General features: G+C 69.5%; 54 protein-coding genes and 3 tRNA genes (2 of these 57 cut by a window edge). 28 read left to right on the top strand and 29 right to left on the bottom strand.

The genetic code is table 11. The features are described 5' to 3' along the window. The 6 genes from ACFC1I_RS07155 to ACFC1I_RS07130 all read left to right on the top strand — a co-directional run. Positions 1-819: the 3' end of a DUF6049 family protein gene (locus tag ACFC1I_RS07155; protein ID WP_376007422.1), read on the top strand. Its footprint begins 1,434 nt before the window's first position; the window shows 819 of its 2,253 coding nt (coding positions 1,435-2,253); its start codon lies off the left edge, out of view; the stop codon is at positions 817-819. Continuing rightward, positions 816-2,435: a murein biosynthesis integral membrane protein MurJ gene (gene murJ, locus ACFC1I_RS07150; RefSeq protein ID WP_376007420.1), complete on the top strand. Its 1,620-nt coding sequence runs from the start codon at positions 816-818 to the stop codon at positions 2,433-2,435. The genes ACFC1I_RS07155 and murJ overlap by 4 nt, the downstream gene beginning before the upstream one ends. 137 nt (positions 2,436-2,572) lie before the next feature. Further along, positions 2,573-3,577 carry a thioredoxin-disulfide reductase gene (gene trxB / locus ACFC1I_RS07145; protein WP_376007418.1) on the top strand — a complete coding sequence of 335 codons (1,005 nt, stop codon included), beginning with the start codon at positions 2,573-2,575 and terminating at the stop codon, positions 3,575-3,577. A 51-nt stretch (positions 3,578-3,628) separates the two neighbouring features. Continuing rightward, positions 3,629-3,994 (top strand): thioredoxin, encoded by a 366-nt coding sequence (trxA, locus tag ACFC1I_RS07140; protein ID WP_376007416.1) that lies wholly within the window; start codon positions 3,629-3,631, stop codon positions 3,992-3,994. A gap of 218 nt (positions 3,995-4,212) precedes the next feature. After that, complete coding sequence (locus tag ACFC1I_RS07135) at positions 4,213-4,416, top strand: YciI family protein (protein WP_376007414.1); 204 nt, start codon at positions 4,213-4,215, stop codon at positions 4,414-4,416. Continuing rightward, positions 4,413-4,628, top strand: a complete 216-nt coding sequence (locus tag ACFC1I_RS07130) for a YciI family protein (RefSeq protein ID WP_376007412.1) — start codon at positions 4,413-4,415, stop codon at positions 4,626-4,628. Before ACFC1I_RS07135 ends, ACFC1I_RS07130 begins: the two co-directional genes overlap by 4 nt. A 35-nt stretch (positions 4,629-4,663) precedes the next feature. Here ACFC1I_RS07130 and ACFC1I_RS07125 read toward each other — a convergent pair whose 3' ends face one another. Continuing rightward, a complete protein-coding gene (locus tag ACFC1I_RS07125) occupies positions 4,664-5,011 on the bottom strand; it encodes a tryptophan synthase subunit alpha (RefSeq protein WP_376007410.1) in 348 nt (115 codons plus the stop codon). A gap of 56 nt (positions 5,012-5,067) precedes the next feature. Here ACFC1I_RS07125 and ACFC1I_RS07120 point away from each other — a divergent pair, with 56 nt between their 5' ends. Next, positions 5,068-6,393 (top strand): RNA polymerase sigma factor, encoded by a 1,326-nt coding sequence (locus tag ACFC1I_RS07120; protein ID WP_376007408.1) that lies wholly within the window; start codon positions 5,068-5,070, stop codon positions 6,391-6,393. On the opposite strand, the gene ACFC1I_RS07115 is transcribed toward ACFC1I_RS07120, so the two are convergent. Together ACFC1I_RS07115 and ACFC1I_RS07110 are read right to left on the bottom strand one after the other, a co-directional pair. Continuing rightward, on the bottom strand, positions 6,388-7,377 hold the full coding sequence (locus ACFC1I_RS07115; RefSeq protein WP_376007407.1) for a ParB/RepB/Spo0J family partition protein: 990 nt from the start codon (positions 7,375-7,377) through the stop codon (positions 6,388-6,390). The two genes, ACFC1I_RS07120 and ACFC1I_RS07115, sit on opposite strands and share 6 nt — an antisense overlap. Then, positions 7,377-8,297: a ParA family protein gene (locus ACFC1I_RS07110; protein ID WP_376008017.1), complete on the bottom strand. Its 921-nt coding sequence runs from the start codon at positions 8,295-8,297 to the stop codon at positions 7,377-7,379. Before ACFC1I_RS07110 ends, ACFC1I_RS07115 begins: the two co-directional genes overlap by 1 nt. 4,997 nt (positions 8,298-13,294) lie before the next feature. Between ACFC1I_RS07110 and ACFC1I_RS07105 the strand changes: the two genes are divergently transcribed. Next, the gene (locus tag ACFC1I_RS07105) at positions 13,295-13,498 is read left to right on the top strand and encodes a hypothetical protein (RefSeq protein ID WP_376007405.1); all 204 of its coding nucleotides are present in this window, start codon (positions 13,295-13,297) and stop codon (positions 13,496-13,498) included. Between the two features lie 120 nt (positions 13,499-13,618). Here ACFC1I_RS07105 and rsmG read toward each other — a convergent pair whose 3' ends face one another. From rsmG to rpmH, 6 genes are read right to left on the bottom strand one after another with little or no spacing between them, the layout of a single operon-like run. Further along, entirely contained in the window at positions 13,619-14,242 is a 624-nt protein-coding gene (gene rsmG / locus ACFC1I_RS07100) for a 16S rRNA (guanine(527)-N(7))-methyltransferase RsmG (RefSeq protein ID WP_376008015.1), read from the bottom strand. 48 nt (positions 14,243-14,290) lie between these two features. Beyond that, a complete protein-coding gene (locus ACFC1I_RS07095; RefSeq protein ID WP_376007403.1) occupies positions 14,291-14,809 on the bottom strand; it encodes a protein jag in 519 nt (172 codons plus the stop codon). 33 nt (positions 14,810-14,842) lie between these two features. Further along, entirely contained in the window at positions 14,843-16,027 is a 1,185-nt protein-coding gene (yidC, locus tag ACFC1I_RS07090) for a membrane protein insertase YidC (RefSeq protein ID WP_376007401.1), read from the bottom strand. An 8-nt stretch (positions 16,028-16,035) separates the two neighbouring features. Continuing rightward, entirely contained in the window at positions 16,036-16,392 is a 357-nt protein-coding gene (gene yidD / locus ACFC1I_RS07085) for a membrane protein insertion efficiency factor YidD (RefSeq protein WP_376007399.1), read from the bottom strand. Continuing rightward, positions 16,389-16,724: a ribonuclease P protein component gene (gene rnpA / locus ACFC1I_RS07080; RefSeq protein ID WP_376007397.1), complete on the bottom strand. Its 336-nt coding sequence runs from the start codon at positions 16,722-16,724 to the stop codon at positions 16,389-16,391. The genes yidD and rnpA overlap by 4 nt, the downstream gene beginning before the upstream one ends. 18 nt (positions 16,725-16,742) lie before the next feature. Continuing rightward, the gene (gene rpmH, locus ACFC1I_RS07075) at positions 16,743-16,880 is read right to left on the bottom strand and encodes a 50S ribosomal protein L34 (protein WP_055952712.1); all 138 of its coding nucleotides are present in this window, start codon (positions 16,878-16,880) and stop codon (positions 16,743-16,745) included. 310 nt (positions 16,881-17,190) lie between these two features. On the opposite strand from rpmH, the gene dnaA reads away from it, so the two are divergent. The 7 genes from dnaA to ACFC1I_RS07040 all read left to right on the top strand — a co-directional run bounded on the left by dnaA (position 17,191) and on the right by ACFC1I_RS07040 (position 27,312). Further along, entirely contained in the window at positions 17,191-18,642 is a 1,452-nt protein-coding gene (gene dnaA, locus ACFC1I_RS07070) for a chromosomal replication initiator protein DnaA (protein ID WP_376007394.1), read from the top strand. Positions 18,643-19,122: 480 nt separating this feature from the next. Then, positions 19,123-20,277, top strand: coding sequence for a DNA polymerase III subunit beta (gene dnaN, locus ACFC1I_RS07065; protein WP_376007392.1), 1,155 nt, complete (start codon positions 19,123-19,125; stop codon positions 20,275-20,277). Positions 20,278-20,314: 37 nt separating this feature from the next. Continuing rightward, a complete protein-coding gene (gene recF, locus ACFC1I_RS07060; protein WP_376007390.1) occupies positions 20,315-21,511 on the top strand; it encodes a DNA replication/repair protein RecF in 1,197 nt (398 codons plus the stop codon). Next, a complete protein-coding gene (locus tag ACFC1I_RS07055; protein WP_376007388.1) occupies positions 21,504-22,052 on the top strand; it encodes a DUF721 domain-containing protein in 549 nt (182 codons plus the stop codon). Before recF ends, ACFC1I_RS07055 begins: the two co-directional genes overlap by 8 nt. A gap of 121 nt (positions 22,053-22,173) precedes the next feature. Then, positions 22,174-24,219 carry a DNA topoisomerase (ATP-hydrolyzing) subunit B gene (gene gyrB / locus ACFC1I_RS07050; RefSeq protein ID WP_376007386.1) on the top strand — a complete coding sequence of 682 codons (2,046 nt, stop codon included), beginning with the start codon at positions 22,174-22,176 and terminating at the stop codon, positions 24,217-24,219. A gap of 49 nt (positions 24,220-24,268) precedes the next feature. Beyond that, positions 24,269-26,911, top strand: a complete 2,643-nt coding sequence (gene gyrA, locus ACFC1I_RS07045; protein WP_376007384.1) for a DNA gyrase subunit A — start codon at positions 24,269-24,271, stop codon at positions 26,909-26,911. After that, positions 26,908-27,312, top strand: a complete 405-nt coding sequence (locus ACFC1I_RS07040) for a DUF3566 domain-containing protein (RefSeq protein WP_376007382.1) — start codon at positions 26,908-26,910, stop codon at positions 27,310-27,312. The genes gyrA and ACFC1I_RS07040 overlap by 4 nt, the downstream gene beginning before the upstream one ends. Before the next feature lie 64 nt (positions 27,313-27,376). Here the strand turns inward: ACFC1I_RS07040 and ACFC1I_RS07035 are convergent, their stop codons facing one another. Beyond that, positions 27,377-28,102 (bottom strand): VIT family protein, encoded by a 726-nt coding sequence (locus tag ACFC1I_RS07035; RefSeq protein WP_376007380.1) that lies wholly within the window; start codon positions 28,100-28,102, stop codon positions 27,377-27,379. A 75-nt stretch (positions 28,103-28,177) separates the two neighbouring features. On the opposite strand from ACFC1I_RS07035, the gene ACFC1I_RS07030 reads away from it, so the two are divergent. The 3 genes from ACFC1I_RS07030 to ACFC1I_RS07020 all read left to right on the top strand — a co-directional run bounded on the left by ACFC1I_RS07030 (position 28,178) and on the right by ACFC1I_RS07020 (position 28,850). Beyond that, a tRNA-Ile gene (locus ACFC1I_RS07030) sits at positions 28,178-28,251 on the top strand. 11 nt (positions 28,252-28,262) lie between these two features. After that, positions 28,263-28,335 (top strand) — tRNA-Ala (locus ACFC1I_RS07025). 74 nt (positions 28,336-28,409) lie between these two features. After that, positions 28,410-28,850, top strand: a complete 441-nt coding sequence (locus ACFC1I_RS07020) for an NUDIX hydrolase (RefSeq protein ID WP_376007378.1) — start codon at positions 28,410-28,412, stop codon at positions 28,848-28,850. A gap of 15 nt (positions 28,851-28,865) precedes the next feature. Here ACFC1I_RS07020 and ACFC1I_RS07015 read toward each other — a convergent pair whose 3' ends face one another. Further along, complete coding sequence (locus tag ACFC1I_RS07015) at positions 28,866-29,363, bottom strand: aminoacyl-tRNA deacylase (protein ID WP_376007376.1); 498 nt, start codon at positions 29,361-29,363, stop codon at positions 28,866-28,868. Then, complete coding sequence (locus tag ACFC1I_RS07010; RefSeq protein ID WP_376007374.1) at positions 29,356-29,871, bottom strand: DNA helicase; 516 nt, start codon at positions 29,869-29,871, stop codon at positions 29,356-29,358. Before ACFC1I_RS07010 ends, ACFC1I_RS07015 begins: the two co-directional genes overlap by 8 nt. A gap of 97 nt (positions 29,872-29,968) precedes the next feature. Here ACFC1I_RS07010 and ACFC1I_RS07005 point away from each other — a divergent pair, with 97 nt between their 5' ends. Further along, on the top strand, positions 29,969-30,541 hold the full coding sequence (locus tag ACFC1I_RS07005; protein WP_376007372.1) for a peptidylprolyl isomerase: 573 nt from the start codon (positions 29,969-29,971) through the stop codon (positions 30,539-30,541). An 87-nt stretch (positions 30,542-30,628) separates the two neighbouring features. Then, positions 30,629-31,519 carry a rhomboid family intramembrane serine protease gene (locus ACFC1I_RS07000; RefSeq protein WP_376007370.1) on the top strand — a complete coding sequence of 297 codons (891 nt, stop codon included), beginning with the start codon at positions 30,629-30,631 and terminating at the stop codon, positions 31,517-31,519. Between the two features lie 165 nt (positions 31,520-31,684). Here ACFC1I_RS07000 and ACFC1I_RS06995 read toward each other — a convergent pair whose 3' ends face one another. Continuing rightward, complete coding sequence (locus ACFC1I_RS06995; protein WP_376007368.1) at positions 31,685-31,924, bottom strand: cell division protein CrgA; 240 nt, start codon at positions 31,922-31,924, stop codon at positions 31,685-31,687. 55 nt (positions 31,925-31,979) lie between these two features. Here ACFC1I_RS06995 and ACFC1I_RS06990 point away from each other — a divergent pair, with 55 nt between their 5' ends. Genes ACFC1I_RS06990 through ACFC1I_RS06980 form a run of 3 tightly spaced genes read left to right on the top strand, consistent with a single transcriptional unit; the run spans position 31,980 to position 33,600 of the window. Then, a complete protein-coding gene (locus ACFC1I_RS06990; protein WP_376007366.1) occupies positions 31,980-32,774 on the top strand; it encodes a class E sortase in 795 nt (264 codons plus the stop codon). Continuing rightward, on the top strand, positions 32,774-32,962 hold the full coding sequence (locus ACFC1I_RS06985) for a hypothetical protein (protein ID WP_376007364.1): 189 nt from the start codon (positions 32,774-32,776) through the stop codon (positions 32,960-32,962). Before ACFC1I_RS06990 ends, ACFC1I_RS06985 begins: the two co-directional genes overlap by 1 nt. Then, positions 32,959-33,600 (top strand): anthranilate synthase component II, encoded by a 642-nt coding sequence (locus ACFC1I_RS06980; protein WP_376007362.1) that lies wholly within the window; start codon positions 32,959-32,961, stop codon positions 33,598-33,600. Before ACFC1I_RS06985 ends, ACFC1I_RS06980 begins: the two co-directional genes overlap by 4 nt. Before the next feature lie 25 nt (positions 33,601-33,625). On the opposite strand, the gene pknB is transcribed toward ACFC1I_RS06980, so the two are convergent. The 7 genes from pknB to ACFC1I_RS06945 all read right to left on the bottom strand — a co-directional run bounded on the left by pknB (position 33,626) and on the right by ACFC1I_RS06945 (position 42,516). After that, the gene (gene pknB / locus ACFC1I_RS06975) at positions 33,626-35,320 is read right to left on the bottom strand and encodes a Stk1 family PASTA domain-containing Ser/Thr kinase (protein WP_376007360.1); all 1,695 of its coding nucleotides are present in this window, start codon (positions 35,318-35,320) and stop codon (positions 33,626-33,628) included. 94 nt (positions 35,321-35,414) lie between these two features. Then, complete coding sequence (locus tag ACFC1I_RS06970) at positions 35,415-37,127, bottom strand: serine/threonine protein kinase (protein WP_376007359.1); 1,713 nt, start codon at positions 37,125-37,127, stop codon at positions 35,415-35,417. After that, positions 37,124-38,584 carry a peptidoglycan D,D-transpeptidase FtsI family protein gene (locus tag ACFC1I_RS06965; RefSeq protein ID WP_376007357.1) on the bottom strand — a complete coding sequence of 487 codons (1,461 nt, stop codon included), beginning with the start codon at positions 38,582-38,584 and terminating at the stop codon, positions 37,124-37,126. Before ACFC1I_RS06965 ends, ACFC1I_RS06970 begins: the two co-directional genes overlap by 4 nt. A 1-nt stretch (position 38,585) precedes the next feature. Further along, positions 38,586-39,980: an FtsW/RodA/SpoVE family cell cycle protein gene (locus ACFC1I_RS06960; protein ID WP_376007355.1), complete on the bottom strand. Its 1,395-nt coding sequence runs from the start codon at positions 39,978-39,980 to the stop codon at positions 38,586-38,588. Further along, entirely contained in the window at positions 39,977-41,215 is a 1,239-nt protein-coding gene (locus tag ACFC1I_RS06955; RefSeq protein WP_376007353.1) for a PP2C family protein-serine/threonine phosphatase, read from the bottom strand. Before ACFC1I_RS06955 ends, ACFC1I_RS06960 begins: the two co-directional genes overlap by 4 nt. 18 nt (positions 41,216-41,233) lie before the next feature. Next, positions 41,234-41,776 (bottom strand): FHA domain-containing protein, encoded by a 543-nt coding sequence (locus ACFC1I_RS06950; RefSeq protein WP_376007351.1) that lies wholly within the window; start codon positions 41,774-41,776, stop codon positions 41,234-41,236. Beyond that, entirely contained in the window at positions 41,773-42,516 is a 744-nt protein-coding gene (locus ACFC1I_RS06945) for an FhaA domain-containing protein (RefSeq protein WP_376007349.1), read from the bottom strand. The genes ACFC1I_RS06950 and ACFC1I_RS06945 overlap by 4 nt, the downstream gene beginning before the upstream one ends. 157 nt (positions 42,517-42,673) lie before the next feature. On the opposite strand from ACFC1I_RS06945, the gene ACFC1I_RS06940 reads away from it, so the two are divergent. Then, positions 42,674-42,757 (top strand) — tRNA-Leu (locus tag ACFC1I_RS06940). Between the two features lie 64 nt (positions 42,758-42,821). Here ACFC1I_RS06940 and ACFC1I_RS06935 read toward each other — a convergent pair. Both ACFC1I_RS06935 and ACFC1I_RS06930 read right to left on the bottom strand, forming a co-directional pair. Beyond that, positions 42,822-43,313 carry a GNAT family N-acetyltransferase gene (locus tag ACFC1I_RS06935; protein WP_376007347.1) on the bottom strand — a complete coding sequence of 164 codons (492 nt, stop codon included), beginning with the start codon at positions 43,311-43,313 and terminating at the stop codon, positions 42,822-42,824. A 43-nt stretch (positions 43,314-43,356) separates the two neighbouring features. Next, on the bottom strand, positions 43,357-43,989 hold the full coding sequence (locus ACFC1I_RS06930) for a GntR family transcriptional regulator (protein WP_376007345.1): 633 nt from the start codon (positions 43,987-43,989) through the stop codon (positions 43,357-43,359). Positions 43,990-44,360: 371 nt separating this feature from the next. Here ACFC1I_RS06930 and ACFC1I_RS06925 point away from each other — a divergent pair, with 371 nt between their 5' ends. Then, entirely contained in the window at positions 44,361-44,567 is a 207-nt protein-coding gene (locus ACFC1I_RS06925; RefSeq protein WP_045302013.1) for a cold-shock protein, read from the top strand. A 124-nt stretch (positions 44,568-44,691) separates the two neighbouring features. Here ACFC1I_RS06925 and ACFC1I_RS06920 read toward each other — a convergent pair whose 3' ends face one another. The 4 genes from ACFC1I_RS06920 to nucS form a co-directional block, all read right to left on the bottom strand. Next, positions 44,692-46,770 carry a bifunctional lysylphosphatidylglycerol flippase/synthetase MprF gene (locus tag ACFC1I_RS06920; protein WP_376007342.1) on the bottom strand — a complete coding sequence of 693 codons (2,079 nt, stop codon included), beginning with the start codon at positions 46,768-46,770 and terminating at the stop codon, positions 44,692-44,694. Positions 46,771-46,823: 53 nt separating this feature from the next. Next, positions 46,824-48,077 (bottom strand): hypothetical protein, encoded by a 1,254-nt coding sequence (locus tag ACFC1I_RS06915; protein WP_376007340.1) that lies wholly within the window; start codon positions 48,075-48,077, stop codon positions 46,824-46,826. Further along, the gene (locus ACFC1I_RS06910; RefSeq protein ID WP_376007338.1) at positions 48,070-48,807 is read right to left on the bottom strand and encodes an HAD hydrolase-like protein; all 738 of its coding nucleotides are present in this window, start codon (positions 48,805-48,807) and stop codon (positions 48,070-48,072) included. Before ACFC1I_RS06910 ends, ACFC1I_RS06915 begins: the two co-directional genes overlap by 8 nt. Before the next feature lie 113 nt (positions 48,808-48,920). Continuing rightward, a complete protein-coding gene (gene nucS / locus ACFC1I_RS06905; protein ID WP_045302045.1) occupies positions 48,921-49,616 on the bottom strand; it encodes an endonuclease NucS in 696 nt (231 codons plus the stop codon). A gap of 124 nt (positions 49,617-49,740) precedes the next feature. Here nucS and ACFC1I_RS06900 point away from each other — a divergent pair, with 124 nt between their 5' ends. After that, positions 49,741-51,114: a MinD/ParA family protein gene (locus ACFC1I_RS06900; RefSeq protein ID WP_376007336.1), complete on the top strand. Its 1,374-nt coding sequence runs from the start codon at positions 49,741-49,743 to the stop codon at positions 51,112-51,114. Positions 51,115-51,177: 63 nt separating this feature from the next. Here ACFC1I_RS06900 and ACFC1I_RS06895 read toward each other — a convergent pair whose 3' ends face one another. After that, positions 51,178-52,407, bottom strand: coding sequence for an MFS transporter (locus ACFC1I_RS06895; RefSeq protein WP_376007334.1), 1,230 nt, complete (start codon positions 52,405-52,407; stop codon positions 51,178-51,180). 82 nt (positions 52,408-52,489) lie between these two features. Between ACFC1I_RS06895 and ACFC1I_RS06890 the strand changes: the two genes are divergently transcribed. Next, complete coding sequence (locus ACFC1I_RS06890; protein WP_376007332.1) at positions 52,490-53,560, top strand: LacI family DNA-binding transcriptional regulator; 1,071 nt, start codon at positions 52,490-52,492, stop codon at positions 53,558-53,560. A gap of 7 nt (positions 53,561-53,567) precedes the next feature. Here the strand turns inward: ACFC1I_RS06890 and ACFC1I_RS06885 are convergent, their stop codons facing one another. Together ACFC1I_RS06885 and ACFC1I_RS06880 are read right to left on the bottom strand one after the other, a co-directional pair. Next, positions 53,568-53,747 (bottom strand): hypothetical protein, encoded by a 180-nt coding sequence (locus ACFC1I_RS06885; protein ID WP_376007330.1) that lies wholly within the window; start codon positions 53,745-53,747, stop codon positions 53,568-53,570. Further along, positions 53,744-55,135, bottom strand: coding sequence for a hypothetical protein (locus tag ACFC1I_RS06880; RefSeq protein ID WP_376007328.1), 1,392 nt, complete (start codon positions 55,133-55,135; stop codon positions 53,744-53,746). Before ACFC1I_RS06880 ends, ACFC1I_RS06885 begins: the two co-directional genes overlap by 4 nt. 148 nt (positions 55,136-55,283) lie before the next feature. On the opposite strand from ACFC1I_RS06880, the gene ACFC1I_RS06875 reads away from it, so the two are divergent. Then, a protein-coding gene (locus tag ACFC1I_RS06875; protein ID WP_376007326.1) for a Na+/H+ antiporter subunit A crosses the window boundary here: on the top strand, positions 55,284-56,068 show its 5' end (the start). The gene runs 2,146 nt beyond the window's last position; only the first 785 of its 2,931 coding nucleotides appear in the window; it begins with the start codon at positions 55,284-55,286; the stop codon falls past the right edge of the window.

Here is a 56,068-nt window from a genome sequence, read left to right as displayed (position 1 = left end):
GCCGCGTTCTCCGCACCGAACGTCACGCCGCGCACGATCGCGACGGTCGCTGCGAGCGAGGCGTTCGACCTCGAGCTCGGCGAGGTGGAGCCCGCGCAGGCGCGTGCGGACGCGGCATCCGCCCTCGTCGCCGACGAAGCCGACCTCGCACGGTTCGCGACCATCCTCGACCAGCCGTCGCTCTTGACCGGACCCGAGCGCGCCGACATCCTGCAGCTCCTCGGTGTCGCGTGGGTGGGCGACCCCACCTGGCCGACCGTGCTCGCCGACCACCGCACCGAGACCGCCGGCACGCTGAACTCCGTCGCACTGCTGCCGACGAGCCCGAGCGACCTCTACGGCTCCAATGCCGCGCTGCGGTTCTGGGTGCGCAACGACCTGCCGTACCCCGTCAACCTCGTGCTGTACACGACGCGCGACAACCTGCGCCTCGACGTGCAGGGCGAGACGCCGATCGTCGCGACGCCCCGCAGCAACACCCGTGTCGAGGTGCCGGTGCAGGCCCGCGTCGGCCGCGGCGACGTCACCCTGACCCTGCAGCTGCGCAGCCCCGCCTTCGTCGCGATCGGCGAGCCCGAGACCGTCGAGATCAACGTCTACGCCGACTGGGAGGGCGTCGGCCTCGCCGCCCTCGCCGTGCTGGTGGGCATCCTCCTCCTGTTCGGCGTCGCCCGCACCGTGCTGCGCATGCGCCGGCGACGGAAGGGGACGGATGCTGCGGCCCCGGGTGCTGCGGACGGTGAGGCGCCCGAGGACGCCGCGGCTGCGGAGCCCGAGCGGGTCGACGCTCCTCCTTCGCCCGAGGGGGACGAGCGATGAGCGGGATCGGACGCGCGAGCGCCCTCATCGGCGCGGGCACGATCGTGTCGCGCCTCACCGGGTTCCTGCGCGGCATCGTGCTCGTGGCGGTCGTGGGCTCGGTCAACAGCCCCGCGGGCGACGCGTTCGCCACCGCGAACCAGCTTCCGAACAACATCTACGCGCTGATCTCGACCGGCCTGCTCACCGCCGTCGTGGTGCCGCAGATCGTCAAGGCGGCGTCGCACGAGGACGGCGGGCGCGCCTTCATCTCGAAGGTCTTCACGCTCGGCACCGTCGTGCTGCTGGTGACGACCGTGCTGGCCACCCTGATCGCACCGTGGCTCGTGCAGCTGTACGCCCCCGGCTACAGCCCCGACCAGCTCGCCCTCGCCACGACCTTCGCCTACTGGTGCCTGCCGCAGATCCTCTTCTACGGCCTGTACGCACTCGTCGGCGAGGCGCTCAACGCGCGCCGCATCTACGGTCCGTTCACGTGGGCGCCGATCGTCAACAACGTCGTCTCGATCGCGGGCTTCGGCCTCTTCCTCCTGCTGTTCGGCGGCCCGCTCACGGAGGTGGTGGACTGGACGCCGGAGATGATCGGCCTCCTGGCCGGCACCGCCACCCTCGGCATCGTCGTGCAGGCCGGCATCCTGTTCTTCTTCTGGCGGCGCACGGGGCTGCACGTTCGGCCCGACTTCGCCTGGCGGGGCGTCGGCCTCGGCCAGATCGGCCGGCTCGCAGGCTGGACCTTCCTCATGGTCGCTGCCGGCCAGATCGCGGGCCTGCTGCAGGGCCGGGTCGTCTCCGAGGCATCGGGCGACGGACCCGCCGCGGCAGCCATGGGGTACGCGTGGCTGCTGTTCATGCTCCCGTACTCGATCATCGTCCTTTCGATCGGAACCCCGTACTTCACCCAGCTCAGCGAGCACGCGCACGCGGGGCGCCACGAAGAGGTGCGCGGCGACATCGGCCGCAGCATCCGCACACTCGGCGTGTTCGTCGTCTTCTCCACCTTCGCTCTGGCCGCCGCCGCCGTTCCCGCATCGCGCATCTTCACGAACTCGGCGAGCCAGGCGGTGCAGGCGGCGTGGGTCCTGCTGGCCTTTCTCGTCGCACTGATCCCGCTGGCGGTCCTGTTCGTCATCCAGCGCACGTTCTACGCGTACGACGACACGCGCACGCCCTTCTTCTTCACCCTCGTGCAGTGCGCGATCGTCGTGGCGACCGCCTACGGCGCGTGGGGGCTCGTGGAAGCCGACGTGATCGGACTCGAGTATCTCGCCGCCGTGGTGGCCCTCGGGCAGTCGCTCGCGAGCATCGTCCAGGTCGTGATCGCCACGTGGCTGCTCCAGCGACGACTGGGGAGCCTCGGCACCGCGTCATGGCTGCTCTCACTCGGACGATTCGTGCTCGCCGCGGTCCCGGCGGCTGCGGCCGGGTGGGGAGTGTTCTTGCTGTTGGGCGGAGCGGACGGGTGGACAGCATCCAGCGCTCTTCTGGGCGCGGTCGGATCGGCGATCATCGGGATCGCGTCGATGCTGGTGTACGTGGCGTTCCTCGCCCTCTTCCGCGCGCCCGAGCTCGCGGTCGCCACCGGCCTGGTGCGCCGCTTCCTGCCCGGCCGACGCTGAAACGGCGCCCGTGAGTCCCGGTGGGGCGCGGGGAACGGGTCGCGGAATGCCACGCGGTTACCATGTGTTGAGGCATCCGGAGCCATCGCGTGTGTCATGACACGCCCCCGCGAGGCTTCACGAGGAAAGGTGCGCACGTGCGTCAGGTCATCATCATCGGTTCGGGACCCGCGGGTTACACGGCGGCGATCTATGCCGCACGGGCCAACCTGAACCCGCTCGTCGTGGCGAGTTCGGTCGAGGCCGGCGGCGAGCTGATGAACACCACCGAGGTCGAGAACTTCCCCGGGTTCCCCGAGGCGATCATGGGGCCCGACCTCATGGCGAAGATGCAGGAGCAGGCCGAGAAGTTCGGCGCCGAGGTGCTGTACGACGACGTCGTCTCGCTCGACGTCGACGGCCCGGTCAAGAAGATCACCCTCGGCAGCGGTGCGACGCACGAGGCCGACGCGCTGGTGTTCGCCACCGGCTCCGCTCCGCGCAAGATCGGCATCGAGGGCGAAGCGCGGCTGTCGGGCCGCGGCGTCTCGTACTGCGCGACGTGCGACGGCTTCTTCTTCCGCGAGCGTGTGATCGCGGTCGTGGGCGGCGGCGACTCGGCGATGGAGGAGGCCACGTTCCTCACCAAGTTCGCGTCGAAGGTGTACATCATCCACCGTCGTGATGAGCTACGCGCCTCGAAGATCATGCAGGAGCGCGCGTTCAAGAACGAGAAGATCGAGTTCGTCTGGAACAGCGAGGTCGTCGACATCATCGGCGACGACGCCGTGACCGGCGTGGTGCTCGAAGACACCGTCGACGGCTCGCGCCGCGAGCTGGCCCTCGACGGCGTGTTCGTCGCGATCGGCAACGACCCGCGCACGCACCTCGTGCACGACAAGCTCGAGCTCACGCCCGAAGGCACCATCTGGGTCGACGGCCGCTCGTCGCGCACCTCGGTGCACGGCGTGTTCGCCGCCGGTGACGTGATCGACCCGACGTACCGTCAGGCGGTCACCGCTGCGGGCAGCGGCACGGTCGCGGCACTCGACGTCGAGCACTTCCTCGCCGCGCTCGGCGAGGCCGGCGCCCCGGCGCCGGATGCGGCCGAGATCGACGGACTTCCCGGAGCGGAGACCGTCGCCAAGGTCGACGCGGCCTAGCGCGGGAACCGGCGCCGCACAAGCCCGGGAACACTTCCTGCCCATCTCGCGTTGAATGAGCGTGGACAGACTTCCCACAGAAGGAGAGAACAGATGACCGCCAAGGCGACGACCTCCGCCACCTTCGAGCAGGACGTGCTCCAGGCCGAAGGCCCGGTGCTCGTGGACTTCTGGGCGGAGTGGTGCGGCCCGTGTCGCATGGTCTCGCCCGTCCTCGACCAGATCCAGTCGGAGCACCCCGACAAGATCACGATCCTCAAGCTCAACGTGGACGAGAACCCCGACCTCGCGATGAAGTACCAGATCACGTCGATCCCCGCGATGAAGGTGTTCAACAAGGGCGCCGTCGAGACGACGATCATCGGCGCCAAGCCGAAGTTCGCGCTCGAGCAGGACCTCGCGGCCTACATCGGCTGAGAGCCTCACGCTTTCACGAAGACCCCGCCGGCTCGTCCGGCGGGGTCTTCGTCATCCCCGGCGGGGGTCGCACGCGAATATGCCGGTTGCGGCATTCAAGATTCGCTGAGATTTCTTCGCGCGCGATGTCGATCTGCGCGAGGCTTGTTCGACGCACAGGGTGAAGGGGCCGAACGGGCCTCCATCCGGGCCGAACCGCCCCGACGAAAGGGAATCCCATGCGTTACATGCTCATCATGCAGGTCGAGGCAGAGGCCGCCGCGGCGTTCGACCCCGAGACGTTCGACATGGCGGAGACGTTCGCCACCATGGGCCGCTACAACGAGGAGCTGCAGAGGGCCGGGGTGTTCCTCAGCGCCGAAGGGCTGTCGGACGCTTCGGAGGGATTCCGGGTCGACTTCGACCGGTTCCCCCGACGGTGACCGACGGGCCCTTCGCCGAGGCGCGAGAAGTGTTCACCGGCTACTGGATCCTCGAGGTGGCGTCGCGCGAAGAGGCCGAGCACTGGGCGCGCAAGTGCCCTCTCGGCCCGGGGACGACGCTCGAAGTGCGCCGCGTCAACGAGTGGAGCGACTTCGACCAGAGCAACGAGTGGGTCACCAAGGCGCAGGAGTGGCGCGCCGCCAACTCGTGACGCGGGACCTCGAGCCGTGTCCGTCGGCTCGCTGGTCAGCTCGCTTCGGCACGCACCGTCGGGTCCCACCGGCGGTGCGTGTTCGCGTCGCCGAGCAGGGCCCACACCGCGCGGGTCAGCGGGGGATAGTCCAGGGCGATCTGCCTGAGCACGCGGTAGTGGCGGCTGGCGTTCGGCCGCGAACCGCCGTCGGCCGCGATGTTCTCGGCACGGAGCAGGTACACGACGAGCTCGTCGACGGACGGCAGCTCGTCCATGAACTCCCACGGATCCTCGCCGGCGCGCAGGCGCTCGTGCACCAGAACCGACAGCTCGTCAGCGGCTTCGGCGCGGAGCAGTTCGAGGCTCGCACGTGGCCGCGGTGTCTGCTCGTCGTTCGCCATCAATCCAGGGTACGTGGCGATCCCGACACCGGGGCCCACCCGCTTACGCTGTCAGCATGACGTCCGACGACGATGCGCACGCGCGCCGTGCCGTCGAGGCCGTGTGGCGCGACGAGTCCGCTCGGATCGTCTCCGCGCTGGCACGGCACACAGGCGACTTCGCCTGGGCCGAGGATCTCGCCCAGGAGGCTCTCGTCGAAGCCCTCGCCGCGTGGCCGGGCAGCGGCATCCCTGACAATCCCGGCGCGTGGCTCATGTCGGTCGCGAAGCGGCGGGCGATCGACGGGTGGCGACGGCGCGAGCGGATGTCGCAGCGCGAGCCCCTGTTCGTCTCAGAGGCCCTCGTGGCCGAGGCCATCGACTCGGTGCCCGACGACGCCGACCCCGACCGCATCGACGACGACGTGCTGCGTCTCGTGTTCGTCGCCTGTCACCCGCTGCTTCCCGCACAGGCCCGTCTCGCGCTGACGCTTCGGACGGTGGCCGGTCTCACCACCGAGCAGATCGCGAGGGCGCTGCTCATGACCGTCCCCACCGTGCAGCAGCGGATCGTCCGCGCCAAGCGCACCCTCGCCGCGGAGGGCGTGCCGTTCGACGTGCCCGACCGCGCCGAGCGCCCGGCACGGCTCGCCAGCGTGCTGCAGGTGATCTACCTGCTCTTCACCGAGGGGTATTCGGCCGCCGAGGGGGAGGGCCTGATCCGCCCCGACGTCGCGCGCGAGGCGGTGCGACTCGGGCGCCAGCTCGCTGCGCTCATGCCGCGCGAGCCCGAGATCTGGTCGCTCATCGCCCTCATGGAGTTCCAGTCGTCGCGCTTCGCCGCCCGTATCGACGCCGACGGACTGCCGGTGACCCTCGAAGACCAGGACCGCCGCCGGTGGGACAGGCCTGCGATCACCCGCGGCACCGATGCGATGAAGAGAGTGGTCCCCACGACCCCTCCACGGGCCGCCGGCGGGTCGCGCGGAGCCTCCGGCCGCGTGGGCCCGGCTTCGCCCCGAGGCTTCGGCTACTACGGCCTGCAAGCGGCCATCGCCCAGTGTCACGCGATCGCGCCCACGTTCGCCGAGACCGACTGGGAGCAGATCCTGCGGCTCTACGACGGCCTCGAGTCGCTCGCCCCGTCGGCCGTCGTGCGCCTCAACCGCGCCGTCGCGCTGTCCATGGCCCGGGGACCTGAGCCCGCTCTCGCCGTGGTCGACGCGCTCGCTCCGGAGCTGCCCGGCTTCCGTCCTCTGCCCGCCGTGCGCGCGGAGCTTCTGCAACGCCTCGGACGAACGGATGCTGCGGCCGCCGAATTCCTCGCAGCGGCCGAGTTGCCGGGCAACGCGGCCGAGGCCGAGGCGCTGCGGCGACGCGCCGCGGCTCTCCGGCCGTTATGAGGCTTCGCGGGCGCCGTATTCCGTCTCGCCGAGCTCGCCGAGGATGCGGTTGAGGTCCTGAATCGTCGCGAAGTCGATGCTGATCTGGCCTTTTCTTGCCGTCAGCGCGATCTTCACGCGGGTGTTGAGGCGGTCACCCAGACGCGCGGCGACCTCGTCGAGGTGGGACCGGCGCGATCCGGCCTGGGGCTTCGGCGATCGGGTGGGGGAGGCATCCGGAAGCTTCGCCGCAGCCTCCGCGGCACGCACCGAGAGGTCCTCGTTGACGATCTTGTCGGCGAACCGCTGCATGGCCGTCGCGTCTTCGAGTGACAGGATCGCGCGGGCATGGCCGGCGGTGAGCACACCGGCGGCGACTCGCTGCTGCACCGGAACGGGGAGCTTGAGGAGGCGGATCGTGTTGCTGATCTGCGGACGCGACCGGCCGATGCGGGTGGCGAGTTCTTCCTGCGTGATGCCGAAGTCTTCGAGCAGCTGCTGGTAGGCCGAGGCCTCTTCGAGCGGGTTCAGCTCGGACCGGTGCAGGTTCTCGAGCAGGGCGTCGCGGAGGAGGTGCTCGTCAGCGGTGTCACGCACGATCGCGGGGATCGAGGTGAGACCGGCTTCGCGGGCGGCGCGCGTGCGGCGCTCGCCCATGATGAGCTCGTAGTCGCCCTTCTCATTGAGCCGGACGACGACGGGCTGCAGAACACCGAACTCACGCACACTGTGCACGAGCTCCGCGAAGTGCTCGGGGTCGAAGTTCGTACGCGGCTGACGCGGGTTCGGCACGATGTCGTGCGGGTCGATGTGAGCCAGGCGGGCGCCGGGCACCTCGATGAGATCCTCCTGGCCGTCGGGCTCCGCGATCTCGGCCGTGGGCTCCGCCTCGGCCACCGCGACGGCGCGGGGGAAGAAGACGTCCGAGGGACGCTCATCGGACTGCTCGCTGGTCGGGATCAGTGCGCCGATTCCGCGTCCGAGTCCTGTGCGCTTCGCTGCCATCACGCGCCCCTTTCGTTCGAGGCGCTATCGCGCCGGATCATCTCGACCGCTGCTTCGCGATACGCGATGGCGCCGGCCGACTGTCCATCGTAAGCGAGAACGGACTGTCCGAAACTCGGCGCCTCCGAGACCCGCACCGAGCGGGGGATGATCGTGTCGAGCACCTCTTTGGGGAAGTGCTCTCGCACCTCGTCGGCGACCTGCTGCGCAAGCCGCGTGCGGCCGTCGTACATCGTCAGCATGATGGTCGACAGCACGAGGCGCGGATTGAGGTGTTTCTGGATCATCCGCACCGTGCCCAGCAACTGGCTGAGTCCCTCGAGCGCGTAGTACTCGCACTGGATCGGGATCAGGAGTTCGCTCGCCGCGGTGAAGGCGTTGATGGTGAGCAGTCCGAGCGACGGCGGGCAGTCGATGAGGATGAAGTCCATCTCGCCGCCGTTACTGGCGAGGTAATCGTCGACGGCGACCCGCAGGCGGTGCTCGCGTGCGACCTGCGACACGAGCTCGATCTCGGCGCCGGCCAGGTGGATGGTGCTCGGCGCACAGAGCAGGTTGGGGGACTCCGGACTCACCTGGATGATGTCGGCGAGCGGGAACTCATCGATGAGCACGTCGTAGACGCTGGGCGTATCGGCGGTGTGCGGCACCCCGAGCGCCGTCGAGGCGTTGCCCTGCGGGTCGAGGTCGATCACGAGAACCTTTGCACCTCGCTCGGCGAGAGCCGCCGCCAGGTTCACGGTCGTGGTCGTCTTGCCGACGCCACCCTTCTGGTTCGAGACCGTGAGCACTCGAGTATGCCCGGTGAGCTGGACGTCGGCTTCTTCGAGCGCCTTGCGGCGGGCGGTGAGGTCTGCGAGCTCCCGCGCGATGGGGGAGTCGTCTTCCTGTGCGAGTGCGGTGCCGTCTTGCTGCACGATGGGGGATTCCTCTTCCTGCGTGACGGTGGAGCCCTCGGGCGATGCGGTGTCTTCGGGTGCAGCGTCTTCGGGTGCGAAGTCAGCGTACTCAGCGGATGCGAGATCGCCGTCAGCGCCTGTCGACTCTTCTTCGTGATCCTGAACGGCTGCCGCTTCGGGATCGACGCCCTCGTCAGCAGCGGCGCCTTCGCCGTGCGGGGCGGGGGCTTCGACGTTGACGTCCGGGGTGGCTTGCGTCGTCAGGGAAGACTCCGGCGTCGAGACGGTCGGCGACTCATCGGACGAGATGGATGCTTGAGCCTCGATCTCGTCGGGTTGTTTCACGTGAAACTCTCCCCCGTGCCCGAGCCGCTCAACATCGTCTTCCACCCTATCCCGCCTTCCCCCCATCCCCAGCCGTCGGAGCCACTTATTCATGCGTTCCTTACTCTTCCGCGTGGGTGATCCACTCCCTCTAGTCAACCCCGCACGGCGCGTGCGGGCCAACCAACCCGCCGCTCCACGTCGACTGCGCGGAGCCTCGGCTGCGATGTACGGCTTCGCACGTGCGGCCGCGCTTGCAGAGACCTGCGGAAGCGTTGCGAAGCACTGAGCCGCCGGCACATCCGCCCGCTCCCCTCGGCGGATGCCAAGGCGGGCCGTGTACTCCGATGTTGCTTCGCCATCCCGATTCGCGTCGATCCTCTCGGGGCAGCGTGATCGCAAGCGCTGGAGTCACCAGCGCGACAACTCGCACACGGTGCGGCGGCCCACTATCCAGCTGCCCTCGGAGGCGGAGATTCGGACGCGTGTGTTTCACGTGAAACGCGCGTCCGATCCGTCGTGAGCTGCGTGGAACGTTTGCGGCAGTCGGCAGGGCACAGATCCGTCGCACCCGTAGGCCGCGGATGGCGATGGTGCTCGCGCACGGCGCGCATCCGCGCCGGTTCCGAGATCTCGACGTGCAGTCGCCGCGGCCAGTCATGTCACCCATGCGCCGAGCGCGTGCTTCTGCGCGACCGATGTGATCGCCCTCGTCCTTATCGCCCACCGTGGTGGGCGAGAGCCCGCACCATCGATGAAGCCGCGTTGCTGCCACCATCCGATGACGCGTGCCCCTTCCTCACTGCCATGTGATCGAAGACCGCGGCGCGCGCATGAGCTCGATCCGCCACCATGACTCCGCCGTCGTCGGAGGCGGAGTCGCAGTCCACTGCTGGCCGGCCGCGCCATGGGGGACCGGAGACATCTCGCGGCCCGTCTTTGTGCGTCAGTGCCGCAGCGATGTTTCACGTGAAACGAGATCGTCGACACGTCGTCTGTCGAGCCATGGTCGCTCGTTCGAACGCGACGCTCACGCCGTGGTGAGTCGCGGGCAGCCCCCGGTTCTGTGATGCGCGTGATCCCACACCATCTGGCGGGACGACACCTCGTGCGACACCGAACGTTATCGCCTGCCGGACCACGACTGCGACGCTGCGACCCGATCGACCCGCCACCCGCAGCGCGCGCGGTCGCGAGTACCGCATCATCGCAGCTACCCGCCACGCAGGCAGCACGTGCGCCCACGCCATTCGGACACCCTCTCTATGAGACGGACCCTGTCAGATAGTCCTGCCTGTGCTGCGCCGGCGGTGCTTCGCACCGAGCGCGCCTGGCCATTTCTCATGTTTCACGTGAAACCATCCCGCGAACGCGCGTCGCGAGCCTCGCGAGCCGGTGACGTCCTGGCACCGTAGATGAGGCGCCGGCTCACGGCTCGGCATACCGCCGTCAAGGGCTCGACCTGCGCCATGATGCACGCCCACTGCTGCGCGCTTCGGTGTCGTCACCAGTCTGGTCGCGCCGCCAGAGCCGTCAGCATTCGCATGTTGCAGCGCGTGCAAGAGCGGGGAGGAACCGTCAACACACCCTTCCGGAAGAGCAGTGGAGGATCGTGCTGCAGATCAGCCGGCGCCCAGGGAGGAGAGTTGCGCGAGAGAGGCGTGCGGGTAGACGCCCGCCATCGGGCCCGATGGACGGCACGCCACTCGGCGGCGACCGGGGCGTTGTGCCTCGCCTACTCTGATGGACATTTCGGCGTCGGCGGGCCCGCCCTCATACCGAGCGAACACCGCTCCATGCGGGGATCGCCTGATCGGTGGTGTGGCTGCGGACAGACTCAAGCTGGACCAACACCAGAACGAACGCGAAATCAGCCCGACCCGACCCGCCACGCGCCCACGCGCAAACTCGATCCGTACGCATCGCTGCCCGCGTCCCTCGTGGTGTGACTGAAGGGGGACACTCGTGACCAACGCGGTGGCACTTCGTGTGGTGCTCCGGGTGATCCCAGCGCGGCGACCAGAGGACGACCAGTCACCCTTCCATGTTCCGACAGGATCGTCCGGCCATCACGGCGGAGACCGTCATCCATGCCACCCGAGCGCAGCATCCTGACGGGCTGTTGTTTCTCCAGACCGTGCAGGTGGGGCTGATGCCGTCGCCCGCTCCACCGGCCCACTCCGCAGGCCCCTGCGCCCTCGCCGCCGGCAGCAGACGTTTCACGTGAAACATCGACCTCCGATCGCCATCGATGCGCGACGGGGCGGGGAGAGACAGATCCATCCAGACCCAGGCGGAGGGCACAACCCGGCATATGGGACGGAAGACCTGATGCAGAGCGCCCGCGCTCGGCAAGCCGTCGTGCGACGGTCGTCGTCGAGATCGACCGGAAGGAGCGCGTTCGGCTCTTGGACGCCTGCCTCCTTGCCGCCGTCGAACGCGCCCGTCGCCAAGCCGATCTCCACGTCCCGGCGCGATGAGGCGTCGGTAGCCGGAAGTACAACCCCACCGCGCTCGGCGACCGTCACAACGAACTGCGCGCCAGCATCCCGAGGCACCTTCAGCCCACTCACCGGCGCCGACACCATCCGCATCGCCGTGTAGTCGCGTGTCCAGAAGGATGAAGTTGGCCTTCACGAGCAGCAGAGGCGCTGACCGCGCCGGCCACCTCCCCGGCCGCGGCCCCCGAAACCACCGCCAACGCGTTGCGCGACCTCCGCATCGACGTGCAAGGCACCCTCGGGAACACCCGAGTCACGCTGAGTGAGGCGGGCTCGGTCATCAGCGAGATCGCCGCCGCAGGTCTCGACCTCGGCATCGGGTGCACATAAGTCACCAGCCAAGGCGGACCGCCAGTCGCATCGATCCCGGCTTCATGAGGGAAGCTACCTCGTATGGCCGGCCTGCAGAGCCAACGTCATACCTCCGGGGGCGTTTCACGTGAAACATGATGCGCCCAGAGGATGCCACCAAACGACGGACTCACCCGACCCGCAGTTCGCACACAAAGGGACCGACCACTGGTTCTGCGGTTTCGCGTCGCGATCTGTACCGCCGCCGCGCCTTGCAACAACCAGCCGACAGTGCCGCTGGCACCAGAACTATGTTTCACGTGAAACATGCTGAGCTCCGCTCGGTACTTCAGAATGGCGCGCTCGACGCAGGACGAGGAACGAAGCTCACAGCGGGGGAGACGGCCCCTCCACACGCAGGCGCAGACTGCTGGCGCTGTCGGGCATGCCTTCAACTCACCGAGTGGGGCGACGCCCGAACACCCGGACCGCGCATGCTGTGCGCACTGCGGCGGACGCCGCCCTCACCCCAAACGGCGCACGCAGAGTCGGACCTCTCCGCAAGCCGCCACGCTGACGCCACCACTCGGCGAGGCCGCCGACGCACACCCATCGAGCATCGTCGTGGGCGGCCTGGATCGCGAATCGTCGGTCGTCACGCGATGGCGCACGCAGACCGCCGACGTCCACTCCAATGCACCCGGTCACACGCAGGCCTCGACGGCGTTCCGGTCGTCGCGACGCATGACGTGCGCACCCACATCGTGTGCGTTCGCTCCGCTAAGCGGCCCGGAACACGCTGCAATCGACGCAAAGAACGCCCCGCCCCTGAGGCCACCGACGCGACGCGCTGCACGCGATGTCGACCCCGACCGTCGAGACTGATCTCCCCGCGGTGTTAGCGCACGGCTCTGTCGTTCACCGGAGCCTCCGCGACGTCAATGAGACAGACGCCGACCGCTGACTCCGACCGCTGACGGCGAGGTCGGCGCCAGCCGTCGCGACGCGGTCATGACGCGCGCCGGGTCGCCGCCCGGGGCGCGGCCCACGCCGGCTCCTCGAGACCGAGCTCACGCGTCATGTCTGCCAGCCGCAGCGTTCCGCGCGACAGAAGCCGTGTAGTCCGCGTCGACGCGGTTCTCAGGCCTCCCGCGCCGCCGAGGTGTCTACCCATTGTTGAGGTCAGCTCGACTACATGTAGGCGTGTAGAACTCGCCGCCTGCGCATAGTCGGCCCACCCCATGGCTCGCATGCCTGGGGTGCTGATCGCGTGCACCGCTTCGCCGGGTCGCAGTCGATGTTTCACGTGAAACAGTGTGGAGCGCCTGCTCGCAGACGCCACACAAGCACGCAATGAGCGGTCGTCGCCTGGAGTGGATGCGCATACGCCCAGCACGAGGCACGTCCGAAACCGGCCGGCTGGATCCGATCATGACCGCACCAGCAGTGCCGCGGCTCAGGAAGGCGTCGAGCAAAGGGGATCGCATAGTTCCGGCGCGGAACGAGCCTCGCCAACGAACGTATCCAAGCCGACCCGCAGCTCGGCCTCGGTCGCACACCCGCACAGCACGCGGAGCGCGCACTGCAGCCCCGCGGTCCCGAGAGAACAACGACCCTGTCCCGCCCGACTCACAGTCTTCGCCAAGGATGCGGGGGAGCGCGCCCACGTCGTCCCTCATAGCGAGAGGTGAAGGAGCGTCCGGCGGCGGGAAGCCACCACCTCGACGACGATTGCTTGGAGTAGTCGCGAGCGGGCTACTCCTCGTCGGCGCCCTGTTCATCTTCCTCTCGTTCGCGATGCGTGGCACCGGTAGACAGTGCAATCGCGCGGTCGGCATTCGTACGAGGGGCGACTCCGCCGCTGATGCGCGGCCTGGCTACGCGGATCAAACGTCGGGCGCCATGGAGATCACTACAGGCATCTTCACTGAGGTGATGAGACTCGGCGCTCTGGTTCTGTCACTCACTGCCGGGACCGAAGGCCTGGAAGCCGGGATACAACGCGCCGATGTCGTGGTCGCCCATACGGGTGTCACCGTGCTCATTCTCATCGCACCCCGTGGCGCGAACCGCGCCGCCGAGGGCGAGCCTTCGACTCTGAACTGACCGCCGGACGAACAAACGCTGCGCTGAGTCGCACTTGCCGACCGAGCCCGCAAGCCACACAGCAGCGCGCGGCCGAAGGTGCCATCGCATACCCAAGCGACGGCGGGGACAGCCGCAGATTCAGCGAACGGTGGCTCGGATCACCCGCGACGGCTCGGGCAGCAACCCTTCGCCGACGACCTCGACGCGCGCGTTCGTCACCTTGAACTTGCGGAGCTGCTTCTCGGCTGCGTCGATCTCGTTGGTGGCGCTCGTCCCCTTGAGGAGGATGAGCTCGCCGCCATCCCGGACCAGGGGAGCGGTGATCGGCACCAGAGTTCGCAGTGCACTGACAGCGCGCGCGGTCACGGCGTCCAGCACGGGGCCGCGCTTCCAGTCCTCGCCACGGGCTCGGAGCACCTCGACGTTGTCGAGCCCGAGCGACTCGACCTGCTCAGAGAGCCAAGCCACCCGGCGCTCCATCGGCTCGATCAGGATCCACTCGACGTCGGGGCGAGCGATCGCGAGCACGAGCCCGGGGAGGCCCGCACCCGAGCCGACATCGCCGACGCGACCCGAGAACAGGGGAGCGATGACCGCGCTGTTCAGAATGTGACGCGACCACAGGCGAGGGGGTTCCAGCGGCCCGATGAGGCCGCGCTCCTCGCCGTGCCGGCCGAGCGCGTCAGCGAACTGCCGCGCCACCTCGATGCGGTCGCCGAAGATCTCGGCGGCGGCCGCGGGTTCCTGCTCGATCTCGATCATCGACACGTCGACAGTCTCAGCACCAATGTTTCACGTGAAACGCGCGGCTCAGCCGCGGCGGATCACCGTGTGGCGGTCGGCGCCTTCGCCGTACGACTCCGACACGAAGCCACGCTCGGCGACGATGTCGTGGACGACCTTGCGCTCGTAGCTCGACATCGCGGGCAGCGACGCCTGCGAGGCGCCGTCGTCGAGGCGGGCGATGGCACGGTCGACGAGAACGGTCAGCTCGTTCTGCCGCGCGTCGCGCGACCCGCCGATGTCGAGAATCAGGCGCGAGAACCGGCCCGTGCGGTTCTGAACCGCGATCCGGGTGAGCTCCTGCAGCGCCTGCACGGTGTCAGGTGCGGCGATGAGGTCGACCGATCCGTCGGCCGGCGCCTCGACCGACACGTACGCGCGTCCGGCGCGCACGTCGAGGTCGAGGTCGCCGTCGATGTCGGCGATGTCAAGCAGACCCTCGATGAAGTCCGCGGCGACGTCGCCTTCCTCCTCGAGCTGGGCGACGGTGGCGGGAACCCGCTCCTCGCGCGTGTCGACAGGGGCGTACTCAGGGGACGTGGTCATGGCGTGATCCTCGGGTGGTGACGTCGGTTGCGGTCAGGAAGCGGAGCCGGTGCCTGTACCGGCGCCGCTGGCGCCGGGATCGGTGCCGCCGGAGACCTGCCCGCCCTGCTTCTGGCCGGAGCCCGAGGGCCGCTGCCCGGAACCGGGCTGCTTCTGTCCCTGCTTCTTCGCGCGCTGCTTGCTCACCGGCTGCTGACGCTTGGGCGCTGCGGCCTTGGCGCGCTCGGCCTCTTCATACAGGCGCTGCTGCTCGGCGAGATACTTCTCCATCGGCACGACCTTGCCCGAGGCGTCGATCGCCTTGCCCTTCTTGGCGAGACGCTCTTCGCGCGCCTTCGCGGCGTCGGAGCCGGGGGTCGGCATCTCACGGATGACGAGGAACTGCTGGCCCATCGTCCAGAGGTTCGACACGAACCAGTAGATGACGACGCCGAGCGGGAAGAAGACACCCGAGAAGATGAAGCCCAGCGGCAAGATGTAGAGCATGATCTTCTGCATCTGGTAGGCCTGGCCGGTCTTGGCCTCGGGGGAGAGGTTCTTCGAGATGATCTGCAGCTGCGTGAAGAACTGCGACGCGATCATCAGCACGACGAGCGTGACCAGGATGATGATCGCCGGCGTGTTGCCGGCCTGCCATGCCTGGATCAGCGTCTCGTGCAGCGACGCGACACCGAAGAGCTTCGCGTTGTAGAACTCGGCGGTGAGCTCGGCACTGAGCAGGCCCACACCACCGGTGCCGGCGGCGTAGTGCTTGGTGACGTCGTTGAGCACGCTGAACAGCGCGAAGAAGACGGGCATCTGCACGAGCAGCGGCAGGCAGCTCGATACCGGGGTCGTACCGTGCTTCTTGTACAGCGCCATCGTCTCGCGGCTCATGGCCTCGCGCGAGAGCTGATCCTTCTTGCCCTTGTACTTCTCCTGAACTTTCCGCAGTTCAGGAGCGATTTCCATCATCTTGCGCTGGCTCTTGATCTGCCGCACGAACAGCGGGATCATCGCCGAACGCACGACGACCACGAGGCCGACGATCGCCAGCACCCAGGTGATGCCGTCGGCCGGCGGAAGCCCGATCGCGGTGAAGAGCCAGTGCCAGAAGACGAGCACCGCCTCGACGGCCCACTTGAGCGGCCAGAGGATGATCCCGAAGAGATCGAATCCGCCGTTCGTCGCCGGAGCAGACTGTGACGGCGTCGAGGCGAGGGCTGACAAGAGATCCATGCGGAGGATCAGTCCTTTCCGGTGGGGGCGGGCACGACGAACCCGTGACGGGTCAGCGCATGCCGGAAGTTCTTGTGGGGCGGGACGTCATCGACGCCGCCGGCCGCCCAGGGGTGGCAGCGCGCGATGCGCGCCGCGGTCAGCGCCGACCCGACGACCGCGCCGTGCTGCTGCACCGCGCCGACGGCATACGCCGAGCACGACGGGTAGTACTTGCAGACGTCGCCGTAGGTGTGCGAGATCGTGGCCCGGTAGCCGTGCAGCAGTGCGAGTACCGCGTTGCGGGGGAGCAGAGGGATGCTGCGCAGGGAATCGGATGCCGAGAACTCGGCCTCTCCGAGGGCGTAGGCGGGAAGAACGCTCATGCGGCCCTCCGTGCGAGGCACTTCTCGACGTCGCTGCGCAGATCGTCGAAGGACGCGGATGCCGCACTGGGCAGTGCGCGGATCACGACGTCACTGCCCGGCGCGACCGATCCCATCGACTCGAAGCACAGCGCCTTGAGCCGGCGGCGGACGGTGTTGCGCACGACGGCGCCGCCGACCTGCTTGCTCACGATGAAGCCGAACCGCGCCGGACCATCGGTCACGACGCGGCTGACATAGGTGACGGTGTGCGCACCGGCGCACCGACGACCCCTACGGACGACGGCCTTGTATTCCGTCCCGCGGGTGAGTCGGTTCGACCTCGCGAGCACCGCCGGACTGAATCGAGATCAGGCCGAGAGCTCGGTGCGGCCCTTGGCGCGGCGAGCCGAGAGGATGCCGCGGCCGGCGCGCGTGCGCATGCGGGCGCGGAAGCCGTGCTTCTTGGCGCGGCGGCGGTTGTTGGGCTGGAAGGTGCGCTTGCTCATAGGGGACTACTTCCGATCAGGTGTCACCGGGACGCTCGAGACCGGGGACGTGTGTACAGGGGCGACCGCCACGAGGGCATAAGTCAACCGATTAAGGCTACGTCGAGTTGCCTGAGAACTCAAACCGAGCGCAGAACGTGTCATTATGCCCCGGCGAGGCGATCCACCCTGGCACCGACACGCAGGCCGGTTCTACAGTGGAGTTTGCTCACGCGACGCCTCCTGACTAGCGTGGCTCCGGCAGTTATCCACAGGCCTGGACCGACGTTTCCGCGGCCTCCGGTGGAATCATCAACAACCCGGGGGGGCCATGACACCGCACGAAGTTCCAGATGTACCGGTCTGGACGGCCGTTCTGGACGAACTCGTGCGAGACGATCGCATCACACCGCAGCTGCACGGCTTCATCAGTCTGGCAGTGCCGCAGGGAGTGATGGGTGGGACGCTGTATCTCGACGTTCCCAACGATCTGACCGCGGCCCAGTTCACCAAGCGCATGCGCGCGCCGATCCTGGAGGCGCTCACGCGCGTCGGCCAGGACGTCCAGGACCCGGCCTCCAACTTCCGCGTCGTCGTGAACCCGGATCTCGCCGACGTGCATCTCACGGCACCGATCCCCGTACAGTCGGCCGCTGCCCCCGTCGCGCCGGCGATCGGACTGCAGACCGCCGCGCCCGTCGGACGCCCGCCCCTGGACGAGCCGGGGGACGCAGCATCCGTCTCGCGCAGCGATACCCGGCTGAACCCGAAGTACACGTTCGACAACTTCGTCATCGGGCAGTCCAACCGGTTCGCGCATGCCGCGGCGGTCGCGGTCGCCGAGGCGCCGGCCAAGGCGTACAACCCGCTCTTCATCTACGGCGACTCGGGGCTCGGCAAGACCCACCTCCTCCACGCGATCGGCGACTACGCGCTGAGCCTCTATGCCGGCATCCGCGTGCGCTACGTGTCGAGCGAGGAATTCACCAACGACTTCATCAACTCGATCGCGAACAACCGCGGCTCGGCGTTCCAGGCCCGGTATCGGGATGTCGACATCCTGCTGATCGACGACATCCAGTTCCTGCAGGGTCGCGCCGAGACGCAGGAAGCGTTCTTCCACACCTTCAACCAGCTGCACGACCACGACAAGCAGGTCGTGATCACGAGCGATGTGCCGCCGAAGCACCTCACCGGCTTCGAGGACCGCATGCGCAGCCGGTTCGAGTGGGGCCTCATCACCGACGTGCAGGCGCCCGACCTCGAGACCCGTATCGCGATCCTCCGCAAGAAGGCGCAGTCCGAGAGGCTGCACATCCCCGACGAGGTGATGGAGTACATCGCCACGGTGGTGTCGAGCAACATCCGCGAGCTCGAGGGCGCACTCATCCGCGTCTCGGCGTTCGCGAGCCTCAACCGCTCGACGCTCGACATGTCGCTCGCCCAGACGGTGCTGCGCGACATCGTGGATCAGGACGACGCCAACGTCATCTCGCCGACCGACATCATCACGGCGACCGCCGCCTACTTCAAGCTCACCGTTGACGACCTCTACGGGTCGAGCCGGTCCCAGCAGGTGGCGCAGGCGCGTCAGATCGCGATGTACCTGTGTCGCGAGCGCACGAGCCTGTCGCTGCCCAAGATCGGGCAGCTGTTCGGCAATCGCGACCACACGACCGTGATGTACGCGTACAAGAAGATCAGCGAGCTCATGAAGGAGCGACGGTCGATCTACAACCAGGTGACCGAGATCACCACTCAGCTGGGCCGCAACGGCCGCTGAGGCGTCCTCTCCGCCCTTCGAGGGGCCCGTGCGTCGTGACGCACAGGCCCCTCGTCGCATATGCCCCAAGAAGTTCTTGACACGCGCGGACAGCAAGGCCATGATTTCGGTTCTTCACAGTGTGGAAAACCTGTGGATAACTCTCCCAAGTTGCGGAAACGCCTGTGAACGAGCGGGGGAGACCTGTGGATGGATCGCGGAATCCACAGGTTTTGTCATTCGTCTTTCCGGTCGCTCTCCGGAGCGTCTCCACAACTCACACGTTTGTGATTTCCGTCTGCCGACTGGCAACGCGACGGTTGTCCACAGTTTCCACAGCCGTTAACACCATGACAAGAAATCTCTGAGATGAAACCCGTCCGATCACCTTTGCGGTGGACAAGTACCGAGACCCGGATGCGGACTGGCAATCTCCGAGGCTGGCACTAGCATGAGAACCCCGAGCCCGCCATCAAGGGGCCCGCTGCAGAGGGAGCGTCCGTGAAGTTCCACGTCAACCGCGATGTGTTCAGCGAAGCCGTGTCGTTCGTGGTCAAGCTCCTGCCTCAGCGCAACCCCCAGCCGATCCTCGCGGGCGTGCTGATCGAGGCATCCGATGAGGGTCTCTCGCTCGCGGCCTTCGACTACGAGGCGTCCGCGCGCACCACGATCGAGGCGACCGTCGACGAGCCGGGCACGATCCTGGTCCACGGCCGGCTGCTCTCCGACATCGCCAGCCGCCTGCCGAACGCGCCGATCCAGATCGAGGTCGACGAGGACGGCGGCATCCTGCTCACGTGCGGCTCGGCCCGCTTCACCCTGGCGTCGATGCCTGTGCAGGAGTACCCCGCGATCCCCGAGGTCACCGGTGACTCCGGCCTCGTGCCCTCCGAGGACTTCGCCACCGCGATCGCACAGGTCGCCTTCGCCGCCTCGCGCGACGATGTGACCCCGGTGCTCACCGGCGTGCAGCTCGAGGTCTCGGGAACGAGCCTGAGCCTCGTCGCCACCGACCGCTACCGCGTCGCCCTCCGCGAGATCCCGTGGGACGGCGGCACTACCGCGAGCGACAAATCGACCACCGCGCTCGTGCCAGCCCGCACGCTGACCGAGGTCGGCAAGACCTTCGCTCACGGCGGCGACATCTCGATCGCGTTCTCGGGGTCTGGCGACCGCGAGATCATCGCGTTCACCGCCGGCAACAAGACCGTGACGTCGCTGCTCATCAAGGGCAATTTCCCGCCGGTGCGTCGCCTCTTCCCCGAGCAGACCGAGCACCACGCGGTCGTCAACACGGCCGAGCTCGCCGAGGCCGTGCGCCGTGTGTCGCTCGTCCTGGACCGTTCGGCCCCGCTGCGGTTCACCTTCACGTCCGACAGCGTGTCGATGGATGCCTCGGGCACCGAGCAGGCTCGCGCCACCGAGTCCGTCGACGCGACGCTGCTGGGCGGCGACGAGGTCACGCTGGGTCTCAACCCGCAGTACCTGCTCGAGTCGCTCGGCGCCGTGAAGAGCGAGTTCGTGCGCATCACGTTCACCTCGAGCGACAACGCGAACAAGCTGAGCCCCGTGCTCATCACGCCGCAGACCTCGGTCGACCGCGCCGGTTCGGACTCGTTCCGCTACCTGCTGCAGCCGAACCTGCTCCTGCGCTGATCAGCCCGTCGTCGGAGCCTGTCATTAGGCTTGTCCGGTGATCGTGGAGCACCTGAGTCTCGTCGACTTCCGCAACTATGCGGCCGCCGACGTCGCACTCGGTCCCGGTCCGAACGTCTTCGTCGGCCGCAACGGCCAGGGCAAGACGAATCTGGCCGAGGCGATCGGCTTCTTCGCGACATTGGGCTCGCATCGGGTCTCCAACGACGCGCCCATGGTGCGTGACGGAGCCGAGGCCGCGATCATCCGCGCCCGACTCGCCCATGGTGAGCGTCGCGTGCAGCTCGAGGCGCAGGTGAACCGGCAGGGTTCCAACAAGGCCCGCGTGAACGGTGCCGCCGTGAAGCCGGCCGAGCTCCCGCGGTACGCGCAGGTGGTGCTGTTCGCCCCCGAAGACCTGCAGATCGTGCGCGGCGATCCCTCCGCGCGCCGGCGCTTCGCCGATCAGCTCCTGGTGCAGCGCGCCCCGCGCATGGCGGGCGTCTTGGCCGACTACGACCGCGTGCTGAAGCAGCGCACGGCGCTCTTGAAGTCCGCGAAGGCCCGCGGTATCCGCGGCGACGCGCTCTCGACCCTCGACGTGTGGGACGACAAGCTCGTCGCGCTCGGCACGCAGCTCATCGCCGCGCGCCTCGCACTCGCCACCGACCTCGCGACTCCGCTCGCCGCCGCGTACACGGCGATCGCCGGCGCCGACCACCATCCCGAGATCGAGTGGGCGCTCTCGGTCGCGGGTGCCGACTCCGATGAAGACGGCGACGCTTCGGGCGCTGCCGCCCCCGCGGATCTGGCGACGGATGCCTCGACCTCCCGCATCGCGGACCTCTTCCGTCATGCGCTCGCGGCGAAGCGCACGTCCGAGCTCGAGCGCGGGCTCACGCTCGTCGGGCCGCATCGCGACGATCTGCTGCTGCGGATCCGCCGGCTTCCGGTCAAGGGCTATGCGTCGCACGGCGAGTCGTGGTCGGTCGCACTCTCGCTGCGGCTCGCGTCGGCCGAACTCCTCCGCGCGGACTCGCGGCTCGGCGACCCTGTGCTCATCCTCGACGACGTCTTCGCCGAGCTCGACACCGACCGCCGCGCGCGGCTCGCGCACCTCGCTGCCGACTACGAGCAGGTCATCGTCACGGCCGCGGTCGAGGGCGACGTCCCCGACGAACTCCGCGCACGCATGGTGCGGGTCGAGGCCGGCCGCATCGTCGGCGCTGTCGACGCGGAGCAGAGCGATGCCTGAGCCCGAGAAGCAGCAGCGGGACGCAGCATCCGTCCCCCCTTCCAAGCCGGCACCGCTCGATCGCACGGCCGTCCCCGAGACGATCTCGACCTACCTGCGGCTGCGCGGGCTCGAGCCGAGTGCCCGCTCGTACCGCAAGCGGCGCCGGCGCACCGAGAACGACGACAACATCCCGTTCGCCCCCGGCCGTGACCCGCGAGGTGTCGGCGACGTGCTCGCCGACCTCACCCGCGAGGCCGGCTGGGACCCGCAGCTCGCGCGCGAAGACGTCGTGCGCGCGTGGGATCAGGTCGCCGGCGAAGACACCGCGAAGCACACCCGGCCCGTCGCGTTCTCGGACGGCACGCTCACCATCCAGGCCGACTCGACCGCGTGGGCGAAGCAGCTCCAGCTGATGCGCGCGCAGATCCTCTCGGAGATCGTCCGCAGGTACCCCGAGGCCGGGGTCGACGCGGTCCGCTTCATCGGGCCGGACGTCCCCTCCTGGAAATGGGGTCCCAGAACCATTCCAGGGCGCGGTCCGCGCGATACCTACGGATAAGCCACGTCGGGAGCCGTCGAGGCGATTTTCCTCCCCTCACAGGGCCGTAGAGCGCTGTGATCGGGCTGTTACCCGATAGACTGTCAGGGCCCGTGTCGAAGGATTTGGAGCCCTCGCGAAGATGACGTCTGACAACCCCGATAACGTTTCCGAGGAACCCGAAACGCCCGCTACGGCTCCCAACGGATCTCCCAGCGACTACGGGGCAGACGCCATCCAGGTGCTCGAGGGCCTCGAGGCGGTCCGCAAGCGCCCCGGTATGTACATCGGCTCGACCGGTGAGCGCGGCCTCCACCACCTGGTGTACGAGATCGTCGACAACTCGGTCGACGAGGCCCTCGCCGGGTACTGCGACACGATCAACGTGACGATCCTGCCCGACGGCGGCATCCGCTGCGTCGACAACGGCCGCGGCATCCCGGTCGACATCCACCGCACCGAGGGCAAGTCGACCGTCGAGGTCGTGCTCACCGTGCTCCACGCCGGCGGCAAGTTCGGCGGCGGCGGGTATGCGGTCTCGGGCGGGCTGCACGGCGTCGGCTCGTCGGTGGTGAACGCGCTGTCGACCCGCCTCGAGGTCGAGGTCAAGCGGCAGGGGCACGTCTGGCGCCAGTCGTACCGCGACGGCGGCCAGCCCCAGGCGCCGCTCGCGAAGGGCGAGCCCACCGAAGAGACCGGGACGATCATCCAGTTCTGGCCCGACGACACCATCTTCGAGTCGGTGAACTTCGACTACGACACGCTGCGCACGCGCTTCCAGCAGACGGCGTTCCTCAACAAGGGCCTGCGCATCACGCTCTCCGACGAGCGGCCCGAGTCGACGTACGTGACGGATGCTGAGGGCGGAGGCTCCGAGGAGCGTCAGCCGTTCGACGACTTCCACTACGAACGCGGTCTCGTCGACTACGTCGAGTACCTCAACAAGGTGCGTCACGCCGACGTCGTGAACGAGGAGATCATCGAGATCGAGTCGGAGGACACGGTCCGCCACATCTCGCTCGAGCTCGCCATGCAGTGGACCTCGAGCTACACCGAGAACGTCTTCACCTTCGCGAACACGATCAACACGCACGAGGGCGGCACGCACGAAGAGGGCTTCCGCGCAGCGCTGACCACGCGCATCAACACCTACGCGCGCGACAAGAACCTCCTCAAGGAGAAGGACGACAACCTCACCGGCGACGACATCCGCGAGGGTCTCACCGCCGTGATCTCGGTCAAGCTCTCCGAGCCGCAGTTCGAGGGCCAGACCAAGACCAAGCTCGGCAACACCGAGGCGAAGGCGTTCGTGCAGAAGGTCGTCGGCGACCAGCTCGCCGACTGGCTCGACCGCAACCCGGTGCAGGCCAAGCGCGTCATCACCAAGGCGATCGACGCCGCGACCGCGCGCATGGCGGCCCGCAAGGCGCGCGAGACCGCGCGCCGCAAGAGCGTCTTCGAGTCCGCGGCGATGCCCGACAAGCTCAAGGACTGCACCAGCAAGGACCCGTCGATCAGCGAGATCTTCCTCGTGGAGGGCGACTCGGCCGGCGGTTCGGCGGTGCAGGGGCGCGACCCGCACACGCAGGCGATCCTGGCGCTGCGCGGCAAGATCCTGAACGTCGAGCGCGCGCGTCTCGACAAGGCGCTCGGCAACCGCGAGGTGCAGGCGATGATCCAGGCCTTCGGCACGGGCATCGGCGAGGACTTCGACATCGACAAGGCGCGGTATCACAAGATCGTGCTGATGGCCGATGCCGACGTCGACGGCCAGCACATCACCACGCTGCTGCTCACCATGCTGTTCCGCTACATGCGCGGACTCATCGAGGCCGGCTTCGTCTACCTCGCGATGCCGCCGCTGTACCGCCTGAAGTGGACCAACTCGGCGCACGAGTACGTGTACTCCGACAAGGAGCGCGATGCGCTGCTCGCGGACGGACTCGCGAACGGCAAGCGGATCCCCAAGGATTCCGGCATCCAGCGCTACAAGGGTCTCGGCGAGATGAACGCCAAGGAACTGTGGGAGACCACGATGGACCACCGCACGCGGACGCTCCGCCAGGTGACCATCGACGACGCGGCCGCCGCGGACGAGATCTTCTCGGTCCTGATGGGCGAGGACGTCGAGTCGCGCCGCACGTTCATCCAGCGCAACGCCAAGGACGTCCGCTTCCTCGACATCTGACGCTCCGTCGCGCTCAGGAACCGGATCACACAGAAGACGAGAAACACGAATGGCCGACGAAGAACGCCCCGACCCGAACGCCGAGCACGACCACGGCCGCATCGACCAAGTCGACCTGCAGCTCGAGATGCAGCGCAGCTACCTCGACTACGCGATGGCCGTCATCATCGGCCGCGCGCTGCCCGACGTGCGCGACGGCCTGAAGCCGGTGCACCGCCGTGTGATCTACGGCATGTACGACGGCGGTTTCCGTCCCGACAAGTCGTTCTCGAAGTGCGCCCGCGTGGTCGGCGAAGTGATGGGTCAGTACCACCCGCACGGCGACTCGGCGATCTACGACGCCCTCGTCCGCCTCGTGCAGCCGTGGTCGTTGCGGTATCCGCTCGCGCAGGGCCAGGGAAACTTCGGCTCGCCCGGCAACATGGGCGCCGCCGCTCCCCGGTACACCGAGACGAAGATGGCTCTGCTCGCGCTCGAGATGGTGCGCGACATCGAGGAAGAGACCGTCGACTTCCACGACAATTACGACGGTCAGACCCAGGAGCCGTCGGTGCTCCCGGCGCGCTTCCCGAACCTGCTGGTCAACGGCTCCGTCGGCATCGCGGTCGGCATGGCGACCAACATCCCGCCGCACAACCTGCGAGAGGTCGCCGCCGGCGCGCTCTGGGCGCTGGAGCACCCCGAGGCGTCGCGCGAAGAGCTGCTCGACGCGCTTCTGGAGCGCATCCCCGGGCCCGACTTCCCGACCGGCGCGCAGATCCTGGGCACCAAGGGCATCCGTGAGGCGTACCGCACCGGCCGCGGGTCGATCACGATGCGCGCGGTCGTCTCGATCGAAGAGATCCAGGGTCGCACCTGCCTCGTCATCACCGAGCTGCCCTACCAGGTCAACCCCGACAACCTCGCGGTGAAGATCGGCGACCTCGCCCGCGACGGCAAGATCACCGGCATCGCCGACATCCGTGACGAGACCTCGGACCGCACCGGTCAGCGCCTCGTGGTGGTGCTGAAGCGCGATGCCGTCGCCAAGGTCGTGCTGAACAATCTGTACAAGCACACCCAGCTGCAGGAGAACTTCGGCGCCAACATGCTGGCGATCGTCGACAACGTGCCGCGCACGCTGTCGCTCGACGGCTTCGTCAGCCTGTGGCTCGAGCACCAGATCGAGGTCATCGTCCGCCGCACCGCCTACCGGCTGCGCGAGGCCGAGAAGCGCATGCACATCCTGCGCGGCTATCTCAAGGCGCTCGACGCACTCGACGAGGTCATCGCCCTCATCCGTCGCTCGCCGACGGCCCAGGAGGCGAACGAGGGTCTGCAGAGCCTCCTCGACATCGACGACGTGCAGGCCGACGCGATCCTCGGACTGCAGCTGCGCCGGCTCGCCGCCCTCGAGCGCCAGAAGATCATCGACGAGGCCACTGAGCTCGAGGCCAAGATCGCCGACTTCAAGGACATCCTGGCTACGCCGCAGCGCCAGCGCGACATCATCCGCGACGAGCTCACCGCGATCGTCGACAAGTTCGGCGACGAGCGGCGCACCCACATCCTCCACGGGTTCGACGGCGACATGTCGATGGAAGACCTGATCCCCGAGGAGGAGATGGTCATCTCGGTCACGCGCGACGGGTACATCAAGCGCACCCGCAGCGACAACTACCGTCAGCAGCACCGCGGTGGCAAGGGCGTCAAGGGCGCACAGCTGCGCGCCGACGACGTGGTCGAGCACTTCTTCGTCACGACGACGCACCACTGGCTGCTGTTCTTCACGAACAAGGGCCGCGTCTACCGCTCGAAGGCGTACGAGGTGCCCGAGGCTGGGCGCGACGCCAAGGGCCAGCACGTCGCGAACCTGCTCGCGCTGCAGCCCGACGAGGAGATCGCGCAGATCCTCGACATCCGCGACTACTCGGTCGCGACCTACCTCGTGCTCGCGACCCGCAGCGGCCTGGTCAAGAAGACACGCCTCACCGAGTACGACACCAACCGCCAGGGCGGCATCATCGCCATCAAGATCCGGGGGCAGGTCCCCGAGGAGGGCGAGGAGGCCGAGGCCGGTCCCGAGGACGAGGTCGTCAGCGCGCTGCTCGTCGACGAGGGCGACGACATCCTCCTCATCAGCCGCCACGGCATGTCGCTGCGCTTCTCGGCGACCGATTCGGCACTGCGCCCGATGGGTCGCTCGACCTCGGGCGTGAAGGGCATGGACTTCCGCGCCGGTGACAGTCTGCTCTCGGCATCGGTCGCGACCGACGACGGGTACGTCTTCGTGGTGACCGAGGGCGGGTATGCGAAGCGGACCGCGGTCGACCAGTACCGCGTGCAGAATCGCGGCGGACTGGGCATCAAGGTGGCCAAGCTGAGCGAGGATCGCGGCGACCTCGCGGGCGGTCTGATCGTCTCCGAGGACGACGAGGTCTTGGTGGTTCTTGCCAGCGGCAAGGTGGTACGCTCTGCCGTGGCCGAGGTCCCCGCCAAGGGCAGAGACACGATGGGTGTCGTGTTCGCCCGCTCCAGCGACGACGATCGCATCATCGCGATCGCGCGCAACGGCGAACGGGGTCTCGCAGAAGAATCCGAGGATGCAGCCGCCGACGGCGCCGACGCGGCACCGTCGTCCGAGAACCCCCCGACTGACAGCCTCGGAACGGATGCCTCGCCCCAGACCCCCGAAGAGAGCACTGACGCATGAGCACGGTAGCCGACAAGCTCGCCAAGAAATCGAGTCACAAGACCAGCGCGAAGCAGGTGCGCCTGCGCCTGGTGTACGTGGACTTCTGGTCCGCAGTGAAGCTGTCCTTCCTCGCCGCGATCGCCATCGCGGTGGTGACGGTCGTCGCCTTCGTGATGATCTACCTCGTCGTGAGCACGACGGGCCTGATCGGCAAGGCCGACGAGTTCTTCTCGAGCTTCTCCGACGGCAGCATCCTGCTGTCGCAGTTCGTGAACTTCCCGCAGGTCCTCGCCTTCGCGGCCGTCGTCGCCATCCTGAACCTCGTGGTCGTGACGGTGCTCGGCGCCGTGATCGCGGGCATCTACAACCTCGCGGTCAAGGTGACCGGCGGCCTGCTGGTCGGCTTCACCTCGAACTGACGCACCACGCCGAGCGCCGGCATCCGTGATTCGATTCCGGATGCCGGCGCTCGGCGTTTGCGCGTCAGACGACCGTGGTCCCGAGCAGCGTGCCGATGAGCCACGTCGCGACGAGGGCCAGCGCGCCGCCGATGACGAGGCGGATCGCCGCCCGCCCCTTCGGAGCGCCGCCGAGGTGAGCCGAGACCGTGCCCGTGACGGCCAGGGCGACGAGCACCGCCACGAAGGTGACGGGCACGCGCCACTCGGGCGGCGGGAGCAGGATCGCCAGGAACGGCAGCAGCGCGCCGAGCGTGAACGAGACGGCTGACGAGATCGCCGCGTGCCACGGGTTCACGAGGTCGTCCTGGTCGATGTGCAGCTCGACCTCGAGATGCGCCGACAGCGCGTCGTGCGCCGTGAGCTCGAGCGCGACCTGACGCGCCGTCGCGTCGGTCAGCCCGCGGTCGCGGTAGAGCTGGGTGAGCTCCTCGAGCTCCGCCTCGGGCATGTCGCGCAGTTCGCCGCGCTCCTTGGCGATCAGCGCCCGCTCGGAGTCGCGCTGACTGCTCACCGAGACGTACTCGCCGAGCGCCATCGAGATCGCGCCGCCGACGAGACCGGCGATGCCGGCCGTGAACAGCGCCCCGGTGTCGGTCGTCGCTCCCGCGACGCCGACGACGAGCGCCGCGACCGACACGATGCCGTCGTTCGCGCCGAGAACGCCGGCCCGCAGCCAGTTCAGCCGCTCCCCCAGCCGTACGCCGTGCGGCTCACCGGGGTGGGAAGTCTCCGTCACGACCCCAGTCAACCAGCCCGATTCGGAGATTCGCGATTCGTCGGGTAAAGTCTTGGAGGTTGCGGAGCGCAGTTTCCGCAGTCACACGGGGCTATAGCTCAGGCGGTTAGAGCGCTTCACTGATAATGAAGAGGTCCCAGGTTCAAGTCCTGGTAGCCCCACCGTAAGCCCCGGGGCCTTAGCTCAGTTGGTAGAGCGCCTGCTTTGCAAGCAGGATGTCAGGAGTTCGAATCTCCTAGGCTCCACAGACACGAAGCCGGTCCCGAGAGGGACCGGCTTCTGCGTTCTCCGGCGGGCACCCTCGCGGTTAGGGTGAAGCATGGACCTGCGCGTCGCGGCGTACGCGGTGATCGTGGACGAACACGACCGTCTTCTGCTTGCGCACTGGAACGAGGGCCGACGCGCCGCGTGGACGATGCCCGGCGGCGGCCTCGAGCCCGGAGAGGATCCCGAGAGCGCAGCGCGCCGTGAGGTCAGGGAAGAGACAGGGTACCGGGTCGAACTCGACGGCCTCCTCGGCATCCACTCGCGCGTGATCCCTCCCGGGCGCAGGCTCAAGCCCGGCGCGGACGTCCCCCTTCACACGCTGCGCATCGTCTACCGCGCCCGCATCACGGGCGGCAAGCTCCGCAACGAGACCCACGGGTCGACGGATCGTGCCGAGTGGTTCGCGCTGGCCGAGGTCCGCACGCTGCAGCGCGTCAAGCTCGTCGACATCGCCCTCGAGATGGCGGGAATCGAACTGCCGCAGGCCGAATGACAGGAATGGATGCCGTCAGTCGACGGGCTGCGAGATGTCGGCGACCGTCGCACCGTACGCCGCGATGAGCGCGTCCGCGTCGACGAACATGCTGTACCCGTGGGCGCCCGCGCCCATCGCGATGCGCTGACCCACGATCGCACTGTCGGCGTAGATCGGCCAGTCGTGCGTGCTGCCGAGCGGCACGATGGTGCCGCGCTCGTACCCGGTCGCTGCCAGCGCCCGTGCGGGATCCGGCAGCTGGAGCTTGTTGACGCGCACGACGGCGCGGAGCTTGGGCCACGAGATCGCGCGGTCACCAGGGATCAGCGCGAACAGGTAGGTGTCGTCGCTGCGCTTGACGACGAGCGTCTTCACGATGCCCGACGGCGGGATGCCGAGGATCGTGGCAGCCTCCGGCAGGCTGTTCGCCGCCGGACGCTCCCGGATCTCGACCTCGAGGCCGCGCTCGGCAGCCGCCGCGCGCACGCGGTCGACGCCGGTCAGAGCCTCACCCGTGGTGGGCTCAGGCATCCGGTGCGCGCAGCGGGTCGTCCGCGACCCACAGCTCGTCGTCGGCGCGCAGCGTCTGCCATGCGGCATACAGCACGCCGACCGCGGCGGCGACGCCGAGGATGATGGCGATGACGCCGCCGGCGCCGATGCCCTTCTTCGCCGGGACCGGCGCGGCCTTCGCCCACGACGAAGGGACGCTGAACCCGCGTCCGGCGGCGAGGTGCGAGCGCTGCTCGTTCGCGGCGTCCCACACCGACAGCGCGGAGCCGACCACGGCACCCGCCGCGGGGATGACCGTGCTGTTCACGACCTTCTTGCCCTTGTCGACGTAGGGGGCGGCGTACTTGTCGTAGCCCGCCTGCACCTGCGGCTTGACCTGCTCACGGCCGTAGTGGCCGAGCTGACGGCTCGCTTCGCGAGCGACGGTCGCGGCCTCCCCGACCAGAACCTGCTGGGCCTCCCAGAGGTTTCCGGCCTGCTTCTGCAGCTTCTCGAGTTCCTTCTTGCGCTTGCGGCTGAGGCTCACGGCTTGCCCTCCCTGTTGTGGGGATGTCGGTCTCTTCATCTTGCCAGACCACCGCGCAGACGGGAGGGGTTGCAGGGAACTCTGAGACAATGTAGAAATGCCGCTTCACACTGCTGTCGCAACGATCCACACCAACTACGGCGACATCGTCGTCAACCTGTTCGGCGACCAGGCTCCTCGCACCGTGCAGAACTTCATCGGCCTGTCCGACGGTTCGCAGGCGTGGACGCACCCGGCGACCGGCAAGCCGGGCGAAGGCCCGCTGTACAAGGACGTCATCTTCCACCGCATCATCTCGGGCTTCATGATCCAGGGCGGCGACCCGCTCGGTCAGGGCGTGGGTGGCCCGGGTTACAACTTCAACGACGAGATCAACGGTGAGCTCACCTTCACCGCCCCCTACAAGCTCGCTATGGCGAACGCGGGCCTGCGTCGCAACGCCATCACCGGCCAGCCCGAGGGCACCAACGGCTCGCAGTTCTTCATCACGGTCCCCGGCCAAGGCGGCCGCGGCCCGGAGTGGCTGCAGGGCAAGCACACCATCTTCGGCGAGGTCGTCGACGACGCCTCGAAGGCCGTCGTCGACACGATCGCCGAGGTGCCGACGGCCGCCGGCGACCGCCCGGTCGAGCCCGTCGTCATCGAGTCGATCGACATCGCTGCGGTCTGAGCGCACGCGCAACCTGGCCCGGGGCGGCGACCGCCGTCCCGGGCCGACCGCATCCCTGAGCCCAGGCGAGACAGAGACGGAGCCCGCGTGAGCACGCAGGACTTCCAGCGCAACCGGGACAACTTCTGTTACCGGCATCCCGACCGGCAGAGCTTCGTGCTCTGCCAGCGGTGTCTGCGCACGATCTGCCCGGAGTGCCAGACGCCCGGCGCCGTCGGGGTCATCTGCCCCGAGTGCCTCCGCGACCAGCAGAAGGCGCAGTCGCCCGCGCAGAAGAAGGCCGAGCGCCGCTGGTCGCGGCCGCGTGCGATGTCGGCGTCGTCCGGCCGGCCGATCGTGACGTACTCGATCATCGCGATCACCGCGTTCGTCTACCTGCTCACCCTCATCCCCGGCGTCGGCGCCGCCATCCAGGACGCACTCACCTTCTGGGCGCCGCTGCTCTACCCCGAGTTCCGCGGCACCTTCCAGCCCTGGCGTCTGCTCACGGTCGCGCTCGTGCACTCGGGCATCTGGCATGTGGGACTCAACATGCTCGCCCTGTGGATGATCGGGCGCAGCCTCGAACCTCTCCTCGGCCGCTGGCGGTTCCTCACGCTCTATCTCCTGAGCGCGCTCGGCGGATCGGTCGCCGTCACGCTGCTGTCGTTCACGACGCCCGTGGTCGGGGCATCCGGAGCCATCTTCGGTCTCTTCGGCGCGCTCCTCGTGATCGGCCGGCACATCGGCGCGAACATCGCCGGCATCGCGCTGGTGCTCGGGATCAACCTCGTGATCGGGTTCGTCCCCGGATTCAACGTGTCGTGGCAGGCGCACGTCGGAGGGCTCGTCGTAGGCCTCCTGGTCGCTTTCATCTACACCCGCACGCGCGCCGTCCGTCAGCGCGGGCTGCAGATCGGACTGCTCGTCGCCGTCGGCGCGGGACTCGTCGCGCTGTTGTTCGTCCCGGTGTTCGCGCCCGGCCTCGTCATCCTCTGAACAGAGTTATCCACAGGCTCATCCACACCCTGGGGAGAATCACACCGGTGTAATTCACAGGTGTTAACAGAGTTGTTAACAACTCCGGATCAGCCGGATTCGCCGCCTCCATGCATGGAAAAACCCCGGTCGTCATAGACCGGGGTCTCTCTTTCGAAGTTGTCGCTACCGCCAGCGCGTCGTCATCAGGAAGCCGATGAAGGCGATGCCGAAGCCGATCACGAGGTTCCACGGACCGATGTCGGGGATCGGGAACTGCATGCCGCTCAGGTAGAAGACGAGGATCCACACCAGACCGAGGAGCATCAGTCCGATCATGATCGGCTTGAACCACACCGGGTTAGGTGCGGCTTCGCCTTCTGCGCGCTCGACGAGCGAGTCGTCGTCTTTGCCGGGTCGTGCCATGGAGAAGAGTCTAACTGCCAGGCAGGCCACAGCCCGCGCTGATTAGACTCCACCTGTGGATGACGCGCTGCCGAGCCCGAGGGGCGCCGCCCGCACGGATCGAGTCCCGCGCCGGCGCACGTCTGTCGTCGGCGTCATCGGCGAGATCCTCATCACCGCCGGCATCGTCGTCCTCCTCTACGTCGTGTGGCAGCTGTGGGTGGGCGACCTCATCTACGGCGCCGAACGCAACGCCGAAGGCACCGAGCTGTCGCAGGAGTGGCAGGCGCAGTACGAGGAGCAGACTCCCGCCGCTGCGCCGACGGAAGATCCCGGCGTCACTCCCGATGCCGAGCCCGTGACCACCGCTCCGCCGGTGATCGCCGAGCCCGCCGATGCGCAGACGTTCGGCGTCATGCGCATCCCTCGCTTCGGAGCGGACTACGCCGTGCAGATGGCGGGCGGCGTGACGCGCGCCCGCACCCTCGACCCGATCGGCATCGGCCACTACCCCGGCACCAAGATGCCGGGCGAGGCGGGCAACTTCGCCCTCGCCGCGCATCGCACCACGTGGGGCAAGCCGTTCAACCGCATCGCCGAGCTGCACGTCGGCGACGCGATCGTCGTCGAGACGCAGGAGGGCTGGTACACCTACCGCTTCCGTACGCTCGAATACGTCACGCCGAACGAGGTGGAGGTGCTCCTGCCCGTGCCGCAGCAGATGGACGTTCCCGCCGGTACCGCGTACATCACGCTGACGAGCTGCAGCCCGATGTACGCGATGACCGAGCGCATCGTCGCGTACGGGGTGTTCGAGTCGTTCACCCCGCGCTCCGCCGGCGAGCCGGCCTCCCTCCAGGCGGTGGCCTGATGTACGCCGGGCTCTGGCGCATCCTCCCCGGCCCGTGGTGGGTCCGGGTGCTGATCCTCTGCGTGCTGATCGCGGCGGTGCTGTACGGCCTCCTCTTCTACGCGTTCCCGTGGGTGAGCCAGTTCGTGAACCCGCAGGAAGTCACCGTCACGCTTCCCGCCGCCCCCGTCTCGACGCCGCTGTCGTGACCGCCGCCGCGTCGTCGGCGCCCATCCTCGTCGTCGACAACCACGACAGCTTCGTGCACACCCTCATCGGGTACCTGCACGAGCTGGGTGCCGACACCGACCTCGTCGAAGCCGACGCCCTCGCCGATCCCGAACGCGACATCGCGGGCCGACGCGGTGTGCTGGTCTCCCCCGGGCCGGGCACCCCCGCCGACGCCGGTGCGTCGATCGGCGTGGTCCGTGCGGCGGCGGCGCGCAGCATCCCACTTCTCGGTGTGTGTCTCGGTCACCAGGCGATCGGCGAGGCGTTCGGCGCCACGGTCGATCACGCGCCGGAGCTCATGCACGGCATGACGTCGCTCGTGCACCACGACTCCTCCCCCCTCTACGCGGGGCTGCCCGACCCGTTCACGGCGACCCGGTACCACTCGCTCGCGATCGTTCCCGACACGCTCCCCGATGAACTCGTGGTCACGAGCCGCACGGCGAGCGGCGTCATCATGGGCGTCGCGCACCGCACCGCACCCATCGCGGGCGTGCAGTTCCACCCCGAGAGCGTGCTCACCGAGGGCGGCTACCGCCTGCTCGGCAACTGGCTCGCGTCGATCGGATACACGGATGCCGCGGCCCGCGGTGCTGCGCTGAGCCCGCGTCGCTGACGTCCTGGCGCAGCGAACCGCCGGGTCAGGCGCCCGTGCAGTACGTCAGGGTGATCTCGGAGTGCACCGCGACGTCGCCGGGAGTCAGGGACTGGGACGTGACGGTGGGCGGAGTCGAGCCCGCGCAGTTCGGATCCTCTGTCGGGATCACGGTGAGCCCGAGGTCCTCGAGCTGCCGTGTCGCCGCATCGACGGTGTAGCCGCGCACGTCGTTGATGGCCACACGACCGGAGGCCACCACGAGGTTCACCATCGTGCCGGTGGGCACGCTCGCCCCGTCCACGGGGTCGCTCGAGATGACCGTCCCCTCGGCGAGGTCCTTGTCGTTCTGCTGCGTGATGGTGCCCAGCTGCAGGCCGGCGCCGGTGATGGCGGAGGTCGCAGCATCCTGTCCCAATCCGCTGAGCGTGGGAACCGTCGACATCTGCTGCCCGGTCGACACGTAGACCTTCACCTCCTGTTCGGGGGTGACGGAGGTGCCCGCCTCGGGATCGGTGCGGATGACGTTGCCCTCGGCGACGTCGGTGCTCTCCTCGTCGACGCGGATCGCGCGCAGGTCGGACTCGGCCAGGGTGTCGTTCGCCCGTTCGTACGTCATGCCCGACACGTCCGGCACCTCGCGGACGTTGCCCGGGAGCTCGTCGCGCGGCTGGATCGTGAGCACCCAGAACAGCAGCGAGATGAGCAGCACCGCGAGAAGGGCGACGCCCGCCCAGATCCACGCGACCGGCGGACCCGCCTGCGTGCGCTTCATCGTGGTGTCGGTGCTGAGCTGACGCAGCGACCGCGCGGTCTCGGCGGCCTGCCGAGGATTGGGCCCGTACAGCTCGCTCGAAAGGGCGCCGACCTGGCGCTTCGACGGCTGGCGACCGTCGACGGTCGCATCGAGCGCCTCACGGAAGCCCGCGGCGTCCTGGTAGCGCTGGAACGGGTCCTTCGCGAGGGCGCGGAGGGCCACCGTGTCGAGCGCTCGGGGAACGGTGTCGTTCACCTCGGACGGCGGCACCGGCGCCTCGCTGACGTGCTGGTAGGCGACCGCGACCGGCGACTCGCCGCGGAAAGGCTGGCGACCGGTCAGGAGCTCGTACAGCACGACGCCCGTCGAGTAGACGTCGGCACGCGCGTCGACGGGCTCGCCCTTCGCCTGCTCGGGCGAGAAGTACGCGGCGGTGCCGAGGATCTGCGTCGTCTCGGCGACCGTCGACGACGAGTCCGATACGGCCCGGGCGATGCCGAAGTCCATCACCTTGACCTGGCCGGCATCCGTCACCATGACGTTGCCGGGCTTGATGTCGCGATGCACCACACCCGCGCGATGCGAGTACTCGAGCGCCTCGAGGATGCCGTCGACGTAGCGGACGGCATCCGTCACGGGAACCGGGCCCGCGGCGATGATCTCTTTGAGCAGGCGCCCCTTGACGAGCTCCATCACGATGAACGGGACCGGGCGCACGGTGCCGTCGGGCGACGTCAGCGAGTCCTCGCCGGCGTCGTACACCCGCACGATCGTCGGGTGCGCCATGCGGGAGGCCGCCTGCGCTTCGAGGCGGAACCGGGTGCGGAACGCGTTGTCGTCGGCGAGCTCGCGGTCGAGGATCTTGATCGCGACCTCGCGGCCGAGCGTGAGGTCGTATCCGCGGTAGACGCTCGCCATACCGCCCCGGCCGATCGGCTCATCGATGCGATAGCGCCCCGAAAGCACGCGCGGCTCAGCTGTCACGGTCACTCCCTGCCTGGAACATCAGCCACACTAGCCGAGCCCGAGCGGGTCGCACGTGTCGTACGACCCGCTCGGAGGACTCACTCAGCCAAGCTCACGGGGTGGGCGTCGGGGTCGGGGCGGGAGCCTCGATCAGCACCGTCGCCTCGCCGGAGGCGCCCGACGTGCGGTTGCCCGCCGTGCCGCCGCTGCAGGTGACGGTGTACGTGACGATCACGGTCTGGCCGGCCGCGTCGCCCGCGGTCACCGTCGCGTTGCGCGCGTTCTGCGGGAAGTTCGGGCCGTCGGCGATCGTGCCGTTCTGCACCGTGAAGGTGTACGCGCTGACCGAGCCGGTGCCTGACGGGCAGGTGTACCCGTCCCACATCACGGTCAGGGTGCCGCCGGGCTCGACCGTCGCAGGCGAACCCTGGAACGTCGGGTTCGACGGCGTCGGCATCGGGGTCTGACCGGCGTACGCCGTCAGCTGGATGATCGTTCCCTTGGGCACGTTGCCGGTCGGCGAGACGCTGTAGATCTTGCCGACGCTGTCCTCGTCGGGCGCGGCGTTGCCCTCCTGGCAGCTCGCGCCGAGGCCGAGGGCGTCGAGCGCGGCCGACGCGGTGGCGCAGTCCTGCCCGACATAGTCGTCTGCGACGACGTTCGCCGTGGTGGGCGTCGGAGTCGGCGTATCGGTCGGCGTCGGGGCCGGCGCCGTGGTCGTGGTCTTCGTCGGGTCGGGCTCGGGCGAGCCGGAGTTCGCGACGACGGCCCAGACCGTTCCGATCAGCACGAGCAGCAGCAGGGCGATCAGCGCGATGAGCGGCCACGTCCAGGGGCTGCGCTTCTTCTTCTCGGGCGTCGCTTCGGCGTCCTCCTCGCCCGGGGCGGGCATGAGTCGGGTCGCCGACGAGGTGTCGGAGCCGGAGGTGAGCAGCTGGGTCGCCGCGTCGCCCGCGAGGGCGGCGGCGCCGGCGATCGCGGGGACGGCCGCCGCAGCAGCCGCGACATCGCCGCGGCGGAGCGCGGTGGCCGCGCGTGCGACGGCTGCCGCCGACGCGGGGCGCTCCTCGGGCTTCTTGGCGATCATCGCCATGACGAGGTTCTGCACGGGGACGGCGACCGTCGCCGGCAGCGGCGGCGGCTGCTCGTTGATCTGCGCCATCGCGATCGCGACCTGCGACTCGCCGGTGAAGGGGCGCTTGCCCGCGAGGCACTCGTACGCGACGATGCCGAGCGAGTAGATGTCGGTCGCCGGCGATGCCGGGTGCCCGGACGCCTGTTCGGGCGATAGGTACTGCACCGTGCCCATGACCTGGCCGGTGGCCGTCAGGGGCACCTGGTCGGCGATGCGGGCGATGCCGAAGTCGGTGATCTTCACGCGCCCGTCGGGCGTGATCAGCAGGTTGCCCGGCTTGATGTCGCGGTGCACGAGACCCGCAGCATGCGCCGCCTGCAGGGCCGCCGACGTCTGGGCGACGATGTCGAGCGTCTTGTCGGTCGACAGGGATCCGTCGCGCTCGAGGATCGTCGACAGCGCCTCGCCGGGGACGAGCTCCATCACGAGGAAGGCGCTGCCGTTCTCCTCGCCGTAGTCGAACACGCTGGCGATGCCCTCGTGGTTGACGAGCGCCGCGTGGCGGGCCTCGGCGCGGAAGCGTTCCAGGAAGCCCGGATCGCCCATGTACTCGTCTTTGAGGATCTTGATGGCGACAGTTCGTCCGATGACGTGGTCTGTCGCCTCCCAGACCTCGCCCATGCCGCCGATCGCTATACGCGAATCGAGTTCGTATCGGCCGCCGAAGGTCACGCCCTGCGTCGGTCTCATCGTCCCAGCACCGCCTCCATGACCTTCTTCGCGATAGGAGCGGCGATGGTGTTGCCGCTGCCCGATTGTCCTTGCCTGCCGCCGTCCTCGACGACCACGGCGACGGCGACCTCGGGGTTGGCTGCAGGTGCGAACCCGGTGAACCAGAGCGTGTACGGCTCGTTGCCCGTGTTCTCCGCGGTTCCCGTCTTTCCGGCCACGTCGACCCCGTCTATTCTTGCACCCGACGCAGCACCGTCACTGACATTGGCGACCATCATGCGCACCAGTTCGTCCGCCAGTCCGGTGTCGAGTGCCCGCCCGAATTCGCTGTCGTCGAAGGTCTTCTGCACTGACAGGTCCGGGCCGATCACACGGTCCACCATCCGCGGGTTCATGACGATCCCGCCGTTCGCGATGCCGGCCGACACCATCGCCATCTGCAGCGGCGTCGCCGTGACCTGACCCTGGCCGAATCCGCTGAGCGCGGTCTGCGCGTCGTCCTGGATCGTGCGCGGGTAGCCCGACGGCGTCGACACGAGCGGCAGCTCGAACGACTGGTTGAAGCCGTACTTCTCAGCCTCGTCGCGGATCGCGGTGTCGCCGAGCTCGACGGCGAGCTCCGCGAACGGGATGTTGCAGCTCAGCCGCAGCGCGTCGGCGAGCGAGACCGTCTCGCCCGGCCCGCACGTGCCGCCGCTGGCGTTGTGCACGATGCTCGACGACTGCGGCAGCTGATACGTCGCCGGGTTCGGCAGCTGCGAGTCCGGCGTGTAGTCCCCTGTCGCCAGCGCGGCCGACGCGGTGACGAGCTTGAACGTCGATCCCGGCGGGTTGAGGTCGCCGGCGATCGCGCGGTTCGACAGCGGCTTGGCGGGATCGGCGACGAGCGCGTCGTACGCGGCGTTCACCTCGCCCGTGGCGTGCGAAGCCAGCACGTTCGTGTCGTAGCTCGGGCTCGTCACCATCGCGAGCACGCGGCCCGTCGACGGCTCGATCGCGATGACGCCGCCCTGCAGGTCGCCCAGCGCCTCGAACGCCGCGCGCTGCACGTCGGCGTCGAGTGACAGCACGACGTTCGACCCGCGCGGGGGCTGCCCGGTGAAGATGCGCTCCAGGCGCGACAGGAACTGCGACCCCGCCGTGCCGCTGAGCTCCTGGTTCATGGCCTGTTCGATGCCCGTCCGCGAGTTCAGGGCGGGATTGAAGTACCCGGTGACGGGCGCCCACATCGCAGCATCCGTGTACACCCGCTGCCAGCTGTACAGATCGCCGGACGGAACCGACGACGCGATGGCGGATCCGTCCGCGATGATCGAGCCGCGCTGCACCTCGTAGGAGTCGTACAGGACGCGACGGTTCGCCTCGTTCGCGGCGAGTTCGTCCGCCTGGATCACCTGGATCCAGCTCGTCGACGCGAACAGCGCGAGGAACATGATCAGCATCAGGATGCTGAGCCGTCTGAGCTCCTTCGTCATGTCAGCCGATCACCACCCTCGGCCGGCTGCGGACGGCGTCCGAGATGCGCAGCAGCAGGGCGACGATGATCCAGTTCGCGACGAGCGACGAACCGCCCGCCGCGAGGAACGGCGTGGTGAGGCCGGTGAGCGGGATGAGGCGCGTGACGCCGCCCACCATGATGAACACCTGCAGGGCGATCGTGAACGACAGGCCCGTCGCGAGGAGCTTGCCGAAGTCGTCCTGCCCGGCGAGGCCGATGCGGATTCCCCGGCTCGTGAACACCATGTAGAGGCACAGGATCGCGAAGACGCCGATCAGGCCGAGCTCTTCACCGAGGGCCGGGAGGATGTAGTCGCTCTCGGCGACCGGCGTGAGATACGGCCGGCCCTGCCCGAGACCGGTGCCGATGAGCCCGCCCTGCGCCATGCCGAAGATGCCGTTGACCAGCTGGAAGCTGGGGCCGTCCATGCGGTCGGGGTTGAACGCGTCGAGCCAGTTCGAGAAGCGGTCGCCGACGTACGGCAGGATCCGCGACGCGAGGAACGCGCCCGACACCGCGAGCACGACACCGATGAGCACCCAGCTGGTCTTGCCGGTGGCGACGTAGAGCATCGCCACGAACATGCCGAAGATGAGCACGCCGGTGCCGAGGTCGCGCTGCAGCACGATGATGCCGAGCGACACCAGCCAGATCACCAGCAGCGGCCCGAGTTCGCGGGCGCGCGGCCAGGTCATGCCGAGGAAGCGGGTGCCCGTCGAGGTCAGGCTCTCGCGCGTACGGACGAGGTACCCGGCGAAAAAGATGGCGAGGGCGATCTTCGCGAGCTCACCGGGCTGGAACGTGAAGATGCCGAGGTCGACCCACACGTCGGCGTTGCCGCCGCCGCTGAGGCCCGGGATCACCGGCAGGATGAGCAGCACGATGCCGACGAGGCCGAAGATGTACGTGTACCGGAACAGCACGCGGTAGTTCTTGAGGAACATCACCACGAGGATCCCGGCGACCAGGGCGATCGCCGCCCACGCGAGCTGCCGGGTCGAGAACGCATCCCACCCGTGGCGGTCGCGGTACAGGTCGAGCCGGTAGATCATCGCGAGGCCGAGTCCTGTCAACAGCGTCGCGATCGGCACCACGAAGGGGTCGGCCGAGCGGGCGCGCAGGCGCAGCAGGATGTGCAGCGCGATCACGAGGGCGGTGAGCCCGCCGCAGTAGACCAGGAACGTCCAGTCGATGACGCCCTGGGCGCCCAGCTGCACGAGCGCGATCGCCGAGCCGTTGATCGCGAACGCGAAGATCAGCAGCACCAGCTCGCGGTTGCGCTGCGTCTGCGGCACGCGGATGCGGCGCAGCGCCCGCACCACCGCGGTGTCGGTCGAGACCGCATCGGTGGGCGTACTCGTGGATGCGCTCATCCGCCGCCTCCCGCCAGCTGGCTGATTCCCGACACGATCTGCCGCGCGTGCGACAGCGAGTTCGCCGAGATGGTCTGCTCCACCGTCGCACGGGCGAACTGCGAGAGCGAATCGAGCGGGATCTCGGTGTCTTCGAAGGGGGTCGACAGCGAGATCGGCCCGATGCTCTGCTGCACGCCCTGGTAGATGACGACGGTGTCCTCGTCGGCGCCGACGTAGTAGCGCGTCTGGGTCCACTGGTAGCCGATCCACGCGGCCCCGACGAGGAGCACGAGCACCAGCGCCACGCCCGCGATCCAGCCGATGCGGCGCCGCCGGGCGCGACGGCGGTCCTCCTCGATGAGCTCCTCGAGGAACTCGGGCGCCGGCTCGAAGTGCGTGGGCTCGTTCGCCGCCTGGCGGTTCGGGTGCAGCCAGCTCGAGCGGCGCGGCGCGGCAGCGGGCACCTCGACGCCGACCGGGTTCGACGCGGAGCCCACGATCGTGGGCGTGCCTGAGAAGAGCGGATGCTGCCCGCCGACGTCGACGATGACGATCGTGACGTTGTCGGGCGCGCCGCCGTCGAGCGCCTGTTTCAGCAGGGTGTCGGCGGTGCGGCCGGGAGCGAGTCCCTGCCCCATCGCCTTGGAGGTGTGGGGGTCGTCGACCACGCCCGACAGGCCGTCCGAGCACAGCAGCCACCGGTCGCCGGGCTGCGTCGGCATGATGAACGTGTCGAGCTCGGGATCGGTGTCCATGTCGCCGAGCACGCGCATGAGCACCGAGCGACGCGGGTGGTAGCGCGCCTCCTCGGGCGTGATGCGGCCCGAGTCGACGAGGCGCTGCACGAACGTGTGGTCGGTGGTGATCTGGGTGAGGGCGCCGTCGCGGTACAGGTAGATGCGCGAGTCGCCGATGTGGGCGATGACGGCGTAGTCGTCGACCATGATCAGCGCGCTGACCGTGGTGCCCATGCCGGCGAGCTCCGGCCGCGCGCCGACGGTGTCGATCAGGTCGACGGCGGCGTCCGAGATGGCGTCGCGGAGCGCCCGCTCCGCCTCCGCGGTCGAGTCGAACGGCCGGTCGAGCCCCTCCAGGCGCGAGATCGCGAGGCTCGACGCGACGTCGCCGCCCGCGTGACCGCCCATGCCGTCGGCGACGACGAACAGGTTCGAGCCGGCGTACCCCGAGTCCTGGTTGTTGGAGCGCACCTTGCCGGTGTGCGAGATCGCGGCGCTCGAGCCCTGGAAGACCATATGCGAGGGGTCCGCCCGCTACTTCCGCAGCTCGAACGTCGTCGCGCCGACCTTGATCGGGGCGCCGAGGTTCACGGGGACCGGTGCGGTCACGCGGGCACCGTCGTGCCAGGTGCCGTTCGTCGAGTCGAGATCCTGGATCATCCACTGGTCGCCCCACAGCACGAGGCGCGCATGGTGGCTCGACGTGTAGTCGTCGCGGATCACGAGGCCCGACTCGCTCGAGCGGCCGATCGTGAGCGGCTCGTTCCCGAGCGGCAGCTCGAGCCCGGTCTTCGGTCCGCTCGTGATGACGATGCGCGACGCGGTGGCGGTGGTCGCGGGTCCGGTCGGCTTCGCCGCGGGTGCCTGGGCGACCGGCGCGACCGGTGCGGTGACGGACGACGCGGCGGAGGGAGCGGATGCCGCGGACCCGGCAGCTGCGGCGGCCGCAGCATCCGGCATCCGCCTCACCTTCACGCCGAAGAGGTCGGCGCGCAGCGAATAGACCACGGCGAAGACGAACGCCCACAGCAGCACCAGGAATCCGATGCGCAGCAGCAGCAGGGTGAGCTCGCTCATGCCAGCGGGCCCCTCTCGTGCGCGTCGAACGCCCGGGTGGCATCGTCGACGGATGCTGCGGCCCGCGGCGCGCTCGCCTGCGCGACGACGCGGAACACGATGTCGGTGCGGCCGATCCGCACGGTCGAGTCGGGGGGGAGCGCCGCCTCGGACACCTTGCGGCCGTCGAGCATGGTGCCGTTGGTCGAGCCGAGGTCGCGCACCATGGCCCGCTCGCCGTCCCACAGGATCTCGACGTGCTTGCGGCTGGTGCCGGAGTCGGCGACAGTGATGTCGGCGTCGCTGCCGCGGCCGATGACCGTGCGCGACTTCGTCAGCGGGATGCGGCGGCCTTCGACGTCGACGACGCCGCGCCACGACACGCGGCCGCCCTGGGCGGTCGACGACTCGACACGGAGCGTGCCGGTCGAGACCTCGTCGTCGCGGCGGATCGCGATCGTCACGGGGCCCGCGAACGAGTAGCCCTGCGCCTTGGCGTGCGCGTGCACGAGCGTGTCGAGCTCGTGCAGCAGCGCGTCGCCGAGCGCCGAGACGCGGTCGTCGTCGGCCGGCGACAGGCGCACCGTGAACGTGTTCGGTGCCAGGATGCGGTCGCGGCTCACGACGGCCGCCTTCTTGTCGAGTTCGCTGCGCAGGGCTGAGGCGATCTCGACAGGCTGGATGCCGCTGCGGAAGGTCTTGGCGAACGCGCTGTTGACTGCGCGCTCCAGACCTTTCTCGAAGCTGTCAAGTAGTCCCACGGAGCTCCTCTAGAGGGGGGTGCCGGTTGCTACATGCTAATTGCACAGGCTGTACCCGTCATGGATCGCGCCCCCGAGCAGGTGAGTTCGGAAGGGGCCGCGACGCATGATATCCTCGGGAAGTTGAGTTTCGCGGGATCTCCGGATCCCGTGGCTCGCGCGAGTGGCGGAATAGGCAGACGCGCTGGCTTCAGGTGCCAGTGCCCGAAAGGGCGTGGGGGTTCAACTCCCCCCTCGCGCACAGCGCAGAAGAGGACTCCCGAGAGGGAGTCCTCTTCTTTTTGTATTTCTCCCGCGCGGGAGGCTCAGATGCCGTCGAGCGCCGGCGGAAGCGTGAACACGATCTCTTCGATCTCGCGGCCGACGCCGGGCGCGTAATCGACGTTGCGCGACACCTCGGTGAAGCCGACCTTGGTGAGCACGGCGATCGAGGCGGCGTTGTGGGCGGCGGCGCGGGCGAACAGCGGGCGGATGGGCTCGCGCGAGACCAGCAGCCGCAGCGCCTGGGTGGCGACGCCCCGCCCCCACGCGTGCCGCGCGATCCAGTAGGTGACCTCGCGGTCGCCGTCGACGGTGAAGGATGCTGCGGTCCCGGCGAATCCGCCGTTCTCGGTGACGACGAACGACAGAACGCCGGGCGAGGCGAGCTCGCGCGCGACCCAGGCATCGAATGCGGCCCGGTCGTCCGGGTCCTCCGCCGTGAACGCGGCCATGGCGATCGCCTCGCGGTCGCGCATCATCTCGAAGATGGCGTCGAGGTCGTCTTCGTCGACGGGGCGCAGCTCGATGTGGTTCACGGTCTCACGGTAGCCGCGGCATCCCCCACCGAGAAGGGCGGGGTCAGTTCAGGCCGTGGATGCTGCGCAGCAGGGTCTCGGCGCGGTCGGCGTCGCGGGCACGGAAGGCGTCGCGGAACTCTTCGTAGGCGGCGGTGCGCCCGATGGGGCACTCGATGAACGGCTGCCAGCCGACCATGTCGCGCCGGATCGCGAACTCGTACTCGCGCACGAACTGCTGGAGGGCGAAGTTGCCGCTCGCGCGCGTGACGACCGAGAAGAAGGCGTGGCTCACCACGGCGAGGGCTGCGGGCTCGTTGTCGCGCGAGGCTGCGATCACGTCGTCGAGACGCTCCAGTGCCAGCTCGAGGGAGTCCGCGTCGGCCCGTGCCGATGCCATGCGCACCGCGAGGCCCATGTTGTAGGCGACGAGCTCTATCGTGTCGTTCTGCTGGTTGGGGTGCGACACCCGCGTGTAGCGGTGAGGCGACACCTCGACCAGGCCGGCGCGCTCCAGCCGCTGCAGCGCCTCGCGCACCGGGGTGCGGGAGACGCCGAGCCACTCCGCCAGTTCCTGGTCGCGCAGACGCTCGCCCGGGGCCAGCCGCCCGTCGAGGATCGCCTCGCCCAGGTGCGCGTACACCTCGTCCCCGAGCACGGCGCGGCTCGGCTCGAGAGGCACGAAGGGGGCGGTCATAAGTGGCACCAGTGTACGCCGGAGGATTCATCTGCATAGACCCTCGGATACCGGTGAGCGGGACGTTCGCGAGCGCCGGTGAAGTCCTTCGAGAACAAGCGCAAACGCTGAGGATCTGCACTCGCTCTTGCGGTGATATATCGGTACGATGATGCCTGTCCACGTTACGACGTGGCCTATCCGGGGGGATCCGTCGACGCCCGGGCTTTCGAGCCAAGCTCAGCCCGGGCGGACGATGGCCCCTGTGGTCCACCGGTTGCTGTGCAACATTTGTGTCACCTTCACAACTGGGTCTCGCCGCATGCCCGCTGTTTCACTACGTTGGATGCAATCGCCGCAATCGCGGTGAGATCAACGAAGAACGGCAAGTAATGAGCACGCAGGGCACCGTCAAGTGGTTCAACTCGGAAAAGGGCTTCGGCTTCATCGCTCCCGATGAGGGTGGCGCAGACGTCTTCGCGCACTACAGCGCGATCGAGTCGAGCGGTTACCGCTCCCTCGAGGAGAACCAGCGCGTCGAGTTCGAGATCGCGCAGGGACCCAAGGGCCTCCAGGCCGAGAACATCCGCCCGCTCTGAGCGGCGGACCGATCGCTTCACCGCGGTCGAAGTCGCGGTATCCCGATTCCCACGGGCGGGTGCCGCGACTTCGTCGCGCGTGACGGCCTCCCCGGTGGCCGGGGCGGGTGCGCGCCGCGCGGGCTCAGTCCCGCTCGCCGCGCACGAGTTCGAGTCCCGCGCCGGCGAACTGACGCAGCGTCGCGTCGGGCAGGAACGCCCGCGTGAGCGCTCCGCCGATCCGCGTGAGGTCGCTCTCGTCGCGGAAGAGCAGATACATGGTCTCGTACCGCGGATGGAACTTCTCCTTGAAGCGGTGCAGCGACCGGAACCCGTATACCGGCTCGAGCGCCTCAGCGAGCCTGTCGCTGAGGGCGGCGAGCATGCCGGCGTCCGGCGGGTAGTCGTGGGCGAGCGGCGCGCCTGAGAGCGACATGATCTCGGCACCCTCATCGGAGAAGAGCCGTGCCGACGAACCGATCAGGAACTCCATCACGGGCCCGAAGCCGCCTTCGCGCCGGCGCATGAGGTCGAGCGTCCACCCCCGGACGGTGCCGTCGGCACCGTAGACGGGCAGCCACGACAGGAACCCGTCGACGTCGCCGTTCGGCGCGAGCGCCAGGGCGAGACGCACCTCCGGGTCCTCTGCTTCGACGAGCGTGCCGAGCGTGAACCCCATCTCGGGCAGGCCCTTGTCGCCCACCCACATCTCCGAGATGGCGCGCAGCTGCTGCTGCACGCCCCACGACTCCTCCTTGAGATGGGTCATGCGGAACGTCATCTCTTCGCGACCCGCCCGGTTGAGCGACGACCGCACCGAGTTCCACCGCTTGCCGGTGAACTCGAGGCCCGGCAGGTCCACGATCGTGTCGTCGGCCACGACCAGGCTGCGCCACGACGCCGGCACCGCGGCCCGCGTGGCCTCGTCGGCGCTGAAGAAGCAGGGGATCAGTCCCGCCCGCTCCGCGTCGTGGATGAACTCCTGGACGGCTGCCGCACGGGACGACTCCGGACCGATCGGGTCCGCGAGGGCCAGCGCCACCCCCGCACGCCGCTGGTACGCGACGATGCTGTCGGTCGTGCGGGCGTAGGTGTTCCCCTCCCAGGTCGTCATCCACGAGAGGGTTCCGCCGCCGTGGGCGTGCAGCATCCGCTTCACGTCTTCGATGCCGGGCGCCGGCTGCAGGCCGATCCGCGAGCGGCGCCGGGCGCGGAAGGCGCGGCGCACCCGGATCAGGTAGACGAGCATGAGCAGCCACATCGCGCCGCTGGCGAGAGCGAGTTCGGTCTCGCCGTCGATGGTGGCCTCGACCTGCGCCTCGGACGCGATGACGATGGCCGCCGTGACGAGGAGTGCGGTGAGAACGTTGAAGACGGCCAGGATGATGGCGAGCACCCACGCCCAGCGGCGTCCGCGACGCAGCCCGTTCGCGATGATCAGGATGATCACGACATCGATCGCGAAGTCCCAGAAGCCGCCCGAGGCGGGTTCCGTGGAGCCGAGGGGCCCGTCGGTCGGCACAAGGATCGTGATGACCTCGACCGCCCCGAGCACCAGCACCGCGATGAAGGCGATGAGCCGCTGCTCGCGCATGGTGGTGCGCTGGACGCGCAGCGACCGGTCGGCGAACAGCACCAGCAGCACCGCGAGCAGGTGCTCAAGGTCGGCGAGCGTGCCCCAGAAGAGCATCGCGACGAACACGTAGCCGAGCAGCACGAGCCACGCGCGGACGCGCCAGGGGCTGCGCAGCAGGCCGATCGCCGCGGCGATGCACGCGAACGTGCCGCCCGACGGCCCGACGTCGAGCGCTGCGGCCTGCGTCTGCGCCCAGTCCCACGACGCGAAGAGCGAGCAGCCCCACAGCACCAGGGCGGTCGCGAAGATCGCGAACAGCTGGCCGATCCAGTAGTACGCGAGGGCGACGCGCCAGCCGCGGCGGAACTCGAGGTAGGCCATGCCGACGAAGGTGGCGATCGTGAACGGGTAGACCCACGGCGCGTTGACGAAGAAGGTGCCGGTGATCGGCGTCCACCATCGCCCCGCCTCCAGGGCGGGCAGGCCGTAGGCGACCGCGTCGAAGACGTCGGAGTCTTCGAACGGACTCCACAGCCCCTGCCACACGACGCCCGTCACGAGGACGAGCGCGATCATCGTCAGCGTCGCCGGGATCCGCCCCACCCCGGCGAGCACGCGGTTCGGTCTCTGAGTCGCCCCGTCGCTCATGGGGTTCACGATAGCGGTGGGTCTTCCCGCTGTCCCTTATCCGGGCGGGCCCATCAGCTCGCGTAGTCGGCGAGGGCCTTGGCGTCCTCGGCGTCGCGCATCGCGCGGCGCGCGGCGTCGAGCGCGGCCACGGGGTCCTGCGTCTGGCGGGCCTGGGCGAGTTCGCGCTGGGCCGAGAGCAGGCGCGATCGCGCGTCGGCTCCGGCGCGGGCGCGGGAGACGGATGCCTCGGCCTGCGCCAGTGCGCCGCGCGCGGCGGCGAGCGTGCCCGGCAGGGCGGTGCGTGCGCCGCGCAGCCGCTGCTGGGCGGTGCGGGCGTCGCCGAGGGCGAGGTCGAGCCGTCCGCGCAGGCGCGCGATGGCATCGACCGTGCGGGTGGGGTGGCGCGCAGCATCCGTCTCGATGCGGTTGAGCTCGTCGTCGATGGCGTGCAGCTCGGCGCCCAGCCGGGCCGCATCGGCCGCATCGAGGTGCTCGCGCGCGACGGCGGCCTGGCGCAGCGCGGTGCGCGCCGCCGCGATCTCGTCGGGCACGGCCTGGGCCGCCTGCAGCACGAGGCGGTGGGTCTCTTCGAGATTGCGGGCGTCGGCCTCGGCCTGGCGCAGCGCCCGCTCGGCGGCGGCGAGGTCGGGCAGGGCGCTCAGCGACGGGTCGGCAGTGCGGCTCGCCGCGGCGTCGAGGTGCCGCTCGGCGGCCGATACCTCGGAGAGGGCGGCGTGCGCCGCGCGCGAGGCATCCCTCCACTCCTCCTCGGCGAAGCGCGACGACAGCTCGGCGACGAGCGCGGCCGGGTCGCCCATCGACGCGGTGAGCCCGGCGAGACGGCGGCGGGCAGCGTCGATCTGGCCGGCGGCCGACACGTTCGCGGTGACCCACGCGCCGTGCTCGCGGCGCGCGGCGGCGACCGTGGCGAGAGCCTCGGCCGTGCGGCGCTCGATGCGCGCGGCGACGCGGTGCACCTCGTGAGGGGCGACGGCGGGGTCGCTGATCGCGCGGTAGTCCTGGAAGGCGTCGTCGCGCACGTGCTGCGCGGTCAGACGGGCGCGCCGCAGCGACGCCGGCGCATCGCCGCCGTAGAGGGCGCCCGACAGGCCGACCTCGAGGTCGAGCTCGCCGACCTCGTCGTCGAGGCGCACGAGCGTGGCTCCCGCCTTCGCGCGCTCGTCGGCCGCGGCCGCGCGGGCGCGGGGGGAGCGGCGCGCGCGGCGGACGGCCCACACGATGACCGCGACGGCGATCGCCGTCACGCCGAACACGACCAGGGCCGGCACCAGCCACCCCAGGATCGCGGCGGCGAGCTCAGGCATCGGCGACGCCGGCGGTCACGGCCGCGGTGTCTTCGGACTGCTCGGGCTGCTCGGGCTGCTCGCCGAACAGCAGCAGCGCGCGCAGCTGATCGACGTCGTCGACCACAGCCTGCGCACCCTCGGACTCGTGCGGCCAGCTGAAGCCCCAGCGCACGAAGATCACCGGAACGCCGTGCGCGGCGCCGCCGTCGACGTCATGGTGGCGGTCGCCGACGAGCACCGGGCGACTCGTGTCGACGCCGGCCGCGGCGAGGCGACGCAGCGCCTCGGCGACGATGTCGGCCTTCGCGCTCAGCGTCTTCTCGTCCGGCGTCGCGCCGACGATCGCGGTGAGCGAGGTCGACAGGTCGAAGTGGTCCATGAGGGCGACGACCTGCACCTCGGGCTTCGAACTGGCCGTGGCCTGCGGGATGCCGCAGGCCGCGACATCCATGATCAGCTCACCCACTCCCGGGAAGAGCTTGGCGCCCGTCGTGTACCCGTCGGCCTTGCCAAGCGTGCGGTAGAAGGCGACGGCCTCGGCCGACTGCTCGGGCGTCATGCCGACGTTCACCTGGAACGACTCGTACATCGGCGGCCCGATCCAGTGGACGAGCTCGGCGCGGGTCGGAGGACGCTTGCCGAAGTGCTCGAGGGCGATCGTGAGGCGCCGGAGGATGCCGTCGGACGCGTCCACGATCGTCCCGTCGACGTCCCAGAGCACACAGGTCCACGGCGATCGGTTCGGCATGCGTCCAGCCTAAGCCGCGCAACCCCCCCGCCCCTCTCGCCGCGAGAGTACTCCTGGTGGACGAGAGGGTGGTTGCTTCCCTACCTTTCGGCGACCAGCTGTACTCTCGCGGGTCAGAAGAGGCGCGGGGCGCCGGACTCGATGCCCTTCATGCCCTCGTAGTCGAGGGTGACGCAGCGGATGCCGCGGTCCGCGGCGAGCACCTTCGCCTGGGGCTTGATCTCCTGGGCGGCGAAGACGCCGGTGACGGGGGCGAGGTGCGGGTCGCGGCCCAGCAGCTCGAGGTAGCGGGTGAGCTGCTCGACGCCGTCGATGTCGCCGCGGCGCTTGACCTCGACCGCGATCGTGCCGCCCTCGGGGTCGCGCAGGAGCAGGTCGACCGGGCCGATGGCCGTCGGGAACTCGCGGCGCACGAGCGTCAGGTTCTCGCCGATGACGTCGACCTGCTCGGCGAGCAGGCGCTGCAGGTCGGCCTCGACGCCGTCCTTCTGCAGTCCCGGGTCGATGCCGAGCTCGTGCGACGAGTCGTGGATGACCTCGTAGATGCGCACCAGCAGGGCGTCGCCGGTCTTCGCGTGGGTCACGCGCCAGTGCTCGAGCACCCCGGCGGACGCCGACTCCTCGTCGGGCACCTCGACGTCGAGCCGGCACGGCGGGCTCATCCAGTTGAGCGGCTTGTACGAACCGCCGTCGGAGTGCACCAGCAGCGAGCCGTCGCCCTTGTGCACCAGCAGCCGGGTGGCGAGGGGCAGGTGGGCGTTGAGCCGCCCGGTGTAGTCGACGGAGCAGCGGGCGATGACAAGACGCACCCGAAGAGCCTAGCTCCCGCGCCGGCGCGCCCAGGCTCGTCGGATAGCCTTTGCCCTCGGTACCCGCGCTCTGCCGGGCCCCCAGACCCCGGCTCCCCACGCCCCTTCGTCCGGAGAAGAACCGATGAACTCTCGTCAGCCCGACGCGACCGTCCACATCCTGTCCAGCACCGTCGCCGAGCTCCACGTCGGCGGCGACGTCGAGGAGATCGTCGCGCCCGACAGCCTGGCCCTGCGCGACCGCGTGGTCGAAGGCATCCGTCAGCTCGCAGCATCCGCCGGCGAACCGGCCCACGCGACCCTCGTCGAGGGCTCGTCCCGCTGGCCGCTCGTGGTGCACCCGGACGGCACCTTCGACGAGGCCCTGGAGGAGGCGGAGATGGATGCTGCGGCCCTCGCGCCTGCGGCAGCCCCGGCACCGGCCGTGCCCGGCGCACCGGCCCCGGCCGCGCCCGCCGCGGCTCCTGCCGTGCCCGCCGCGGCGGTGCCCCCGGCCTTGCCGGTGACGGCGCCGACACCCGTCCCCGCGGTGCCGGGCCCCGAGCCGGTGTCGCAGGACCCGGCGCGCCCGACCCTGCAGGATCTGCTCGACTCGCGCAGCGACGGCGGGCGCCTGCGGGCGACGGCGGGCTGGCAGGGAGCGGTGCGCCGCGCGACCGGCGGCCTCATCTCGCCCGCGCCCGGCCGCGTCGAGCGGTCGCGGCTCGACCGCGAGCGCCGTGTGCAGCGTCGCCTGGACGCGCCGCGCACGATCGTCGTGCTCAACCCGAAGGGCGGGGCGCACAAGACGACGAGCACGCTGCTGCTCGCCGCGACGTTCGGGACGCTGCGCGGCGGCGCGACCCTCGCGTGGGACAACAACGAGACCCGCGGCACGCTCGGCTGGCGGGCGCAGCACGCGCCGCACAACCGCACGGCGGTCGACCTCCTCGAGGACCTCGACGAGGCCTCGAACTTCCGGGGGTCCAGCCTCGCGGCGCTCGACCACTACGTGCGCACGCAGGTCGACGCGCGCTTCGACGTGCTCGCTTCGGATGAGGATGCCGCGGCCTCCTCGACGATCGATGCGGCCGCGTTCGACCGCCTCCACGCGCTGCTGCGCCGCTACTACCGACTGATGGTCGTCGACACCGGCAACAACATGCGCGCCTCGAACTGGGTCGCCGCGGTCGCCGCCGCGGACCAGCTCGTGATCGTGTCGACGGTGCGCGAAGACACCGCGGCCAGTGCCGCGTGGCTGCTCGACGGCCTGCGCGAGAAGGGCTTCGGCCGCAAGATCGACGAGGCCGTGACCGTGTTGACGGCGCCGTCCTCGCGCGTGGATCGCCGTCTCGAGTCGCGCCTCTCGCAGCACTTCGAGCAGGTGACCTCGGCGGTCGTGAACGCGCCGTTCGATCCGTCGCTCGTCGACGGCGGGGCCATCGACTTCGATGCGCTCTCGCCCGAGACGCGCGACGCCTGGCTCACCGTCGCGGCTACCGTGGCCGACCGCCTCTGACCCGCGGCGGTCCGGCCCCCGGCGGTCCGACGCCCGGCGAGCCCGGCGCGCCGGGCCCGGCGCTCAGTGGTGCGCGTGCCCCGCGCCGACCTTCGACCCCGCGATCGGCTTCGCGGCGCCCGAGGCGAGCCCCGACATCGCGATCAGGGCGACGATGATCCACAGCGTCGGCAGGATGCCGATCTCGTGGCTGATCCAGCCCAGGATCGGCGGGCCGCACAGGAACGCCAGGTAGCCGATGGTCGCCGCGGCCGAGACCGACGCGGCCGCCTTCTTCGGGTCGTCGGCCGCGGCCGACATGCCGAGGGGGAAGCCCAGCGAGGCGCCCGCGCCCCACAGCGCGATGCCGATGAAGGCGATCGGCAGGTTCGGCGCGAGGATGAACATGACGAGGCCGACGCCCGCCGCGATCGACAGGATGCGCAGCGCCCACACGCGGCCGATCCGGTCCACGAGCGGCCCGCCGATGATGCGGAACGCGGTCATCGCGACCGAGAATACCGTGAGCGCGATCGCGCCGACGGCCTCGGTCTGGGCGTGGCCGTCGACCATCGCGATCGTGAGCCAGTCGTTGGCGCTGCCCTCGGCGAACGCCATGCCGAGCATGATCGCGCCGATCGCGTAGGTGCGGGGGTCGCGCCAGACGGCCGCCAGTTCTGCGAAGCGCTCGCGGCGCGTGATGGTCGTCGCAGGGTCGTCGTGCACGCTCTCGCGCACGGGGACGGCGCGCAGCGCCAGCAGGCCTGCCGCGGCCACGATGAGACCGGCGCCGCCGAGGTGCCAGCCGACGCCGATGCCCAGCGCCGCCATGGCGACGCCCAGCCCGGCGCCCGCGACGGTGCCGAGGCTGAAGAAGGCGTGGAACAGCGGCATGAGCGTGCGCTCGAACGCCTGCTCCACCGCCGCCGCCTCGACGTTCATCATGACGTCGGTGGCGCTCATTCCGAGGCCCATGAGCCCGAGTCCCACGGCGGCAACGAAGTAGGACTCGACGAACTCGACGCCGACTCCCGCCACCACGACGCCGAGGGCGAACGTGATGATCGTCGCGAACATGCCGCGCCGGGCGCCCCAGCGGGCGACGATGACGTTCGCGAGCGACAGGCCGACGATCGACGCGGCGCCCGACACGAAGAGCAGCACGCCGACCTGGAGGTCGTTGATGCCGAGGTCGTTCTTGACGGCGGGCAGGCGCGACGCCCACGACGCGAACCCGACTCCCATGACGAGGAAGATCGTGAAGATCGCGGTGCGCCAGGCGACCAGTTGCCGGCGGGTGAGCGCGGTATCCATCCGCACATGCTACCGAATCGATTCGGAGTTCCTCGAATCGATTCGACATCCCGCCTTGGCGACGGGCTACGATCGTCACAGCATGAGCCGACAGGACACCGGCATCCGCCGCGCCACCATCTCGGACGTCGCCCGCGAGGCAGGCGTCTCGCCGTCGACCGCCTCCGTGGTGTTCAGCGGCAAGACCCCCGTGTCGGACGCGACGCGCCGCCGCGTGCTCGACGCGGCCGCAGCCCTCGGCTACACCGGTCCCGACCCCCGCGCGGCGTCGCTCCGGCGCGGCCGCTCGGGGATCGTCGGCGTGGTGTTCGAGGAGCACCTGGGCACCGCGTTCCTCGACCCGGTCAAGACCCTCATGATGGACGGCCTCGCCGACGCGGTCACCCCGCTCGGCGCCGGGCTGCTGCTCCTGCGCGACCACGAGCCCACCGGCAGCGGCCCGTCGCTCACCACCGCGCCGCTCGACGCCGCCGTGCTCATCGGCTGCAGCGGCCTGCTGCGCGAGTCCCTCGAGACCGTCAAGGCACGCGGCATCCCGGTCGTCGTCATCGAGGGCGATGCCGGCGACGATGTGCCGCGCATCGGCCTCGACAACCGCGAGGCCCAGCGCCAGGCCGCGAGTCACCTGCGCGCGCTCGGGCACCGCGAGGCCGCCGTCGTCACCCTTCCCGCTCGCGTGGACTGGCAGCGCGGCTGGCTGCACGACGACACGGCGGTCACGGTGGACGTCACCCGCGAGCGGCTCGCGGGTGCGCTCGACATCTTCCCCGACGCCCCCGCCTTCGCCGCTGCCGGCAGCTTCATCGACGAGGGGTTCGCGGCCGGCCGCGAGATCTTCGCCGATCCCGACCGGCGCCCGACCGCGGTCATCGCGCAGAGCGACCTGCTCGCGGCCGGCGTGATCCGGGCGGCCGAAGAGGCCGGCCTGCGCGTTCCGGAGGACGTCAGCGTCACCGGCTTCGACGGCATCGTGGTCGACGGGCTCGCGCCGTACGAGCTCACCACCCTGGTGCAGCCCGCCACCGACAAGGGCCGCGCCGCGGGCGCCGCCGTGGCCGCGATGCTCGAGGGGAGCCCCGCGGCGTCGATCCGTTTCACCTGCACCTTCCGCGAGGGCAACACCACGGGGCCCGCACCGTCCGCGACGGCCTAAGCCGGCACTACGAGCGCAGCGGGCCGATCGGCAGCGTCCGCGTGCCGAAGTCCGCGATCGTGTAGCGGCCGCACGAGATCAGGTCGGCGTCGCCGAGCGTCACCCCGCCGGGCAGCGTGAACGCGGCCGACTGCGCGTCCAGGACCAGGAACGACACCTCGCCCACGCGGAAGTCGTCGCGGTTCACGAGCCACGCGTAGCCCCGGAGCCTGTGGTCGACCTGCACGAGCTCTCGCGGGTCGGCGAGGTGCGTCTTCGGCAGCCGCACTGTCCAGAACTGGCCGGCGCCGACGCGGCCCGACTGCTCCACCCAGTCCACGACGCAGGCCAGGTCGGCATCGGGCGCGTTCGCGGTGGCCGCGATCCGGGGCACACCGATCCCGACCGCCGCCACCAGCCCCACCACCGCCGCCACCGTCGCAACGACCGCCAGCACGGGCCGCATCGCCGTGAGCGTGCGCGGCAGCAGCGCCGGCAGCACCGCGACGCGAGCCCGAGCACCGGGGCGAACACCGCCGGCTGCAGGTAGCGGGCCGCGTGCGTGCCCGCGACGACCGCACCCCCCACCACGAGGAGGGGCATCGCCCAGCCGCACGCCGCGACCACCGTCGCGCCGATCTCGCTCCGCCGGGCGAGCAGCACCGTCGCGGCGATGCACCCGCCCCACAGCACCAGCAGGAGGACGACGGATGCTGCGCCCCAGGGCGCGCTCCACCGGTCGGCGAGCAGCGCCCCGTAGTACTCGAGCGAGGAGCGCCAGAGCGACGGGTCGAAGTAGCCGGCCCCGGTGTTCGCGATGAAGGGGGCCAGCGGGATCCGTCCCGCGAAGCCGATCGCCGTGCCGGCGGCGAGTCCGCCGACGAGCCATCGTGCGCCCCTCCGGCGGATCGCGACGACGCCCAGCACCAGGCCGAGCGGCACGGTCGCCCACACGGCGAACAGCGGATTGGTGAGGACGGATGCCGCCGCCACCAGCCCGACACCGGCCACGGCGCCCCACGGCACGGCGCCGCGCGCGCGGTCGAGTCCTCGCCGTGCGATGCCCACGGTGAGCACGACGCCGATGACGGTCGCGGAGTAGTAGGTCGTCGTGGTGAGGAGAGAGGCGAGCTCCAGGGCGTCCCTCGACGGGGAGGCCTCACTCGCGGCGAGCAGCCCGAACGCGCCGAGCGCGAGCAGCGCCCCCGCGATCGGAGCCCGCCCGCGCGCGAGGGTGCCCGCGGCCACGCGAAGCGCGCCGTAGAGCGCGACGACGTTCACGACCCCCGCGAGAGCGAGCGTGCCCTCGACGCCCAGCCCGAACAGCGTGAGCAGGCCGAGCACCGCGGTCTCGGGCAGGAACAGCACCGACGAGAGCGCCCAGTCCTGCGGCTGGCCGATCGCGATCGACCTGACGATCAGCGTCGTGACCAGCGAATCCGCGTCGTGGAACAGCAGGTCCGCGCGGGCGGATGCCGTCACCGCCGCCACGACGGCGATCCCGATCGCGACGGCGACGAGGACGCCGAGAAGCTCCCGCGCCCAGCGCGGCGGCGCCGGTGTCCCGGTCGCGGGAGTGGGGCTCTCTTCGGCCACCGCAACACTCTCCCACGGACGGCCGATGCATGCCGCCCGGGAGATCGGGTGCGCAGCGCCCGGTAGGATGGTCAGGACAACCCCGATCGCCTGGGCTTTGCGCCGTCCTCCTCTGACCTGCGCTGCCGACGACCCCGAGGAGGCCCGAATGCTCCTCGTTCTTGGCGCGTTCGCGGTCGTCCCGATCCTGCTCCCGTGGCTTGTCGCACGCATCGGCGCCCGCGCGTTCTACGTCGCGGCGATCCTGCCGATCGCCGGGTTCGTCTACGCCGCGGTGCTCACGCCGCAGGTGCTCTCCGGTGACATTCCGTTCGAGACATACGCCTGGATCCCGCCGTTGGGCATCGACCTCTCGATGCGCATGGACACGCTGTCATGGCTGATGACGCTGGTCGTCACCGGCGTCGGCGCGCTCGTGATGATCTACTGCCGCTGGTACTTCGACGGCAAGAAAGAGAACCTCGGCCAGTTCGCCGCGGTGCTGCTCGCGTTCGCGGGCGCCATGTACGGGCTGGTCCTCACCGACGACCTCGTCGTGCTGGTGATGTTCTGGGAAGTCACGAGCGTGCTGTCGTACCTGCTCATCGGGTACTACAACAAGCGCGCGGCGAGCCGCCGTGCGGCGCTGCAGGCCCTGCTCGTCACGACGCTCGGCGGTCTCGTGATGCTCATCGGCGTGGTGCTGCTCGTGGTCGATGCGGGAACGTCGAGCATCTCGACGATCCTCGTCGAGGCCCCGTCCGGCCCGATCGTCGACGCCGCGCTCGTGATGATCCTGGTCGGCGCGCTCAGCAAGTCGGCGATCTTCCCCTTCCACTTCTGGCTCCCCGGCGCCATGGCCGCTCCCACGCCGGTGAGCGCGTACCTGCACGCGGCGGCCATGGTGAAGGCGGGCATCTACCTCATCGCCCGCTTCGCGCCGGTGTTCGCGAT

Origin of the sequence: Microbacterium sp. NPDC056044 (assembly GCF_042267145.1) — a bacterium.
Lineage (GTDB): Bacteria > Actinomycetota > Actinomycetes > Actinomycetales > Microbacteriaceae > Microbacterium.
This window is presented reverse-complemented; position numbering and strand designations above follow the sequence as displayed.

Excerpts from the sequence above, each read along its gene's own strand:
- gyrA (WP_376007384.1), top strand. The coding sequence starts at position 24,269 with ATGGCCGACGAAGAACGCCCCGACCCGAACGCCGAGCACGACCACGGC.
- rsmG (WP_376008015.1), bottom strand. The coding sequence starts at position 14,242 with ATGATCGAGATCGAGCAGGAACCCGCGGCCGCCGCCGAGATCTTCGGC.
- ACFC1I_RS06985 (WP_376007364.1), top strand. The coding sequence starts at position 32,774 with ATGTACGCCGGGCTCTGGCGCATCCTCCCCGGCCCGTGGTGGGTCCGG.
- gyrB (WP_376007386.1), top strand. The coding sequence starts at position 22,174 with ATGACGTCTGACAACCCCGATAACGTTTCCGAGGAACCCGAAACGCCC.
- ACFC1I_RS07120 (WP_376007408.1), top strand. The coding sequence starts at position 5,068 with ATGACGTCCGACGACGATGCGCACGCGCGCCGTGCCGTCGAGGCCGTG.
- ACFC1I_RS07015 (WP_376007376.1), bottom strand. The coding sequence starts at position 29,363 with ATGCCTGAGCCCACCACGGGTGAGGCTCTGACCGGCGTCGACCGCGTG.
- rpmH (WP_055952712.1), bottom strand. The coding sequence starts at position 16,880 with ATGAGCAAGCGCACCTTCCAGCCCAACAACCGCCGCCGCGCCAAGAAG.
- ACFC1I_RS07105 (WP_376007405.1), top strand. The coding sequence starts at position 13,295 with ATGGAGATCACTACAGGCATCTTCACTGAGGTGATGAGACTCGGCGCT.
- ACFC1I_RS06890 (WP_376007332.1), top strand. The coding sequence starts at position 52,490 with ATGAGCCGACAGGACACCGGCATCCGCCGCGCCACCATCTCGGACGTC.
- ACFC1I_RS06910 (WP_376007338.1), bottom strand. The coding sequence starts at position 48,807 with ATGCCGAACCGATCGCCGTGGACCTGTGTGCTCTGGGACGTCGACGGG.
- ACFC1I_RS06895 (WP_376007334.1), bottom strand. The coding sequence starts at position 52,407 with ATGGATACCGCGCTCACCCGCCGGCAACTGGTCGCCTGGCGCACCGCG.
- ACFC1I_RS06960 (WP_376007355.1), bottom strand. The coding sequence starts at position 39,980 with ATGAGCGCATCCACGAGTACGCCCACCGATGCGGTCTCGACCGACACC.
- ACFC1I_RS07055 (WP_376007388.1), top strand. The coding sequence starts at position 21,504 with ATGCCTGAGCCCGAGAAGCAGCAGCGGGACGCAGCATCCGTCCCCCCT.
- ACFC1I_RS07125 (WP_376007410.1), bottom strand. The coding sequence starts at position 5,011 with ATGGCGAACGACGAGCAGACACCGCGGCCACGTGCGAGCCTCGAACTG.
- ACFC1I_RS07040 (WP_376007382.1), top strand. The coding sequence starts at position 26,908 with ATGAGCACGGTAGCCGACAAGCTCGCCAAGAAATCGAGTCACAAGACC.
- murJ (WP_376007420.1), top strand. The coding sequence starts at position 816 with ATGAGCGGGATCGGACGCGCGAGCGCCCTCATCGGCGCGGGCACGATC.
- ACFC1I_RS06925 (WP_045302013.1), top strand. The coding sequence starts at position 44,361 with ATGAGCACGCAGGGCACCGTCAAGTGGTTCAACTCGGAAAAGGGCTTC.
- yidC (WP_376007401.1), bottom strand. The coding sequence starts at position 16,027 with ATGGATCTCTTGTCAGCCCTCGCCTCGACGCCGTCACAGTCTGCTCCG.
- ACFC1I_RS06970 (WP_376007359.1), bottom strand. The coding sequence starts at position 37,127 with ATGAGACCGACGCAGGGCGTGACCTTCGGCGGCCGATACGAACTCGAT.
- ACFC1I_RS06930 (WP_376007345.1), bottom strand. The coding sequence starts at position 43,989 with ATGACCGCCCCCTTCGTGCCTCTCGAGCCGAGCCGCGCCGTGCTCGGG.
- ACFC1I_RS06920 (WP_376007342.1), bottom strand. The coding sequence starts at position 46,770 with ATGAGCGACGGGGCGACTCAGAGACCGAACCGCGTGCTCGCCGGGGTG.
- ACFC1I_RS07020 (WP_376007378.1), top strand. The coding sequence starts at position 28,410 with ATGGACCTGCGCGTCGCGGCGTACGCGGTGATCGTGGACGAACACGAC.
- ACFC1I_RS06995 (WP_376007368.1), bottom strand. The coding sequence starts at position 31,924 with ATGGCACGACCCGGCAAAGACGACGACTCGCTCGTCGAGCGCGCAGAA.
- ACFC1I_RS06950 (WP_376007351.1), bottom strand. The coding sequence starts at position 41,776 with ATGAGCGAGCTCACCCTGCTGCTGCTGCGCATCGGATTCCTGGTGCTG.
- ACFC1I_RS06965 (WP_376007357.1), bottom strand. The coding sequence starts at position 38,584 with ATGACGAAGGAGCTCAGACGGCTCAGCATCCTGATGCTGATCATGTTC.
- ACFC1I_RS07005 (WP_376007372.1), top strand. The coding sequence starts at position 29,969 with ATGCCGCTTCACACTGCTGTCGCAACGATCCACACCAACTACGGCGAC.
- ACFC1I_RS06915 (WP_376007340.1), bottom strand. The coding sequence starts at position 48,077 with ATGCCTGAGCTCGCCGCCGCGATCCTGGGGTGGCTGGTGCCGGCCCTG.
- ACFC1I_RS07095 (WP_376007403.1), bottom strand. The coding sequence starts at position 14,809 with ATGACCACGTCCCCTGAGTACGCCCCTGTCGACACGCGCGAGGAGCGG.
- ACFC1I_RS06900 (WP_376007336.1), top strand. The coding sequence starts at position 49,741 with ATGAACTCTCGTCAGCCCGACGCGACCGTCCACATCCTGTCCAGCACC.
- ACFC1I_RS06955 (WP_376007353.1), bottom strand. The coding sequence starts at position 41,215 with ATGGTCTTCCAGGGCTCGAGCGCCGCGATCTCGCACACCGGCAAGGTG.
- dnaA (WP_376007394.1), top strand. The coding sequence starts at position 17,191 with ATGACACCGCACGAAGTTCCAGATGTACCGGTCTGGACGGCCGTTCTG.
- ACFC1I_RS07135 (WP_376007414.1), top strand. The coding sequence starts at position 4,213 with ATGCGTTACATGCTCATCATGCAGGTCGAGGCAGAGGCCGCCGCGGCG.
- ACFC1I_RS07115 (WP_376007407.1), bottom strand. The coding sequence starts at position 7,377 with ATGGCAGCGAAGCGCACAGGACTCGGACGCGGAATCGGCGCACTGATC.
- yidD (WP_376007399.1), bottom strand. The coding sequence starts at position 16,392 with ATGAGCGTTCTTCCCGCCTACGCCCTCGGAGAGGCCGAGTTCTCGGCA.